Annotated in this window: 44 protein-coding genes and 3 pseudogenes (2 of these 47 running past the window's edge); 17 read left to right on the forward strand and 30 right to left on the reverse strand. The window is 68.9% G+C overall.

What is annotated here, in order from left to right; translation table 11 throughout:
* A protein-coding gene (locus QFZ21_RS06105) for a family 20 glycosylhydrolase (RefSeq protein WP_307375493.1) crosses the window boundary here: on the reverse strand, window positions 1–699 show its start. It extends 2,547 nt beyond the left edge of the window; 699 of the gene's 3,246 nt are visible here — the first part of the coding sequence; the start codon lies at window positions 697–699; its stop codon lies off the left edge, out of view.
* Complete coding sequence (locus QFZ21_RS06110; RefSeq protein ID WP_307375496.1) at window positions 690–1,904, reverse strand: alanine racemase; 1,215 nt, start codon at window positions 1,902–1,904, stop codon at window positions 690–692. The genes QFZ21_RS06105 and QFZ21_RS06110 overlap by 10 nt, the downstream gene beginning before the upstream one ends.
* Before the next feature lie 25 nt (window positions 1,905–1,929).
* Here QFZ21_RS06110 and QFZ21_RS06115 point away from each other — a divergent pair, with 25 nt between their 5' ends.
* Both QFZ21_RS06115 and QFZ21_RS06120 read left to right on the forward strand, forming a co-directional pair.
* A complete protein-coding gene (locus tag QFZ21_RS06115) occupies window positions 1,930–2,334 on the forward strand; it encodes a RidA family protein (RefSeq protein ID WP_307375498.1) in 405 nt (134 codons plus the stop codon).
* Window positions 2,335–2,438: 104 nt separating this feature from the next.
* Entirely contained in the window at window positions 2,439–3,926 is a 1,488-nt protein-coding gene (locus QFZ21_RS06120) for a L,D-transpeptidase family protein (RefSeq protein WP_307375500.1), read from the forward strand.
* A 65-nt stretch (window positions 3,927–3,991) separates the two neighbouring features.
* On the opposite strand, the pseudogene QFZ21_RS06125 reads toward QFZ21_RS06120, so the two are convergent.
* Window positions 3,992–6,213, reverse strand: a pseudogene (locus tag QFZ21_RS06125) (NADP-dependent isocitrate dehydrogenase).
* A gap of 177 nt (window positions 6,214–6,390) precedes the next feature.
* Between QFZ21_RS06125 and QFZ21_RS06130 the strand changes: the two are divergent.
* The 7 genes from QFZ21_RS06130 (at window position 6,391) to QFZ21_RS06160 (ending at window position 15,106) form a co-directional block, all read left to right on the forward strand.
* Window positions 6,391–6,849 carry an N-acetyltransferase gene (locus QFZ21_RS06130; protein ID WP_307375504.1) on the forward strand — a complete coding sequence of 153 codons (459 nt, stop codon included), beginning with the start codon at window positions 6,391–6,393 and terminating at the stop codon, window positions 6,847–6,849.
* A 212-nt stretch (window positions 6,850–7,061) separates the two neighbouring features.
* Window positions 7,062–8,075 carry a LacI family DNA-binding transcriptional regulator gene (locus QFZ21_RS06135; RefSeq protein WP_307375507.1) on the forward strand — a complete coding sequence of 338 codons (1,014 nt, stop codon included), beginning with the start codon at window positions 7,062–7,064 and terminating at the stop codon, window positions 8,073–8,075.
* Between the two features lie 127 nt (window positions 8,076–8,202).
* Window positions 8,203–9,510 (forward strand): ABC transporter substrate-binding protein, encoded by a 1,308-nt coding sequence (locus QFZ21_RS06140; RefSeq protein ID WP_307375509.1) that lies wholly within the window; start codon window positions 8,203–8,205, stop codon window positions 9,508–9,510.
* A 55-nt stretch (window positions 9,511–9,565) separates the two neighbouring features.
* On the forward strand, window positions 9,566–10,543 hold the full coding sequence (locus QFZ21_RS06145; RefSeq protein WP_307375511.1) for a carbohydrate ABC transporter permease: 978 nt from the start codon (window positions 9,566–9,568) through the stop codon (window positions 10,541–10,543).
* Complete coding sequence (locus QFZ21_RS06150) at window positions 10,543–11,430, forward strand: carbohydrate ABC transporter permease (protein WP_307375513.1); 888 nt, start codon at window positions 10,543–10,545, stop codon at window positions 11,428–11,430. The genes QFZ21_RS06145 and QFZ21_RS06150 overlap by 1 nt, the downstream gene beginning before the upstream one ends.
* Window positions 11,430–13,661, forward strand: a complete 2,232-nt coding sequence (gene yicI / locus QFZ21_RS06155; RefSeq protein ID WP_307375515.1) for an alpha-xylosidase — start codon at window positions 11,430–11,432, stop codon at window positions 13,659–13,661. Before QFZ21_RS06150 ends, yicI begins: the two co-directional genes overlap by 1 nt.
* Complete coding sequence (locus QFZ21_RS06160) at window positions 13,658–15,106, forward strand: GH1 family beta-glucosidase (RefSeq protein ID WP_307375518.1); 1,449 nt, start codon at window positions 13,658–13,660, stop codon at window positions 15,104–15,106. Before yicI ends, QFZ21_RS06160 begins: the two co-directional genes overlap by 4 nt.
* Before the next feature lie 45 nt (window positions 15,107–15,151).
* Here the strand turns inward: QFZ21_RS06160 and QFZ21_RS06165 are convergent, their stop codons facing one another.
* The 9 genes and pseudogenes from QFZ21_RS06165 to QFZ21_RS06205 form a co-directional block, all read right to left on the reverse strand.
* The gene (locus tag QFZ21_RS06165) at window positions 15,152–15,625 is read right to left on the reverse strand and encodes a hypothetical protein (protein WP_307375519.1); all 474 of its coding nucleotides are present in this window, start codon (window positions 15,623–15,625) and stop codon (window positions 15,152–15,154) included.
* Between the two features lie 481 nt (window positions 15,626–16,106).
* Entirely contained in the window at window positions 16,107–17,921 is a 1,815-nt protein-coding gene (locus QFZ21_RS06170) for an ABC transporter ATP-binding protein (RefSeq protein ID WP_307375521.1), read from the reverse strand.
* Window positions 17,918–19,838 (reverse strand): annotated as a pseudogene (locus QFZ21_RS06175) (ABC transporter ATP-binding protein). The gene QFZ21_RS06170 and the pseudogene QFZ21_RS06175 overlap by 4 nt, the downstream one beginning before the upstream one ends.
* Before the next feature lie 348 nt (window positions 19,839–20,186).
* Window positions 20,187–21,236, reverse strand: coding sequence for a dipeptidase (locus QFZ21_RS06180; protein WP_307375523.1), 1,050 nt, complete (start codon window positions 21,234–21,236; stop codon window positions 20,187–20,189).
* A gap of 129 nt (window positions 21,237–21,365) precedes the next feature.
* On the reverse strand, window positions 21,366–21,863 hold the full coding sequence (locus QFZ21_RS06185; RefSeq protein ID WP_307375525.1) for a methylated-DNA--[protein]-cysteine S-methyltransferase: 498 nt from the start codon (window positions 21,861–21,863) through the stop codon (window positions 21,366–21,368).
* Complete coding sequence (locus tag QFZ21_RS06190; RefSeq protein WP_307375527.1) at window positions 21,860–23,350, reverse strand: AlkA N-terminal domain-containing protein; 1,491 nt, start codon at window positions 23,348–23,350, stop codon at window positions 21,860–21,862. The genes QFZ21_RS06185 and QFZ21_RS06190 overlap by 4 nt, the downstream gene beginning before the upstream one ends.
* Before the next feature lie 80 nt (window positions 23,351–23,430).
* Window positions 23,431–25,038, reverse strand: coding sequence for a bifunctional phosphoribosylaminoimidazolecarboxamide formyltransferase/IMP cyclohydrolase (gene purH / locus QFZ21_RS06195; RefSeq protein WP_307375529.1), 1,608 nt, complete (start codon window positions 25,036–25,038; stop codon window positions 23,431–23,433).
* 44 nt (window positions 25,039–25,082) lie between these two features.
* Complete coding sequence (gene purN, locus QFZ21_RS06200) at window positions 25,083–25,664, reverse strand: phosphoribosylglycinamide formyltransferase (RefSeq protein WP_307375532.1); 582 nt, start codon at window positions 25,662–25,664, stop codon at window positions 25,083–25,085.
* Window positions 25,665–25,728: 64 nt separating this feature from the next.
* A complete protein-coding gene (locus QFZ21_RS06205) occupies window positions 25,729–27,129 on the reverse strand; it encodes a DUF6350 family protein (protein ID WP_307375535.1) in 1,401 nt (466 codons plus the stop codon).
* A gap of 92 nt (window positions 27,130–27,221) precedes the next feature.
* Between QFZ21_RS06205 and QFZ21_RS06210 the strand changes: the two genes are divergently transcribed.
* Window positions 27,222–28,694, forward strand: a complete 1,473-nt coding sequence (locus QFZ21_RS06210) for an NCS2 family permease (RefSeq protein ID WP_307375537.1) — start codon at window positions 27,222–27,224, stop codon at window positions 28,692–28,694.
* A 280-nt stretch (window positions 28,695–28,974) separates the two neighbouring features.
* Here QFZ21_RS06210 and sucD read toward each other — a convergent pair.
* Window positions 28,975–29,878: pseudogene (sucD, locus tag QFZ21_RS06215) on the reverse strand (succinate--CoA ligase subunit alpha).
* Between the two features lie 29 nt (window positions 29,879–29,907).
* Entirely contained in the window at window positions 29,908–31,074 is a 1,167-nt protein-coding gene (gene sucC, locus QFZ21_RS06220) for an ADP-forming succinate--CoA ligase subunit beta (protein WP_307375540.1), read from the reverse strand.
* 178 nt (window positions 31,075–31,252) lie between these two features.
* Between sucC and QFZ21_RS06225 the strand changes: the two genes are divergently transcribed.
* Entirely contained in the window at window positions 31,253–31,915 is a 663-nt protein-coding gene (locus QFZ21_RS06225; RefSeq protein ID WP_307375541.1) for a TetR/AcrR family transcriptional regulator, read from the forward strand.
* Between the two features lie 72 nt (window positions 31,916–31,987).
* A complete protein-coding gene (locus QFZ21_RS06230) occupies window positions 31,988–33,223 on the forward strand; it encodes an acyl-CoA dehydrogenase family protein (protein WP_307375543.1) in 1,236 nt (411 codons plus the stop codon).
* Here QFZ21_RS06230 and QFZ21_RS06235 read toward each other — a convergent pair whose 3' ends face one another.
* Window positions 33,224–33,709 (reverse strand): hypothetical protein, encoded by a 486-nt coding sequence (locus tag QFZ21_RS06235; RefSeq protein ID WP_307375545.1) that lies wholly within the window; start codon window positions 33,707–33,709, stop codon window positions 33,224–33,226.
* Window positions 33,710–33,780: 71 nt separating this feature from the next.
* On the opposite strand from QFZ21_RS06235, the gene QFZ21_RS06240 reads away from it, so the two are divergent.
* Entirely contained in the window at window positions 33,781–35,232 is a 1,452-nt protein-coding gene (locus QFZ21_RS06240) for an NAD(P)/FAD-dependent oxidoreductase (RefSeq protein ID WP_307375547.1), read from the forward strand.
* Window positions 35,233–35,278: 46 nt separating this feature from the next.
* Complete coding sequence (locus QFZ21_RS06245) at window positions 35,279–36,322, forward strand: ATP-dependent DNA ligase (RefSeq protein ID WP_307375550.1); 1,044 nt, start codon at window positions 35,279–35,281, stop codon at window positions 36,320–36,322.
* A 6-nt stretch (window positions 36,323–36,328) separates the two neighbouring features.
* Here QFZ21_RS06245 and ligD read toward each other — a convergent pair whose 3' ends face one another.
* The 6 genes from ligD to QFZ21_RS06275 form a co-directional block, all read right to left on the reverse strand.
* A complete protein-coding gene (ligD, locus tag QFZ21_RS06250; RefSeq protein WP_307375552.1) occupies window positions 36,329–37,399 on the reverse strand; it encodes a non-homologous end-joining DNA ligase in 1,071 nt (356 codons plus the stop codon).
* A gap of 40 nt (window positions 37,400–37,439) precedes the next feature.
* Window positions 37,440–38,570 (reverse strand): SseB family protein, encoded by a 1,131-nt coding sequence (locus QFZ21_RS06255; RefSeq protein WP_307375554.1) that lies wholly within the window; start codon window positions 38,568–38,570, stop codon window positions 37,440–37,442.
* Window positions 38,571–38,644: 74 nt separating this feature from the next.
* A complete protein-coding gene (locus tag QFZ21_RS06260; RefSeq protein WP_307375557.1) occupies window positions 38,645–41,119 on the reverse strand; it encodes an ATP-dependent helicase in 2,475 nt (824 codons plus the stop codon).
* 116 nt (window positions 41,120–41,235) lie between these two features.
* Complete coding sequence (locus QFZ21_RS06265; protein WP_307375561.1) at window positions 41,236–44,340, reverse strand: lamin tail domain-containing protein; 3,105 nt, start codon at window positions 44,338–44,340, stop codon at window positions 41,236–41,238.
* Window positions 44,341–44,471: 131 nt separating this feature from the next.
* Window positions 44,472–45,488: an ABC transporter permease gene (locus QFZ21_RS06270; RefSeq protein WP_307375564.1), complete on the reverse strand. Its 1,017-nt coding sequence runs from the start codon at window positions 45,486–45,488 to the stop codon at window positions 44,472–44,474.
* Complete coding sequence (locus QFZ21_RS06275; protein WP_307375566.1) at window positions 45,485–46,471, reverse strand: ABC transporter ATP-binding protein; 987 nt, start codon at window positions 46,469–46,471, stop codon at window positions 45,485–45,487. The genes QFZ21_RS06270 and QFZ21_RS06275 overlap by 4 nt, the downstream gene beginning before the upstream one ends.
* Before the next feature lie 89 nt (window positions 46,472–46,560).
* Here QFZ21_RS06275 and QFZ21_RS06280 point away from each other — a divergent pair, with 89 nt between their 5' ends.
* Window positions 46,561–46,959, forward strand: a complete 399-nt coding sequence (locus tag QFZ21_RS06280) for a YccF domain-containing protein (protein ID WP_307375570.1) — start codon at window positions 46,561–46,563, stop codon at window positions 46,957–46,959.
* 135 nt (window positions 46,960–47,094) lie between these two features.
* Here the strand turns inward: QFZ21_RS06280 and QFZ21_RS06285 are convergent, their stop codons facing one another.
* Window positions 47,095–48,081 (reverse strand): glycerophosphodiester phosphodiesterase family protein, encoded by a 987-nt coding sequence (locus QFZ21_RS06285; RefSeq protein ID WP_307375574.1) that lies wholly within the window; start codon window positions 48,079–48,081, stop codon window positions 47,095–47,097.
* A gap of 89 nt (window positions 48,082–48,170) precedes the next feature.
* Here QFZ21_RS06285 and QFZ21_RS06290 point away from each other — a divergent pair, with 89 nt between their 5' ends.
* Together QFZ21_RS06290 and QFZ21_RS06295 are read left to right on the forward strand one after the other, a co-directional pair.
* Window positions 48,171–49,088, forward strand: coding sequence for a Bax inhibitor-1/YccA family protein (locus tag QFZ21_RS06290; protein WP_307375577.1), 918 nt, complete (start codon window positions 48,171–48,173; stop codon window positions 49,086–49,088).
* A gap of 165 nt (window positions 49,089–49,253) precedes the next feature.
* On the forward strand, window positions 49,254–49,526 hold the full coding sequence (locus QFZ21_RS06295; protein WP_307375579.1) for a GlsB/YeaQ/YmgE family stress response membrane protein: 273 nt from the start codon (window positions 49,254–49,256) through the stop codon (window positions 49,524–49,526).
* Window positions 49,527–49,598: 72 nt separating this feature from the next.
* On the opposite strand, the gene QFZ21_RS06300 is transcribed toward QFZ21_RS06295, so the two are convergent.
* From QFZ21_RS06300 to QFZ21_RS06335, 8 genes are all read right to left on the reverse strand, one after another.
* The gene (locus tag QFZ21_RS06300; RefSeq protein WP_307375582.1) at window positions 49,599–50,888 is read right to left on the reverse strand and encodes an RNA polymerase sigma factor; all 1,290 of its coding nucleotides are present in this window, start codon (window positions 50,886–50,888) and stop codon (window positions 49,599–49,601) included.
* 13 nt (window positions 50,889–50,901) lie between these two features.
* Window positions 50,902–51,327 (reverse strand): YciI family protein, encoded by a 426-nt coding sequence (locus QFZ21_RS06305; RefSeq protein WP_307375585.1) that lies wholly within the window; start codon window positions 51,325–51,327, stop codon window positions 50,902–50,904.
* Window positions 51,328–51,529: 202 nt separating this feature from the next.
* Window positions 51,530–52,915 (reverse strand): glycosyltransferase, encoded by a 1,386-nt coding sequence (locus QFZ21_RS06310; RefSeq protein WP_307375587.1) that lies wholly within the window; start codon window positions 52,913–52,915, stop codon window positions 51,530–51,532.
* 8 nt (window positions 52,916–52,923) lie between these two features.
* Window positions 52,924–54,510 (reverse strand): glutamine-hydrolyzing GMP synthase, encoded by a 1,587-nt coding sequence (guaA, locus tag QFZ21_RS06315; RefSeq protein ID WP_307375589.1) that lies wholly within the window; start codon window positions 54,508–54,510, stop codon window positions 52,924–52,926.
* The gene (locus QFZ21_RS06320; protein ID WP_307375591.1) at window positions 54,507–54,977 is read right to left on the reverse strand and encodes a DUF3817 domain-containing protein; all 471 of its coding nucleotides are present in this window, start codon (window positions 54,975–54,977) and stop codon (window positions 54,507–54,509) included. The genes guaA and QFZ21_RS06320 overlap by 4 nt, the downstream gene beginning before the upstream one ends.
* A 9-nt stretch (window positions 54,978–54,986) precedes the next feature.
* Window positions 54,987–55,988 carry a class I mannose-6-phosphate isomerase gene (locus QFZ21_RS06325; RefSeq protein ID WP_307375593.1) on the reverse strand — a complete coding sequence of 334 codons (1,002 nt, stop codon included), beginning with the start codon at window positions 55,986–55,988 and terminating at the stop codon, window positions 54,987–54,989.
* Entirely contained in the window at window positions 55,985–57,193 is a 1,209-nt protein-coding gene (locus QFZ21_RS06330) for an ADP-dependent glucokinase/phosphofructokinase (RefSeq protein ID WP_307375595.1), read from the reverse strand. Before QFZ21_RS06330 ends, QFZ21_RS06325 begins: the two co-directional genes overlap by 4 nt.
* 34 nt (window positions 57,194–57,227) lie before the next feature.
* Window positions 57,228–57,671: the 3' portion of a ketose-bisphosphate aldolase gene (locus QFZ21_RS06335; RefSeq protein WP_307375596.1), read on the reverse strand. The gene runs 420 nt beyond the window's last position; the window shows 444 of its 864 coding nt (coding positions 421–864); its start codon lies beyond the right edge, outside the window — the gene reads right to left on this strand; it ends in the stop codon at window positions 57,228–57,230.

Below are 57,671 nucleotides of genomic sequence, written 5' to 3' on the forward strand. Positions count from 1 at the left end.
CGCCCAGTAGCCGCCGCGTTCTGCGACAACTCGGCAGAGCGCCTCGAGCTCCGCGACGTCGGCGTACATGCCCGGTGTGTAGGTGAGACCGCTCGACAGCCCGAACGCGCCGGCATCCAGGGCAGCGGCGAGCAGCCGGGCCATCGACGACACCTCCGCCGTCGTCGCACGGCGGTTCGCATGTCCGACGACCATCATCCGCAGGTTCCCCTGCGGCACGAGCACTGCCGCGTTCGCGACGGCGGAGGCATCGATCGCCTCGAGGAGGTCGCTCATTGTGCGCCACGGGGCCGCATCCGGCAGCCCGTTCCACCCGGCGATCTGCGCCGGGATCACGGCGGCGGTCGCATCGTCGAGCGGTGCGTACCCGAGCCCGTCCTGCCCGAGCACCTCGGTCGTGACGCCCTGCAGGATCTTCGCGTCGTGCGCGGACCCCTTCAGCACCGCCAACTCGCTGTGCGCGTGCATGTCGATGAAGCCGGGCGACAGGACGAGACCGGCCGCATCCACGTTCACGGCGCCCTCCGGCAGCTCGAGGTCGACGGCATCGGGGTCGTCGGGCCGCAGGATCGCGACGATGCGCGCACCTTCCACCGCGACATCGGCCGTATACCGCGGCCCACCCGTGCCGTCCACGACGGTCGCACCGCGGTAGACCCGCACTCGTCCAGCAGCCGCCTTCTCGGCGCTCAGAAGCATGTGGCGACGGCCCCGATCACGCGCGGGTCGGCGGCATCGGGATCGTCGATCACCGCCACCACCCGCCACTTGTCGAAAGCCGTGCACGGGTGCGAGAGGCCGAGACGAACGACCTCTCCGACACGGACATCGGCGCCCTCGGCGAGGCGGAGAAAGGCGTGCTGATCGTTGAGCGCTGTGATCTCGCCCTCGACCGACTGCGGGGTCGGAAGGCCGAGGTCGAACGGCACGTCGCGACGACCGGCGTCGAGCAGCGCGAGCCCGGGCTCCGGCTGTGACACGACGCGTGCCCAGGCGTGCATCGCGGAGCGCAGCGGCGCCGTCCCGGTCAGCGGGCCGAACGGCGACATCCGACTGTAGAACCCGTCGTCGTGGATCTGGAAGGCCCCCGAACGCAGCACCACGTCGGCGTCAGCACCCCGCCGCAGCACCGCGGCCGCACGATCGGGGAAGGCGCTTCCGCCCGCGCTGAGGATGGGCCGGATGCCGTGGGGATAGGCCAGACGCCCATGCAGCTCCACGATGGTCTCCAAGAATTCGTCGACCGCCGCAACCGAGGCGTCGGAGCGGTCGGGACCGAACGGCCCCTCGTAGCCCGCGACGCCGGCGAGACGCAGTCCCGGGGCCGCCGAGATCGCCTCGGCGATCCGCTCGCCCTCGTCGATCGATCGGGCGCCGGTGCGCCCCTCCGCTCCGCCGAGCTCGACGAGGACGTCCAGCGGCCGGGTGGCGCCCGCCGACGCTCGAGCGAGGATCTCCACGCCGGCCGCCGAGTCCGCCCAGCAGAGGATCCGCAGACCGTCATCGCCCGCCAGGAGTTCGCCGAGGTGCCGGGCAGCGGCTTCGTCGGTCACGGAGTTCGCGATCAGCACCGTGCGGACCCCGGACTCGACCGCGACCTCGGCCTGCCACGGCGTCGCCACCGAGATGCCCCAGGCACCGGCGTCGAGAAGGCGCTGCCAGAGGGCAGGGGCCATCGTCGTCTTGCCGTGCGGCGCGAGCAGCACTCCCCCGTCGCGGGCCCAGGCGAAGACGGTCTCCTCGTTGTGGTCGAGCGCGGACTGCTGCACCGTCATGACCGGCGTCACCAGGTCGGAGAGACGCAGATCGGCGCCGGCGACCTCGGACAGCCGGAGGCCGGAAGCGCGGGCCGGGAAGCCCTTCGCCCAGGCGCCGAGAACCGGGTCCGGAATTTGTAGAGGCACCTAACAAGGCTACTAGGGTGGGGCCATGACCGCGAAGACCCGTGTTTCCACCGATGCCGCCCCCGCGCCCGCGCACACCTTCTCCCAGGGAGTGCGCAAGGGACCGATCGTGCAGGTCTCCGGCCAGGGACCCGTCGACCCGCAGACGAACGAGTATCTCTTCCCCGGCGACGTCGCCGCGCAGACGACGCGCACGCTCGAGAACGTGAAGGCGATCGTCGAGGCGTCGGGCGCCACCTTCGACGACGTCGTGATGCTGCGCGTCTATCTCACCAAGCGCGAGGACTTCCCGGTCATGAACGAGGCGTACGGCGCCTTCGTGACCGCCCATACGTCGAGCGGCGTGCTGCCCTCGCGCACCACCGTGTTCACCGGGCTGCCGCGCGAGGAGATGCTCGTCGAGATCGACGGACTCGCCGTCATCGCCTGACTCCGCGCCCCGGGCGTGTTGCGTCCAGGACCGTTGCCTCCCCGTTACCTCCTATCCCGTACCATTGAGGGTCAGGGCACGTGTATAGCCGGGGGGTGGAGTTCGTGACCGATGTGATCTCAGCGCCAGGCGCTGCTGCAGGAGCGCACGGCGACGACGCACCGACCGAGGTGCTGACGCCCTCGGATGCTCCCACCGATTCGATGCCTCCGGCCGACGGCGACCAGCCGCTCGCGTGGGCGCCCATCGAGCCCTCTCCGAAGAAGAGCCGGCTCGGCCTGTGGATCGGCCTCGGTCTCGGTGTCGTCGCGCTCGGCGCCGGAGCGGCATCGATGATCCTCATCGCGCCCGGCACCACGGTCGCCGGCATCCCGGTGGGCTGGATGACTCCCGGAGCCGCTGCCGCTGCGGTCGACGCACATCTTGCCGAGACACGGATCACTCTGACTGGCGCGGGCGGCGATGTCGTGCTGACCGGCGCCGACCTCGGCGCATCCATCGACGCCGCGGCACTCGCCGACCAGGCCTACACCGAGCGCCCGATGTGGAATCTCGGCGCGTGGATGGGTGATTCCCTCCCGGGCGAGATCACGCTCGACGCCGAGAAGGCGACGAGTGCACTCCGCGGAGCCGTGCCTGCCAGCTTCGTCGAGCCCGTCGACGCAAGCGTCGCCTTCGACACCGCGAGCGCCAGCTATGTGCCGACTCCGGCCGAGGCCGGTACCGGCATCGACGTCACCGACCTCACCACCGCCTTCGGTGCAGCCGTCGCCGACGGCCAGAAGAGCCTCGACTATCCTGGCGACCCCGCCGAAGCCCTCCCGGTCATCTCCGACGACGATGCCGCCGCGACCGCCGCATCGTTGAACGCCATGCTCGACACGGTCGGGTTCTACGTCGGCGAAGAGAGGACCGTCCCGGTATCGCGCGCCGGCGCCGCAAGCTGGCTCACGGTCGTCGACGAAGACGGTCAGCTGCGGGTGCAGGCAGATCCTCAGATCATCCAGGCGACCGTCGACAATCTCCCCAAGCGGGTGGATCGCGCGCCGGTAAACGCCACCAACATCGTGGACTCCGCGGGAACGGTGCTGCGTGCAGAGCGAGACGGTGTCGACGGACGCGCCTTGGACGACACCTCCGACATCGCTGAGGAGTTCGCTCAGCAGCTCGAGGGTGGCGACGGAGTGTATGAACTCGCGGTCACCAAGACGCCGTTCGAGACGGTCAGCCTGTTCCGCAAGATCGAGATCAACCTCAGCTCGCAGCGCGCCTACCTGTTCGAGAACAACGAGGTCGTGAACTCGTGGGCGGTGTCCACCGGGCTCCCCGGCACGCCGACTCCCACCGGTAACTTCAAGGTCTTCGCGCATACGGCCATGCAGGACATGGGCTGCTACGAAGGGGCCCCGTACTGCACCGAGAACGTGCCGTGGATCACCTGGTTCACCACGAACATCGGCTTCCACGGCACCTACTGGCACAGCAACTACGGCCAGCGGATGAGTCACGGCTGCGTGAACCTGCCGATCGACCTCGCCAAGTACGTGTACGACTGGTCCCCCGAGGGCCTCGAGGTCGCCGTCTACAACTGACGCCTTCCCGACACACGAAGGGGGCGGATGCCGAAGCATCCGCCCCCTTCGTGTGTCCGGTCAGGTCAGCGCAGGGCGTCGACGATGCCGTTCAGCGTTTCCGACGGGCGCATGATCGCCTCGACGAGGGCATCGTCCGGTCGGTAGTAGCCACCGATCTCGACAGGCTTCCCCTGCACCGCGTTGAGCTCGGAGACGATCGTCTCCTCCTTCTCGGCGAGCGTGGCCGCGACCGGCGCGAAGGCCGCCGCGAGATCGGCATCCTTGGTCTGCTTCGCCAGCTCCTGCGCCCAGTACAGGCCGAGGTAGAAGTGGCTGCCGCGGTTGTCGATCGTGCCGAGGGCACGCCCCGGGGAGCGGTCCTCCTCGAGGAACGTCCCGGTCGCGGCGTCGAGAGTCTCCGCGAGCACGCGGGCCTTCTCGTTGCCCTTGCGGTCGGCATAGTGCTCGAGCGAAGCGGCCAGCGCGAAGAACTCGCCCAGCGAGTCCCAGCGGAGGTAGTTCTCCTCGACCAGCTGCTGCACGTGCTTGGGCGCGGAGCCCCCGGCACCGGTCTCGAACAGTCCGCCGCCCGCGAGCAGCGGAACGATCGAGAGCATCTTGGCGCTGGTGCCCACCTCGAGGATCGGGAAGAGATCCGTGAGGTAGTCGCGCAGCACGTTGCCGGTGACCGAGATCGTGTCGAGCCCGTGGCGCATCCGCGCGCGAGTGTGTAGCGCGTCGCCTCCTCGGGCGCGAGGATCGTGATCGTCAGGCCCTTGGTGTCGAGCGTCGCGAGACCCTGGTGCACCTTCGCGATGATCTGTGCATCGTGCGAGCGGTTCGCGTCCAGCCAGAACACGGCCGGCACGCCACTCGCACGCGCACGGTTGACGGCGAGCTTGACCCAGTCCATCACGGGGATGTGCTTGGTCTGCGTCGCACGCCAGATGTCTCCGGCGCCGACGGTGTGCTCGATCAGCACCGTGCCCTCGCTGTCGAGCACCTGGACGGTACCGGGCGCTTCGATCTCGAAGGTCTTGTCGTGGCTGCCGTACTCCTCGGCGGCCTGGGCCATCAGCCCCACGTTCGGCACGGTGCCGATGGTCGCGGGGTCGAGCGGTCCGTTCGCGATCACGTCGTCGATCACGGCCTGGTAGACGCTGGCGTAGGAGGAGTCGGGGATGACCGCGAGGGTGTCGGCTTCGCCGCCGTCCTTGCCCCAGAGCTTTCCGCCGTTGCGCACGAGGGCGGGCATCGACGCATCGACGATCACATCACTCGGCACGTGGAGGTTCGTCGTGCCCTTGTCGGAGTTCACGTACGAGAGGCGGGGCCCCTCGGCGATCGCCCTGTCGAAGGCGGCGGCGATGTCGTCGCCCCCGGTCACGTTGGCGAGTCCGGTGAGGATCGAGCCGAGGCCGTCGTTGGCGCTGAGGCCTGCCGCGGCGAGCTGCTCGCCGTACTGCTCGAACACGTCCTTGAAGAACGCCTTCACGACGTGGCCGAAGATGATCGGGTCGCTGACCTTCATCATGGTGGCCTTGAGGTGCACGGAGTACAGCACGTCGTCGGCCTTCGCCGACTCCAGCGTCTCGTCGAGGAAGGCGTCGAGCGCCTTCGCGGAGAGGAACGTCGCGTCGATGATCTCGCGCGGCAGGACCTTGAGCCCTTCCTTGAGCACGGTGACGGTGCCGTCCTCCGCCGTGTGGCGGAACGTCAGCACGTCGTCGTGTGCCGCGACCCACGAGCGCTCGTTGCTCTTGAAGTCGTCGTGGCCCATGGTGGCGACCCGCGTCTTCGAGCCTTCGGCGAACGGCTTGTTCCGGTGCGGGTGCTTCTTGGCGTAGTTCTTCACCGCCAGTGGTGCACGGCGGTCGCTGTTGCCCTCGCGGAGCACCGGGTTGACCGCGGATCCCTTGATGCGGTCGTAGCGCGCGCGGACGTCCTTCTCCTCGAGCGTCGACGGCTCATCCGGGAAGTCGGGGATGTCGTAGCCCTGCTGCTGCAGTTCGGCGATCGCCCCCTTCAGCTGCGGGATGGATGCCGAGATGTTCGGCAGCTTGATGATGTTCGCCTCGGGGAGCGTCGCGAGACCGCCCAGCTCGGCGAGGGCATCCCCCACCTGCTGCTCCGGGGTGAGCTTCTGCGGGAACGCGGAGAGGATGCGTCCGCCGAGAGAGATGTCACGGGTTTCGAAGGCGATGCCTGCCTGGCCGGCGTAGGCCTGGATGATCGGCAGGAACGAGGCGGTGGCGAGAGCCGGTGCCTCGTCGGTGTGGGTGTAGATGATGGCGTCGTCGGTCACCGGGAGGTTCTCCGTTCGCGAGGGCAATTTGTCTCGATACCAAGATACCTGAGCGGCTGTCGGCGCGTGGCCCGGCGGGCGGGCGCTGCGTCGTCCGAACAGCCAGCCTCGATAGACCTGAGGCGAAATGTTCGCGGGGGATGTCTCCGCTCGCGCGGGAGGGGTTAGCCTGGGAGCATGTCCGAACTGCGCATGGTCGAACTCTCCGCCGCGACGATCGTCGCCGTGAACAACCTGTCGCTCAAGCCCGGACAGGAGCAGTACCTCGCACCCGTCTCGTACGGGATCGCTGCGACCGTCATCAATCCGCAGACGTCGTGGCAGCGCGTGATCCTCGACCGCAATGAGGTCGTCGGGTTCGTCAGCGCGAACTTCGACGACGAGGCGCCGGAGGAGCACTTCCGCTCCGTCCTGTGGCGCATCAACGTGGATGCCGACGATCAGGGGCGAGGCGTCGGTCGTTTCGCCGTCGAGGCTCTCATCGAGGAAGCCCGTCAGCGCGAGGTCGACCACGTCAACGTGATCTACGAGGCGGGCGACGGCGGACCGGAGAACTTCTTCCACCGCGTCGGGTTCACGCCCGTCGGCGAGACCGCCTACGGCGAGATCATCGCGCAGATCCGCGTCACGTCATAGGCCGGCGGCGGGGTCTCGAATCCCCTCCCCCATCGAGACTCCGTCGCCCTTGACCGGTTCCTGACGGGACCGCTCTCACACGAGAGTCACGGATATGTTGCGAGCGACCACAAAAAGCTTGCGCTCCGCTGCGCCTCGTGCGTATCATCGCTGAAGAGGCGTAAGCGAAGCGCTTCGACGATTTCTTACCGCAGGATGACGATGGAGTCACGATGACGACGATCCACGAGGTGGCCGAGGCCGCCGGGGTGTCGATCAGTACCGTCTCCTACGCCCTGAGCGGCAAGCGGCCCGTGTCCGAGAAGACCCGTCGCCGCATCGAGGATGCCGCACACGCGCTCGGCTACGAACCGGATGCCGGCGCACGGATGCTCGCCGGTCGGCGCACGCACATCTTCGCCCTGACCGAGCCCCTCCGCGCCGACACGCACGCCCCCACGCACATGGCGTTCGTGCTCGCGACCGCCGTGGCGGCGCGGCAGCGCGGCTACGACATCCTCCTCCTCACCGACGAGCAGGCCTCTGAGGGCATGAACCGTGTGGCGGCGAGCAACCTGGTGGATGCGATCCTCGTGCTCGATGTCGCCCCCGACGACGAGCGCGCCGCGATCGCCCGCTCGGTGCGCACCCCGACGATCTTCATCGGCATCCCGGAGGATGCTGAGGGGCTCACCTGCGTCGACCTGGATTTCGACGCCGCCGGGCGCATGGCCGTCGACCACCTCGTCGACGCCGGCCACGACCGCATCACGCTGCTCGGCCAGACCGAGGTCTCCTACCGGAAGTCGAACTTCCCCCGCCGTCTGCTGAAGGGCGCGACCGACCGCGCGGACGAGCGTGGAGTGCGCCTCGACCCGATCACGACTGGCGCCGCCACCACCGACGTCGCCGCTGTGCGCGCCGCGGCGAACGCCGCGCTCGACGACGGCGACCGCGCCTTCATCGTGCACGCCGTGAACGATGTGCACGATGCGCTGCTCGCGGTGCTCGACGAACGCGGCCTGCGCGTGGGCGACGACGTATCCGTCATCTCCGCCGCAGCATCCTTCGACACCACAACGCTCGCCGTCCCCATCGACACGATCCCTCTCGTGCCGCAGCTGTCCTGCGAGTACGCGGTCGACCTGGCCGTCCGCCGTCTGGAAGAGGCGCACACCGCACCGGGGATCCACCTCCTTCCACCCGAATACCGCTCCGCCGGATCCGTCGCCCCTCCCCGGGAATGACGCCTCGGAGACCATGCTCTCGCGCGACCGTCGTCGAAACGCTTCGATGCTTCGCCTCCTCCACAACTGAACACCTGACCCAGAGAAGTGTCCGGCCCACAGGGCCACCGAGAAAGGAGTGCCGACGATGGCACGCAACATCCGCAGGACGAAGGCGCTGACCGTGTTGGCAGCGCTCACCGCCACCGGGATCGCGCTGAGCGGCTGCGCCGCCGGCTCAGGCGACGAGGGCGGCGATGGCAAGACCCTCAAGCTGTGGCACTACGAGGGAGCCGACAGCGCGATGGGCAAGGCGTGGGCCGAATCCATCAAGATCTTCGAAGAGGAGACCGGGGCCAAGGTCGAGTTCGAGGAGAAGTCGTTCGAGCAGATCCAGAAGACGGCCAGCCAGGTGCTCGACACCGACGCCGCCCCCGACCTGATGGAGTTCAACAAGGGCAACGCCACGGCGGGCTTCCTCGCGTCGACCGGGCTGATCGCCGACATCTCGGATGCCGTCGAGGAGTACGGCTGGGACGACAAGCTCGCCCCGTCGCTGCAGACGACCGCGAAGTACTCCGAGGACGGCGTCATGGGCGGCGACACCTGGTTCGGCGTGCCGAACTACGGCGAGTTCGTCGGCGTCTACTACAACAAGGATGCCTTCGCCGAGGCGGGGCTCGAGATCCCGACCACGTATGACGAGTTCGTCGACGTGCTCGACGCCTTCGTCGCGAAGGGCATTACTCCGCTCGCCGAGGCCGGCGCCGAGTACCCGCTCGGACAGCTCTGGTACCAGCTGGCACTCATGGAGGGTGACCGCGGCTTCGTCGACGACTACCAGCTCTACAAGGAGCCGGTCGACTGGCAGGGCGACGAGGTCACCTCGGCGACCGAGACGCTGAAGGAGTACGTCGACAAGGGCTACATCGCCTCGGACGTCTCATCCGTCAAGGCCGAGGACGCCGGCGTCTCGTTCATCAACGGCACCTCGCCGATCTTCGTCTCGGGCTCCTGGTGGTTCGGCCGCTTCGTCTCCGAGGCCACCGGCTTCGACTGGTCGATGACCGCCTTCCCCGGTGCTGATCTCTCGCTCGGCTCCTCGGGCAACCTCTGGGTCGTGCCCGAGAACGCCGCGAACAAGGAGCTCGCCTACGAGTTCATCGACATCACGATGCGTCCCGAGATCCAGGCGATCATCGGCAACAACGGCGGTCTCCCCGTCGCCGCCGACACCGCCGACATCACCGACGAGAAGAGCGCCGAGCTGATCGAGACGTTCAACGGCGTGCTCGACGCCGACGGCCTCTCGTTCTACCCGGACTGGCCCGCGCCCGGCTTCTACGACGTCATCGTGCAGGAGCTCCAGGGTCTCGTCACCGGCGTGCAGGACGTGAAGACGACCAACACCAACCTCGGCGACCAGTACGACGAGGGCACCTCCGAATACCGCTGATCCATTCGCGGGGGCGGCTTCCGCAGCCGCCCCCGCAACTCTCCTGGAGGTGACCATGTCACTCGACACCCGTCAGCGCCGCACGACGCCGCGCCGCGCCAAGCTCCCACCCGAGGAGCCGTCGATCCCGCAGCGCCGCGGCGGGACCGGGGCGTACTGGCTCTACCTGCTCCCCGGCTTCGCGCTGCTGCTCGTCGTCGTCATCGTCCCGCTCATCTGGAACGTGTACCTCACCTTCACGAAGTGGAAGGGCGTGCGCACCCCGGAGTTCATCGGGCTCGAGAACTGGCAGAAGATCCTCACCGACAGCGACTTCTGGACGTCGTTCACGAACTCGGTCTGGATGATCCTCGCCATGGTGGTGGTCCCGACGATCGTGGGTCTCATCGTCGCCGCACTGCTGTTCGACGTCGTCGGGCGCAAGTTCGGTGGCAAGGTCGGCAGCTTCCTCCGCGCCACCTACTACCTCCCGCAGATCCTCCCGATCGCGGTGGCGGGCATCGTGATCGGCTGGATCGTCCGCCCCGGCGGCGATGGCGCGCTCAATCAGATCCTCGGCGCCTTCGGCGTCCCCGCGTACGACTGGCTCGGACAGATGCCGTCGGCGCTCATCGTGCTGATGGTCGTCATGGTCTGGGTGCAGCTCGGCTACCCGGTCGTGGTGTTCATGGCCGCACTGCAGCGCGTCGACCCGGAGCTCTACGAGGCCGCCGAACTCGACGGCGCCAACTGGCTCCAGCGATTCACCGCCATCACGATGAGCATCATCCGCCCGGAGATCTTCGTGGTGACCCTGACCTGCACCATCGCGGCGCTCAAGGTCTTCGGCCCCGTCTACATCATCACGCGCGGTGGGCCCGCGGGTTCCACGCTCGTACCCGCCTACTACGCGTACCAGGAGTTCTTCACCAAGCGGAACGTCGGCTACGGCGCGACCATCGCCACCGTGCTCACCATCGTCGTGGTCATCGTGTCGATCATCTTCATCCGCCTGCAGAACTCGCTCGAGCGGAAAGAAAGGGCGGGTCTGTGATGCACGCCACCACTGCCATCGTCACCGGCAAGACCGCGAAGACCCGTCCCCGCGGCGGCATGACGAAGAAACGGCCGGTCGACTGGCTGCTGCTCGCCCTCGTCGTCGTCGGCGCACTGCTCGTCATCGCGCCGTTCTACCTCGTGCTCGTGAACTCGTTCAAGTCGCCGCTCGACTACGCGACGTCCGGGCCGCTCGCCTTCCCCGAGACGCTCGACTTCGGCGGGATCATCAAGTTCTGGGAGCGCGTAAACTTTCCGGAGAAGGTCTGGAACTCGATCTTCATCGCCGGCATCGTCTCAGTGCTCGCCGTGGTCATCTCGATGCTCAACGCGTTCGCGATCGGCATCGGCCGCGTTCGCGGGCGCAGCTGGATCGTGCTGCTGTTCCTGATGGCCAACCTGCTTCCGCAGGAGGCGCTGCTCTACCCGCTGTACTACATGTTCAAGTCGGTCGGTCTGTACGACAACGTGTGGGCGGTCATCATCGTGTTCACGGTGATCCAGGCGGCCTTCGGCACCTACCTCCTGTCATCGGTCTACGGCACCTTCCCCAAGGAGATCCTCGAGGCCGCGTCGCTCGACGGTGCGACCCGCTGGCAGATCCTCTGGCGGGTCGTCTTCCCCATCAGCCGTCCCACGCTGTCGGTGCTGTTGATCTTCTTCTTCATCTGGACGTGGAACGAGTTCCTCATCCCGCTGACGTTCCTCGCCTCGAACGCCAACCAGACGGTCCCGGTCGCGATCAGCGTGCTGCAGGGCGACCGTCTGATGGACGTCACCACCACGAGCGCGTCGGCACTGCTCGGCATCATCCCCACGCTCATCTTCTTCCTCATCTTCCAGCGCACGCTCACACGCGGCATCACGGCAGGAGCAGTCAAGTAATGAAGTTCACCGACGGGTTCTGGCAGCTGCGTCCCGGCGTCACCGCGCTCCACGCGCAAGAGGCCTACGACATCGCAGAGACCGACGACACCCCCGACGGCCCCGGCCTGGTCATCACGGCTCCCACGCTGGTGATCGCCAAGCGCGGCGACGTGCTCAACCGCCCCGTGCTCACCACGACCCTCTCCTCCCCCGCCGAGGGCGTGATCCGGGTGCGCATCGCGCATCACTCCGGCGGGCGGTGGCACGGCGGGTTCACGCTTCCGGGTGCCGGCGGCGCGGCATCCGTCTCGGTCTCCGACGCCGGAGGCGTGGTGGATGCCGGCGCGCTGGTCGCCCGCATCTCCCCCGGTGCTCCGTGGGATCTGTCGTTCGAGGTCGAAGGCCGCCGGGTGACCGGCAGCGGGCACAAGGCGCAGGGGTACATGCAGCTCGCGCCCGGAGCCCAGGTCGACCAGGGCATCGTGTCGAACGCTCGACAGGGCGGCACCGCCCCTTCGGCATCCGTCTTCATCCACGAACAGCTCGACCTGGGTGTCGGCGAGCACATCTACGGACTCGGCGAGCGCTTCGGGCCCCTGGTGAAGAACGGGCAGACCGTCGAGGTGTGGAACGCCGACGGCGGCACGTCGAGCGAGCAGGCGTACAAGAACGTGCCGTTCCACCTGTCAGACCGGGGCTACGGCGTGCTGGTGAACGATCCGGGGCACGTCTCCTATGAGATCGGCTCGGAGGCGGTCGAGCGGGTGCAGTTCTCGGTCTCCGGCGAGGTGCTTGAGTACTTCGTGATCGCCGGCCCCACCCCGAAGGACGTGCTGGGCCGCTACACGGCGCTGACCGGTCGGCCGCCGGTCGTGCCCGCGTGGTCATACGGCCTGTGGCTGTCGACGAGCTTCACGACCGACTACGACGAGCAGACCGTGAACTCCTTCATCGACGAGATGACTGCGAGAGAGCTGCCGGTCTCGGTGTTCCACTTCGACTGCTTCTGGATGCGCGAGTTCAACTGGTGCGACTTCGAGTGGGACCCGCGGGTGTTCCCCGACCCCGAGGGCATGCTGGGGCGTCTGCACGAGAAGGACCTGCGCGTCTGCGTCTGGATCAACCCCTACATCGCGCAGCGGTCCCCGCTGTTCCGCGAGGCCGCCGATCAGGGCTTCCTGGTGCGTCGCGCCGACGGGTCCGTATGGCAGTGGGACCTGTGGCAGGCCGGTATGGGTCTCGTCGACTTCACGAACCCGGAGGCCACAGCCTGGTACCAGGGTTATCTGCGCCGCCTCATCGCTCAGGGCGTGGACTGCTTCAAGACCGACTTCGGCGAGCGCATCCCGACGGATGTCGTCTGGGCCGACGGCGCCGACCCCGAGCGCATGCACAACCTCTACACCGAGCTCTACAACCGGGCCGTGTTCGACGTGCTCACCGACACCCGCGGCGAGGGCGAGGCCGTGCTGTTCGCCCGGTCGGCGACGGCCGGGGGCCAGAGCATGCCCGTGCACTGGGGCGGCGACTCGACCTCCACCTTCGCGTCGATGGCCGAGACGCTCCGCGGCGGGCTCTCGCTCGCGCTGAGCGGCTTCGCCTTCTGGAGCCACGACATCGGCGGCTTCGAGGGAACGCCGGATGCCGCGGTGTTCAAGCGCTGGACGGCGTTCGGCCTGCTCGGCTCGCACTCGCGCTTCCACGGCTCGAGCTCGTACCGGGTGCCGTGGGCGTTCGACGAGGAGGCCGTCGAGGTCACACGGCGCTTCACGCACCTGAAGATGCGGCTCATGCCGTACCTGTACCAGCAGGGACTGGATGCCGCGGAAACCGGCGTGCCGCTGATGAGGCCGATGGTGCTCGAGTTCCCCGACGACCCCGCGGCGACGTACCTCGACCGGCAGTACATGCTCGGCTCGAACCTGCTGGTCGCGCCGGTGTTCTCGGCCGACGGCGCCGTGGACTTCTACCTGCCGTCGGGCGAGTGGACGTCGCTGCTGACCGGCGAGACGGTCTCCGGGGGCGGGTGGCGCCGAGAGGTGCACGGCTTCGACTCCTTGCCGCTGTACGTGCGCCCCGGCACGGCGCTCCCCTGGGGCGCCAGGGTGGACAGCCCCGAATACGACTACCATGACGGACTGCAGCTGCGTGTCTTCGCCGGCGGCACGGGAACCGCATCGGTGACCGTGACGAACCCCGAGGGCCGCGCCGTCACCTACGACGTCGACCTCGAGGAGATCACCGGATGACCACCCCGCTCGCACCGCTTGCCCCCGCCGACGACTACCGGGGCTCGGGACTCGTCTTCCCCGAAGGCTTCACCTTCGGGTCGGCCACCGCCTCGTACCAGATCGAGGGGGCCGCGGCCGAAGACGGTCGCACCCCGTCGATCTGGGACACCTTCAGCAAGACGCCGGGGCGCGTGTGGAACGGCGACACCGGGGACGTGGCGTGCGATCACTATCACCGCGTCGACGAGGACCTCGATCTGATGGCGGACCTCGGGCTGCAGGCCTACCGCTTCTCGATCGCCTGGCCGCGCATCGTCCCCGCCGCCACGGGCGAGGTGAATCAGGCCGGGATCGACTTCTACTCGCGGCTCGTCGACGGGTTGCTGCAGCGCGGCATCCGTCCGGTGGCGACGCTGTACCACTGGGATCTTCCGCAGTACCTCGAGGACGCCGGCGGGTGGACCTCCCGGGCGACCACGGATGCCTTCGAGCGCTACGCCGAGGTGATGGGTGCGGCGCTGGGCGACCGGGTGCACACCTGGACCACGCTGAACGAGCCCTGGTGCTCGGCCTACCTCGGCTACGGGCAGGGGGGTCACGCGCCCGGTCGGCACGAACCGGCATCCGCGCTGTCGGCCGTGCACCACCTCAATCTCGCGCACGGACGGGCGATCCGGGCGCTGCGGGCCACGTCGTCGGGCGACCCGGACTACTCCGTCACGCTCAACTTCCACGTGCTGCGTGGTCAGGGCGACGGAGCGACCGAGGCAGTGCGCCGGATCGACGCGCTCGCGAACCGCGCGTTCACCGGTCCGATGCTGCGTGGCGAGTACCCCGCCGACCTGCTGGAGGACACGGCATCCGTGACCGACTGGAGCTTCGTGCAGGAGGGCGACCTCGCCACGATCAACCAGCCGATCGACGTGCTGGGCGTGAACTACTACTCCACCGCGACCGTGCGGCTCTGGGACGGCGTCTCGCCGAAGCAGCAGAACGACGGCCACAAGGGCGCCGAAGGCGGTACGGCCTGGCCGGGCAGCAACGAGCTCGTCGAGTTCGTGGAGCAGCCGGGGCCGTACACGGCCATGGGTTGGAACATCGCGCCGGAGGGCCTCGAGGAGTTGCTCGTCTCACTGTCGGAGCAGTTCCCGGAGCAGGCGCTGATGGTCACCGAGAACGGCGCGGCCTTCGAGGACGAGGTGGCGGAGGACGGCTCGGTGCCCGACCCCGAGCGCACCGACTACCTGCGCCGGCACTTCACCGCGGCGCATCGGGCGCTCGAGCGCGGCGTCGACCTGCGCGGCTACTTCGTGTGGTCGCTGCTCGACAACTTCGAGTGGGGCTACGGCTACGCCAAGCGGTTCGGCATCGTGCGCGTCGACTTCGACACGCTCGAGCGCACCGTGAAGGACTCCGGGCACTGGTACCGCGACCTCGTGCGCACACGGACCGTCGGGGCGTAGTTCGAAGGTGCTGGAGGTGCCGGAGGTGCCGGGTGAGCCGGACGATCAGCTGTGATCGTCCGGCTTTCCTTGGCGTTTGCGGTTGCTCCAGGCGGCGAGCGCTGAGGCGGCGGCCCCCGCTGCCCGATCGATCACCTCGGCGGAGCGGCTGAGCACGTCCTGCGCCGTATCCTGCCATCCTGCGGAGGCGGATGCTTCGCCCGCCTGCACCTTCGCGGCATGCTCGGCGGCTTCGAAGGCGCGCTCGAGTTCGGCGACGGCATCCCGATAAGCGGCGAACTCAGCGGCGGTGATGCGTCCGTCCGTGCTGTGACGCAGATCATTGGCCTGACGCACCGCCCGCAGGTACGCGGCTGTCGCCGGGCGCTTCACGTCGGTCATCGCCGGGTAGGCGATCTGCAGGGCCGGGTCGGTCTCGTACTGCATCCAGCGCGCGACGACGGCGTCGTGTTCGGCACGCAGGCGCTCGATCGGACGAGGGGCGGATGCCGGCGGGATCGCCGCCCGCGCCGCATTCACCGCGCACCTGGCGGGCGCGGACATCGGCCGCGGCGGCCTTCGCATCGCGTTCCCTCTCGCGCAGCATCCGTCGCGCTCCGGCGACCTGTTCGGCGGACGCGCGTTGCGCCGCCCGCTCGGCCATCACCCGGGCGAGATCGGCGCGGGCGATCTTGAGTGCGGTCCGCTTCTCCGCCGCCACCTGGCGCGCGGTGGCGAGGTCCTGGCGCGCGGCATCGAACGCGAGGCGCCTGCCGCTGGTTCTGATCTGTCGGTTCACACCGATCACCCCCACTGTGCCCGCCGCGATCGCGGAGGGCGCGACCCACCACCACTCGGCGAGCAGCACAAGGTCCATCCTTCGATGCTACCCAGCGCGCCCGACCTCTGGTTCCCGCGCTTCCCGCCCGTCTGCCTCCCGCCACCTCAACTTCTGCGGCACATCTCGTGGATGTGGCCGCAGAAGTTCGACAGACGGACGCCACCCGGCAGGGCCCGATGGCTAGACCAGGGTCTCCTGCCAGGCCGCGTGCAGCTGCGCGAACTTGCCGGTGCCGCCGATCAGGGCGTCGGGGGTGTCGTCCTCGATGATCTGTCCGTGCTCCATCACCAGCACTCGATCCGCAATCGCGACCGTCGACAGGCGGTGCGCGATGATGATCGCAGTACGGTCCTTCAGCAGGGTCTGCAGCGCGTCCTGGATCAAGCGCTCGGACGGGATGTCGAGCGACGCCGTGGCCTCATCGAGGATCAGCACTGCGGGGTCTGCGAGGAAGGCCCGGGCGAAGGAGATCAGCTGACGCTGTCCCGCAGACACCCGGCCGCCGCGCTTGTTCACGTCGGTGCCGTACCCGTCGGGGAGCGACGAGATGAACTCGTCCGCGCCGACCGCACGCGCAGCCGCCCGGATCTCGTCGAGCGTCGCGTCGGGCTTGCCGAGCGCGATGTTGTCGGCGACCGTCCCGCTGAACAGGTAGGCCTCCTGCGTGACCATGACGATCGCGCGGCGCAGGTCCTTCGGATGCAGCGAGCGCAGGTCGACTCCGTCGAGGGTCACGCGACCGGCCGACGGGTCGTAGAACCGCGAGATGAGCTTCGCCAGCGTAGACTTGCCCGCACCGGTCGTTCCCACCAGCGCGATCGTCTGCCCCGCGGGGATGTCGAGCGAGAAGTTCGGGAGGATCGTCTTCTCGCCGTTGTACCCGAAGGTCACCTCGTCGAAAGACACGTGACCGCGGGAATCCCACAGGTCGACCGGGTTCTCGGGGTCCGGAACCGTCGGCACCTCTTCGAGCACGCCCGACACCTTCTCGAGCGCAGCCGTGGCCGACTGGTACGAGTTCAGGAACATCGCGATCTCCTGCATCGGCGCGAAGAAGTTGCGCACGTAGAGCACCGCCGACAGCAGCACACCCACCGTGAGCGCACCGGTCGACACGCGGACGCCGCCCCAGAGCACCACGAAGCCGAGCGTGAGCGCCGCGACTCCCATCAGCCCCGGCTCGAACGTGCCGAACAACAGCATCGAGCGACGGTTGATGTCGCGGTACTCGCCGGCGACGTGCTGGAACGTGACGTCGTTGCGCGGCTCCTTGCGGAACGCCTTGACGGCGCGGATGCCGGTCATCGTCTCGACGAACTGCACGATCACCTTCGCGCTGATCACACGCGACTCGCGGTACACGAGCTGCGACCGGGAGTAGAACCAGCGCATCAGCAGGAACAGCGGAACGCCGGCCAGCGCCAGGATCACACCCGACTGCCAGTCCCACACCACCAGCGCGATGAAGGTGAAGGCTCCGAAGAGCACGCCGGAGACGAGGTTGTTCAGCCCGCCGTCGAGCAGCTCGCGAATCGAGTCCAGGTCGCTCGTCTGCCGCGAGATGATGCGCCCCGACGTGTACGACTCGTGGAACTCGAGGCTCAGTCGCTGCGTGTGCAGGAAGATGCGCTTGCGCAGGTCGAGGAGCACGGCCTGCGTGATCCGTGCGGCGATCATCACGTACCAGGCGATGAGTGCCGCGGCCGCCGCTCCCGCGAACAGGTAGATGAAGCCGATCATCAGCGTCGGCATCCAGTCGGCCTGCTTGATGACGGCGGGCAGCGCCCGATCGAGGCCGATGCTGATCAGGATCGGACCGATCACCTGCAGCGCCGTCGAGATGACCAGCACGACGCCGGCGAGGATGACCTGCCCCTTCAGGGGACGGACCAGCGAGCCGAGCAGCCGCAGCGAGCGGCGACGGATCGCCTTGCTCTCCGCGCGCGTGTATTCGGAACGGTCCTCGTCCTGGGTTCCGGTGATCGCGGCGCTCATGCCTGCACCTCCTTCTTCTGACCTTCGTGGGTTGCTGAGCCTGACGAAGCATCAAGGCCGGGGTCGTCATCCGGTTCTGCGCGGATGATCGGGATCGCACCGGTGCGTGCTGCCTCTTCGGCCTCCAGGCTGGAGATCACGTAGCGGTAATGGCGGCTGGTGCGCAGCAGGTCGCTGTGTGTGCCCACTGCGGTGATCCGACCGGCTTCGAGGAGCGCGACGCGGTCGGCGAGCGCGACCGTCGACGGACGGTGCGCGACGATGACCGCGGTCGTGTCGGCGAGCACGTGACGCAGCGCCTCCTCCACGAGCGCCTCGGTGTCGACGTCGAGGGCCGACAGCGGGTCGTCGAGGACCAGCACCTGCGGCTTCGCCGCGACGGCCCGAGCCAGGGCGAGACGCTGACGCTGACCGCCGGAGAGGCTGAGACCTTCCTCGCCGATGATCGTCTCCACGCCTTCCGGCAGCGAGTCGACGAACGCCGCCTGCGCGACGTCGAGCGCCTCCCGCAGCACGCGCTCGGCCTCTTCGCTGTGGATGTCGAGTTCGGCCCGGCCGAGCAGCACGTTCTCTCGGACGGATGCCGAGAAGAGCGTCGCGTCCTCGAATGCCATGGCGACGTGCTGGCGCAGTTCCGCGAGCGGCAGGTCGCGCACATCGACGCCGTCGAGCGTCACACGACCGCCGGTGACGTCGTACAGGCGCGCCGGCAGCGTGGTGAGCGTCGTCTTGCCGCTTCCGGTGAGTCCGACCAACGCCATGGTCTCGCCCGGGCGCAGTACGAGGTCGATACCGTCGAGCAGGTCGCGCTCGTCAGCACCGGCATCCTGGTACCGGAAGTGCGCGTTCTCGAAGGCGAGCGCCCCGCGCGGGTTCGCGATGTGCACGGGCTTCTCGGGGTCGGTGATCGTGTTGGTCTCCGAGAAGATCTCGAAGACGCGGTCCGTCGCCGTCCGGGCGTCGAGCATGAACGAGAACAGGAAGCCGATCGACTCGATCGGCCAGCGCAGCACCACGGCCATCGCGAAGAAGGCGAACAACTGCGCCTCGTCGATCTGACCCTGCGAGATCAGCCAGATGCCCGACATCAGGCTCAGCCCGAAGGCGATCTGCGGCATGAGGTCGAGCCAGAACCAGATCGACGCGATGGCGCCGGCCTTGCTCATCTCGGTCTCGCGCAGCGTCTCCGCCTGACGGCTGAACCGGCCCGAGTGCGTGCTTGCCACGACCGAAGGCCTTCAGCACGCGGATGCCGTGCACGCTCTCCTCGACGCTGGTGGCGAGGTCGCCGGCCTGGTCCTGGCTGCGGCGGGTGAGGGCGCCGTAGCGCTTCTCGAACAGGTAGCCGCGGATCCACAGCGGGATGGCCGTCACCAGGAAGATCGTGCCCAGCAGCCAGTGCCAGCGGAACAGCAGCACCGATCCGATGGCGATCGTGAGGATGTTCACCACGAGCAGCACGAGACCGAACGCGAGCCACCGGCGGATCAGGCCGATGTCCTGCATCATGCGGCTCAGGAGCTGCCCCGACTGCCAGCGGTCGTGGAACGAGACCGGCAGGGTCTGCAGGCGCGAGTACAGCGTCGTGCGCATCTGGTACTCGACCTCGGTGGCCGGGTTGAGCACGAACTGACGTCGCAGCCACACCATCACGGCCTCACCGAGGGCGAGAGCGAACACGACGAGCGCACCGACGACGATCGCGCTGATCTCGCCGGATCGGACCGGCCCGCCGATGATCTGCTCGAGGACGATCGGGATCATCAGCGCGATGACCGCGGCGATGAGCGCGCTGGCGGCACCACCGGCGAGCCGCCAGATGACCGGCCGCACGAAGGGCTTCAGGCGCCACAGTGCGGCCGGAGTGGAAAGGGAGGACGACGAAGGAGCGCTCTGGGGGGAAGGCGAGGAAGACATGTCTCTCAGACGAGTTTCGTATGGAAAGCGGTTGCGGAGGGGAGACGGATGCGAAGAGGACTGTGCGAGTCCGGCATCCGGTAAGGAGCGAGTGGGGCTCTAGAAGAGCAGATCCGCCGGGGTCGAGCCGAGAGCGGAGATCTGCACGCTGGCGTTCGAGATCATGGTGTCCTCCTCAGGGGCTCGGCTGTGTCGTCCGGTCGGCGCGACAGCCCATCAGCCTATTGCTGTGAACCGGCTGGACGCAAGAGACATTCCCGATCGAGAGAGAACTTCCCGCTGGGAGGCGCTGCGGAAAGGCGTCGGGAGGCCTCATGCCGGCGCCGCTGAGAGCGCGGGCGACGAGGCTCAGGCGCCAGCGGAATGGCCGAGTTCGCTCCGGAGAAGCCGCTGCAGGTTGTCACCGAGCACGGCGAGCACATCGGTCTCGCTCCAGCCGCGGCGCAGCAGGGCTTCCGTCACGAGTGGCAGCCCCGACGGTCCGTCGAGCCCGGGAAGGAAGCGATCTGTCGGCACGCCCTCGATCGTGTCCTGCACGCAGCACGGAGCCGTGGTGTCGGCGAGCACCTCGCGGACGAAATCCGGTCCCATGCCGACGTGCTCGATCCCCGCGATCGAGACGACATGCTCGAAGTGGTCCACGAGCGAGTCGAGCGTATGCGCGTCGGCATGCAGGTAGGGCGCGAAGAAGTTGACGCAGACGATGCCTCCGCTCGCGGCGATGCCGGCGAGCTGCTCGTCGGACAGGTTGCGGTGGTGGTCGAGCAGCGCACGCGCCGAGGAGTGGGTCGCGATGACCGGACGCGTGGCGAGCTCGAGGACGTGGTCCACTCCCCCGGCTCCGAGGTGGCTGACGTCGAACAGCATGCCGATGCGCTCCATCTCGGTGAGCGCATGGATGCCGGCGCGTGTGAGCCTGCTCCCGGCGGCGTCCTCGCCGCTGCCGTCCCCGAAGGCGCCGCGGCCGAAGTGCGCGACCGAGCCGACCCGCACGCCGAGCCGGTGCACGGTCTCCAGTAGTTCGACGTCGTCGGCGATCCCGGGCATGCCCTCGAGCGCGAGCACCAGGGCGATGCGCCCCTCCGCGATGACGCGGTCGATGTCCGCGCCGGAGAAGCAGAGCTCGACGGCGTCGGCATTGCCCGCGGCCAGCCGATGCGCGGCTTCGATCATGCGCAGGGTCCGTCGCAGTGCGCCTTCGGGGCGGTACGCCTCGTCGACGAACACGGGCAGGATCTGCAGGTCGACCCCGCCGGCCTGCAGCTGAGGCAGCCACTGTGCGCGGAAGAATGACGCCCACTCCTCTGGCGGGCGACTGGCGACAGCACAGAGCAGATCGTTATGCGCGTCGGCGACGACGGCTCGGCTGTGGAGCGCTGCCGCGCGGTTATCGGTCATGCGTAGATCCTCGTCCCCGGCGGCGCACTCGCCGCTTCGCCATCGTGGTCGGAACGAGACTACGGGCCGGCTCGGTGCCGCGCTTCATCGGCGAGCACCGAAGCACTGCTCCGAGTTCGTCGCATCCGCTCAAGCGGCGGCCGCCTCTCGGGCCAGAAGGCTCTCCTTCACGTCGAGCCCCCATGCGAATCCACCCAGGGTGCCGTCGGTGCGGAGCACACGGTGGCACGGGACGAACAGCGCCGGGGCGTTGCGGGCACAGATCGACGCCGCCGCCCGCACCGCCTGGGGGTTGCCCAGTCGCGCGGCGAAGCCGGTGTACGTCAGCGGCGCACCCGGCTCGATCTGGCGCAGTGCTGCCCAGCCGGCGAGCTGCAGAGCCGTTCCAGTCTGCTTCACCGCGACGGCATCGATCGCGGTCAGGTCACCGGCGTAGTAGGCCAGCGTCGCGGCCGCCGCATCGGTCTCTCCCTCTCGGACCGTGGCGGATCGGGTCGCTGCGGCCAGGCGTCCGACGATCGCCGCCTGGTCGTCGGTCCAGCCGGAGGAGAGCACCCGCTGGCGATCGTCGGCGAGGATCGTGAAGGGACCGTCGGCGGTGTCGATGGTCTGGATGATCGTGGTCATGATGTCTCCTTCGAGGTGACGGATCGGATGGTGCGCACCGGGCGGACCGGTGCCGCGCGCCAGAGGTGTGCGCTCAGATAACTGCGCCAGGGCGCGGCGCGTTCGGCCCAGGCGACGAGTGGCTTGGGCTCTCCCGGGAGACCGGATGCCGCGGCCCCGGCGCGCAGCGCGACGTCTCCTGGCAGCAGGATGTCGGGATCGCCGAGCACGCGCATGCGGACGTAGTCGGCGGTCCACGGTCCGATCCCGGGCATCGCGAGCAGAGCCGCCCGCTGCTCGGCGCCGTCGTCGCCGACGGTGAGCGTGAGCGACCCGTCGGCGAGGGCAGCCGCCGCGCCGGTGATGGCGCGGATCCTCGCTGCGGGGCCGCGGAGGACCTCCGCACCGCGCTCGGCGATCGCGGTCATGGTCGGGAAGAGCAGGCCGTTCTCGGTGTGCTCGCCCAGCGCCTCGGCGAGACCGCTGAGGGCGGTTCTGGCCGCCACGACCGTGATCTGCTGCCCGATCATCGCGCGGATGAGCATCTCGTGCGGATCGGCAGACCCGGGAACACGGATGCCGGGGGTCCGCGCCACGAGTGGGGCGAGTTCCGGGTGCGAGGCGAGCGCCTCATCGATCGCGATCGGATCGGCATCGAGGTCGAAGATGCGTCGCACGGTGGCGACGAGTGGCGCGAGGTCGCCGAGCTGTGTGACGCGGGCGCGGAGGTGCAGTCGCGCCGAGGCATCCTGACTCACCTCGAACCAGGCAGGTCCGCCGGCCATGCGCAGATGCCGGGAGAAGGACGTCGCGGTCGTCTCCTCGACCCCCGGAAGAGCGCGCGCCGACATCCACGCGAAGATTCCGCTCGCGTCGAGCGGTCCGCGGTAGGGCAGCACGAGATCGATGACTCCCGGCGCGACCTCGACGCCGGTCGAGCGGCGACGGGCGCGCAATTCCCCCGGCGTGAGCCCGAACACCTCACGGATCGTGTCGTTGCACTGGCGGATGCTGGCGAAGCCCGCGGAGAACGCGACCTCCGAGATCGCCATATCGGTGCCGACGAGAAGCATGCGCGCGGTATGCGCCCGGTGCGCCCTGGCGAGGGCGAGCGGCCCCGCCCCGAGCTCTGTGCTGAGCAGCCGCGTGAGATGCCGAGACGAATACCCGAGACGCGCAGCCAGCCCGGGAACGCCCTCCCGCTCGATCACGCCGTCGGCGATCAGGCGCATGGCCCTCGCGGCGGTGTCGCCGCGCAGATCCCACGCGGGCGAGCCGGGAGCGGCCTCGGGGAGGCACCGCTTGCAGGCTCGGTAGCCGGCCTCGTGCGCGGCCGCGCTGGTCGGGTAGAACGTGACGTTCTGCGGCTTCGGCGTGCGCGCGGGGCAGCTCGGCCGGCAGTAGATTCCGGTCGAGCGCACCGCCGTCACGAACTGCCCGTCGAAGCGCGTGTCGCGCGCGTTGATCGCCCGGTAGCGTTCGTCGAAGTCGGTCACGGGGAGGCTCATGCCCCCACTCTGTCACGCCCCACCGACATCGACTGGCGGAAATCGGACATCGCGGTGGGCGCCGCGATGTCCGACCCGACTCAGTGGAAGAAGTGCCGTTCCCCGGTGAAGAACATCGTCACGCCGGCCTTGAGGGCGGCATCCACGACCTCACCGTCGCGCACCGAACCGCCGGGCTGCACGATCGCGGTCACACCCGCGTCGATCAGCACCTGCGCACCGTCGGCGAAGGGGAAGAATGCATCGGATGCCGCGACCGACCCGGCTGCCCGGTCTCCAGCACGCTCGACGGCCAGGCGGCAGGAGTCGACGCGGTTGACCTGTCCCATGCCCACACCGACCGTCGCGTTGTCCTTGGCGAGCACGATCGCGTTGGACTTCACCGCGCGGCAGGCCTTCCACGCGAAGATGAGGTTCTCCATCTCGGCGTCGCTGGGGCGTTCGCCCGAGACGAGTTCCCAGTTCTTCGCGACCGAGCCGATGTCGTCCGGGAAGCGGTCGGCGTCCTGCAGCAGCAGCCCGCCCGAGACCAGGCGCACGTCCATGCGCTCCTGCTGCCAGTCCTGCGGAAGCTGCAGCAGACGCATGTTCTTCTTCGCCTTGAACACCTCGAGGGCGGCCGGCTCGAACGACGGAGCCACGATGACCTCGGTGAAGATGTCCTTGAGGTTCTCGGCCATCTTCAGGGTCACGGTGCCGTTCGCGGCGATCACGCCGCCGTACGCCGAGACCGGATCGCACTCGTGGGCGCGCAGGTGCGCGCTCGCGATCGGGTCGAGTGCGTTCGGGGCCGTCGTCGCGATGCCGCACGGGTTGGCATGCTTGATGATCGCGACAGCCGGCTTGACCATGTCGTAGGCGGCGCGGAGCGCGGCATCCGCGTCGACGTAGTTGTTGTACGACATCTCCTTGCCCTGCAGCTGCGTAGCCTGGGCGATGCCGTGGCCGCCGGCGCGGGTGTAGATCGCGGCGCGCTGGTGCGAGTTCTCACCGTAGCGGAGCGTCGCGAGGCGCTCGGCCTGGATCGTCAGGTGCACGGGCAGGTCGCCGAGCTCGCTGAGCGTGCCCTCGGCGAACCACTGCGCGACGGCCGTATCGTAGGCCGCGGTGTGGGCGAAGGCCCGCGCGGCCAGCTCACGGCGCTGCGAGAGGGAGGTGCCGCCCTCGCCGATGGCTGAGATGACGGCCGGGTAGGACTGCGGGGAGACGACGATCGCCACGTTGGCGTGGTTCTTCGCCGCGGCACGCACCATCGCCGGGCCGCCGATGTCGATCTGCTCGACGACGTCGTCGCCGACGGCGCCGGAGGCCACCGTCTCGACGAACGGGTAGAGGTTCACCACCACCAGCTCGAACGGGGCGATGTCGAGCTCCTGCAGCTGGCGTTCGTGGTCGGCGAGGCGCAGGTCGGCGAGGAGCCCGCCGTGCACCTTCGGGTGCAGCGTCTTGACGCGCCCGTCGAGCATCTCCGCCACACCGGTGACGGCGGCGACATCCGTCACCTCGAAGCCGGCATCGCGGATCGTCGCGGCCGTGGACCCGGTCGAGACGATCTCCACTCCGGCCTCGGCGAGAGCCGCGGCGAGCACGAGCAGGTCGGTCTTGTCGCTCACCGAGACGAGCGCGCGACGGATCGGAACCGTGTCGCGATCGCGGTAGAGCGAGGGGTCGTGGCGGGGGCCGGCCATGATGGGCTCCTTCGTGCGTGAGGGACGTGCGTCGGGTGGAGGGGTCAGGGGGCGAGCGCGAGTTCGCCGGTGGCGATGTCGCGAACGACGTCGATGAGCAGTCGGCGTTCGACGGGCTTGATGCGCTCGTGCAGGCTGTGCTCGGTGTCGCCCGCGACCACCGGAACGCGCTCCTGCGCGAGGATCGGACCGCTGTCGACGCCGTCGTCGACCACGATGACGCTCGCACCGGTCTCGGTGACGCCGGCGGCCAGGGCGTCGCGCACCCCGTGCGCGCCGGGGAACTCCGGTAGGAATGCCGGATGGGTGTTGATGAGGCGCGGAGAGTAGCGGGCGACCAGCGACGCGGGCAGCAGGCGCATCAGACCGCTGAGCACGATCAGGTCGGGAGTCCACACGTCCAGTTGACGACCGAGCTCCTCGCCCCAGGCCTCGCGGCTGTCGTGCTCGTGCCACGGAACCGTGAAGCTGGGGATGCCGAACTCCTCCGCGTGCGCCAGACCGTCGGCTTCGCGGTCGGCGCCGACGACGACCACCCGCGCGGGAAAATCGGGGTGTCGAGCGGCCTCGAGGAGGGCGCGAAGGTTCGAGCCGGTGCCCGAGATGAGAACGGCGACCGTGAGCACGGGCTCAGTCTACCGGGGCGGAAGAGCTGCTCTCGCCCGGCATCCGGCCCTGCCGACCGGACCGTCAGTCCAGGCGTTCCGAGGGGTCGCGCTTCGGGATCGAGAACCCGGCGAGGTCGTCCAGCGGGGCCGTCTCGCCCTGCGGATCGGGTTCGCCGGCATGCCGCGCGTCGGACACCGGCCCGTGCTCGGCATCCGGAGCGATCCCGATCGGATCCGCTCCCATCTCCGCGATCCACCGGTCGGTCCGCTCCTCCGCGAGCTCATCGCGATGGCGGGGTGCGAGCAGCAGGATCGCGGCGCCGAGCAGGACCTCCCCGCCGAGCACGAGAGGGAACAGGAGCACGGTCGGCCCGACCTCCGCCAGCCGGCCGGGCCCGATCGATCCGCTGGCCAGCACGGCGGCGAGCGCGGCGACGCCCGCGGTGACCGCCGCGATGCCGAGCGCGATCACGGTGCGCTGCCCCATGCGGAGAGGAGTGCCCTCCCAGACGAGCCGGGACCGCACGGCCCAGCCCGCGAAGGCCCCTGCTGCCACCGGGATCAGCACGACGATCAGCATCCAGATCGAGCTGTTCTCCGGGAGCAGACCGAAGATCGGGATGCCGGGGACGACACCGAGCTGCGTCCCGGCAGGAGAGACCGCCGTACCGACGCCGACCGCGAACCCGGGCCCCGCGAACCACGCCAGCGCCCAGACGATCAGTGTCGGCAGATAGACGAGCTGGCCGAGCGTCATGACCGTCAGACCCAGGGCATCGACGCCTGCCGTCTGGAACAGCGCGATCATCTCGCCGCCGCGCAGCGCGATCATCACAGCGAGCCCGAGGGCGGCGGCACCGAAAGACCCGACGAGCGCGAACGCGGCACCGCGCACGATCGCGGCGGGCACGGGCGACCACTCCTCGCGGGAGTCGATGACGTCATGCAGCCGGTCGAGGATGCCGCCGTCGCCGTCCTCCCAGGCGACGCGCACGGCGCCGCAGACCGCGCCGACGAGGTACACGGCCGGCGGGAGCACGATCGCCGGCAGCAGCGGGGTCTGCAGGGCTTCGAGCCGCGCGGTCAGAGCGACCCCGGCGGAGATGGCGGAGAAGACGACGACGCCCGAGAGCGAACCGAGCAGCCACGCACCCGCTCGCGCCGCGCGCGCGCCCGAGCGTGCGGCGAAGAGCAGGGTGAACAGGAGGAAGGCCAGCGGGGTCACCGAGACAGCGAAGCTCGCGGCATCCGTGGGGATGCCGAGGCTGACCAGCAGCGCATCCGGGATGGTCACCTCGAGAGGCACACCGTGGCCGAACTCCCACAGGGTGCCGGTGAGCGGCCAGAGCGCCCCCCAATCGGCGGTGACGCCGAAGGCGAGCGTCCACAGCAGCGTCAGCGGTGCGAGGAGCACCGCGAGACCGACGGCCGCGGCGATGGCGGCGTCGAAGGCGGCGAGGAGCGCGACGAGGAGGCGTTGCATATCGAATCGAGACTACGACGACTTCCCGCTCGCCTCCTGGGGGCGCGCGCGAGGCGGGCGACACGATAGCGTCTTCTCCGGAGGTTCCCCCGATGACAACTGCCCCGTCCCCCGCCCACGCGCCCACCGAGCCCACGAGTGCTCTGGATCGCTACTTCGAGATCAGCAAGCGAGGATCCACGGTCGGCACCGAGATCCGCGGCGGGCTGGTCACGTTCGTCACGATGGCGTACATCGTGATCCTGAACCCGATCATCCTGTCCGGCAAGCCCGACGTCGCCGGCGACATGCTGTCGTTCAACGCCGTCGGCGCCGCAACCGCGCTCACCGCCGGCGTCATGACGATCGTGTTCGGCCTCGTCACGCGGCTGCCGTTCGGGTTCGCCGCCGGCCTCGGCATCAACGCCTTCGTCGCCTTCTCGGTCGTCGGCCAGGTCACCTGGCCCGAGGCGATGGCGCTGGTGATGATCAACGGCGTCATCATCGTGCTGCTCGCCGCCACCGGGCTCCGGAAGGCCATCTTCGACGCGGTTCCGTTCCAGCTGAAGATCGCGATCACGGTCGGCATCGGCCTGTTCATCGCCTTCATCGGGTTCGTCAACTCCGGCTTCGTCACTGCGACCGGCGCCTCGTCTCCCCCGGTCGGGCTCGGCGTGAACGGATCGGTGGCGACCGTCCCGAGCCTGCTCTTCGTCGTCACCCTGCTGCTCACGGGCATCCTGGTCGCACTCAAGATCAAGGGCGGCATGCTCATCGGGCTCGTCGGCGGCACCGTGCTCGCCGTGATCGTCGAGGCGATCTGGCACATCGGCGCCCGCGGCTTCGACGACGAGGGCAACGTGGTCAACCCGGGCGGATGGGGCCTCACGGTTCCCGCACTCAACGGCTCACCCGTCAGCGTTCCCGACCTGAGCCTGGTCGGCGCCTTCTCGTTCGACTTCGGCAAGGTCAGCATCGTGGCCCTGGTGATGATCGTCTTCACCCTGCTCTTCACGAACTTCTTCGACGCCATGGGCACCATGACGGGCCTCGCCAAAGAGGCGAACCTCGCCGATGACAACGGCGACTTCCCGCGCATCAAGTCGGCGCTCGTGGTCGAAGGCTTCGGCGCGATCGCCGGTGGGGCGACCTCGTCGTCTTCGAGCACCGTGTTCATCGAGTCCGGTGCCGGCATCGGCGAGGGCGCGCGGACCGGACTCGCGAACGTCGTCACCGGCATCGTGTTCCTGATCGCGATGTTCCTCACGCCGCTGACATCGATCGTCCCGACTGAGATCGCCGCGGCCGCGCTGATCATCGTCGGCGCGATGATGATGGCGCAGATCCGTCACATCGACTTCACGGACTTCCGGGTGCTGCTGCCGGTGTTCCTGACGGTGTCGGTCATGCCGCTGACCTACTCGATCGCGAACGGCATCGGCGCGGGCTTCGTCAGCTGGGTCCTGATCCACGCCTTCTCCGGTAAGGCGAAGACCATCAGCCCGCTGCTCTGGGTGGTCGGCGCCGGCTTCCTGATCTTCTTCGCGCGAGGCCCGATCGAGGCACTGTTCGGCGTCGCCATCTAGAACCGGTCATGAACGAAGGGGCGGATGCTGCGGCATCCGCCCCTTCTGTCGTCTCCGCCCGAACTCCTGCGGCCGATCCGAACTTCTGCGGCCTCTGGCGCGTCGAATGGCCGCAGAACTCGGCCGTGGCCGCAGAACTTCGACAGCACCCGGGCATGAAAGAAGGCCCCAGAGTGGAGTCCGGGGCCTTCCGTTCAAGCGTAACTCAGATCAGAGAGCTTCGATACTTCGACTCGTCGCTGCGCTCCTCCCTCAGCAACCGGTCGGAGTCGCTTCGCGACTAGAGCGATTCGATCAGCGCACGCATCAGGTCAGCGGTCTCGGACGGCGTCTTGCCGACCTTGACTCCGGCGGCCTCGAGGGCCTCCTTCTTCGCCTGAGCGGTACCGGCCGAGCCCGAGACGATGGCGCCGGCGTGGCCCATGGTCTTGCCCTCGGGAGCGGTGAAGCCCGCGACGTAGCCGACGACCGGCTTCGTGACGTGCGCCTTGATGTAGTCGGCCGCGCGCTCTTCCGCGTCGCCGCCGATCTCGCCGATCATCACGATGGCCTTGGTCTCGGGGTCGGCCTCGAACGCGGCGAGCGCGTCGATGTGCGTGGTGCCGATGACCGGGTCGCCGCCGATGCCGATGGCGGTCGAGAAGCCGAGGTCGCGGAGCTCGAACATCATCTGGTACGTCAGGGTGCCCGACTTCGACACGAGGCCGATCGGTCCCTTGCCGGTGATGTTCGCCGGCGTGATGCCGACGAGCGCCTCACCGGGGGTGATGATGCCGGGGCAGTTCGGCCCGATGATGCGGGTCTTGTTGCCCTTGCTCTGCGCGTAGGCCCACGCCTCGGCCGAGTCGCCGACGGGCACGCCCTCGGTGATGACGACGAGCAGCGGGATCTCGGCGTCGATGGCCTCGACCATGGCGTCCTTCGTGAAGGCGCCCGGGGACGAAGGCGATCGACACGTCGGCGCCGGTCTCCTTCATCGCTTCGGCGACCGAGGCGAAGACGGGGAGCTCGACGGCGTTGCCGTCCTTGTCGGTGTGCGCGACCGTGGTGCCGGCCTTGCGGGCGTTCACGCCGCCGACGACCTGGGTGCCGGCCTTCAGCATGAGTGCCGTGTGCTTGGTGCCCTCGCCGCCAGTGATGCCCTGGACGATGACCTTGGAGTCCTTGTTGAGGTAGATCGACATATCTTCAGTCCTTGTGTCTCAGCGCCGGGTCAGGCGTTGGCGAGCTCGGCGGCCTTGTCGGCGCCCTCGTCCATGGTGGCGGCCAGGGTGACGAGCGGGTGCGCGTACTCGGCGAGGATCGCGCGACCCTCGTCGACGCGGTTGCCGTCGAGACGCACGACGAGCGGCTTGGATGCCGTGGCACCGAGCGTCTCGAGGGCGCCCTTGATGCCGTTCGCGACGGCGTCGCACGCCGTGATGCCGCCGAAGACGTTGACGAACACGCTCTTGACCTGCGGGTCGCCGAGGATGACGTCGAGGCCGTTGGCCATGACCTCGGCCGAGGCGCCGCCGCCGATGTCGAGGAAGTTGGCCGGCTTCACGCCGCCGTGGTTCTCGCCGGCGTAGGCGACGACGTCGAGCGTCGACATGACGAGGCCCGCGCCGTTGCCGATGATGCCGACCTGGCCGTCGAGCTTGACGTAGTTCAGCCCGCTCTTCTTGGCCTTGGCCTCGAGCGGGTCTGCCGCGTCCTTGTCCTCGAGCGCTTCGTGCTCGGGGTGACGGATCTCGGAAGCGTTCTCGTCGAGCGTGACCTTGCCGTCGAGGGCGACGATGTCGCCGTCTTCGGTGCGGACCAGCGGGTTGACCTCGACCAGCGTCGCGTCCTCACCCTTGTAGACGTCGTAGAGCTTCACGAAGACGTCGGCGACCTTCTCGACCAGGTCTTCGGGGAAGTTCGCCGCGCGAGCGATCTCGACGGCCTTCTCCTTGTCGATACCCGTGAGCGGGTTGACCTCGACGCGCGCCAGCGCCTCGGGGCGTTCCACCGCGAGCTCCTCGATCTCCATGCCGCCCTCGACCGAGCAGAGGCTCAGGTAGGAGCGGTTGGCGCGGTCGAGCAGCACCGAGAAGTAGAACTCCTCAGCGATGCGGGCGCCCTGGGCGACCATCACGCGCTTGACGATGTGGCCCTTGATGTCGAGACCGAGGATGGCCTTGGCCGCCTCGTACGCCTCGTCGGGGGTCTTGGCGACCTTGACGCCGCCCGCCTTTCCACGGCCGCCGGTCTTCACCTGAGCCTTGACGACGACCACTCCGCCGATCTTCTCGGCTGCCGCCCTCACCTCTTCCGGTGTGTCCGCGACGATGCCGGCGAGGACCGGCACTCCGTACTTCTCGAAAACGTCTCGTGCCTGGTACTCGTACAGATCCACTGTGGTTCCTTCACTGGGCTGCTGTCTGGTAATTCTCTCGATGTCGAGACATCGACCAGTCCCCCAGCCTACTACCTCGGCCTGGGCGGACCCCGCGCGGAGGCCTGCGGCATATCGGATCGTTCCCGCCGATTTCACGACCGATTGCGCAATCGCGGCGACGTCCTAGGCTTTCGCTATGCGAGACTTCCCCGAACCGCGCGCCGCCGTCGTCGCCGCAGCCCTCGAGCTCTTCCAGGCCCAGGGGTTCGAGCAGACCTCCGTGGAGCAGATCGCCAAGGCCGCCGGCGTCTCGCGATCGACCTTCTTCCGCCAGTTCGGCGGCAAAGAGGACGTGGTCTTCGCCGACCACGAGGTGCTGCTCGAGCGACTGAAGGAGTTCCTCGCCGAAGGGCACGAAGACCCCTGGGGCGCCGTGTGCGCGGCATCCGAATCGGTCTTCGCCCACTTCGCGAACGACCCCGACCTCGCCCGTCGCCGCTATCAGGTCGTGCGCCAGGTGCCGGTGCTGCGCGAGCGCGAGATCATCACGGTGTTCCGCTACGAGCGACTGTTCGACGACTACCTGCGCGGGGCGCTGCTCGGGGTCGATCCGCTCGACGCCGTCGGGTTCGCGGCGCTCGTGACCGCGGTCCACAACCATGTCCTGCGCCAGCTGCTGCGCGGCAAGAAGAAGGTGCCGCTGTCGACGCTGCAGACGGCGCTGGCCGACGTCCGGCGGCGCTACGGCGTGGGCGAGGATGCTGCCGCCGGCGCTCCCGACGACGTCGTCGTAGCGGTCTTCCCGCGCTCGATGCCGATCGCCGAGGTCACCCGCCGCCTGCGTTCGAAGCTCGACTAGCGCCTGCGGGCACTCCGGGTCGTGAGACCGAGTATCGAGGAGTACGATACTTGGTGCCACGAAGGAGTCCCCATGAGCACCGAAGCCTCCCCCTTCCCCGGCGAGCGCGTCTCGTCTTACGACATCACCGGCCGTCAGGACAGCGACTACTACGCCGTCTTCACCGACATCCCCGCGGCCGACCGCGAAGCGTGGGACCGCGCGAAGGCCTACATCGAAGAGGTCGGCCCGCAGATGGCGGATGCCTGGGACCGGGCCGAGTACCCGCTCGAGGCCGCAAGACGCATGGGTGAGATGGACCTGGTCGTCGACGGCATCGAGCACCCCGCACTCACGCACCTCTCCCCTCTGGCCGCCGGACTCGTGAACATGGAGATCTCCCGAGGCGACGGCTCCCTCGGCACGATCCTCGCCGTGCAGGGCGGACTCGCGCTGCGCACGCTGGCGCTCTTCGGCTCACCCGCCCAACAGGAGAAGTGGCTCACCGCCCTTGCCGACGGCTCCGTCCTCGGCTCCTTCGCGCTCACCGAGCCCGACCACGGCTCGGACTCGGTCTCGCTCGAGACCGTCGCCCGTCGCGATGGAGACAGTTGGATCATCCGCGGTGCGAAGAAGTGGATCGGCAACGGCGCCTCGGGCGGGATCACGTTCGTGTGGGCCCGCGTGGATGACGAGTCGGCCGACGAGCACGGCGCCGTGCGGTGCTTCCTCGTCGAGCAGGACACCCCCGGGTACACCGGCTCGGTCATCACCGGGAAGGCCTCGCTGCGCGCCATCCACCAGGCGCACATCCGGCTCGACGGCGTGCGTGTGCCCCTCGATGCCGTTCTTCCCGGGGCGAAGAGCTTCCGCGACGCCTCGACCGTGCTCTACGCGACCCGCTCGGGCGTCGCCTGGTCGGCCCTCGGACACGCGACCGCCTGCTACGAGGCCTCCCTCGCCTACGCGAAGGCGCGCATCCAGTTCGGGAAGCCGCTGGCGAAGTTCCAGATGGTGCAGGAACGCCTGACCCACATGCTCGAAGACCTCACCGCGATGCAGCTCTACTGCCGCCGGATGGCCGACCTCGAGACGGCGGGTGAGCTGCGTCCGACCCAGGCGTCACTGGCGAAATTCCACAACACCCGCGCCGCACGCCGGGTCGCGTCGATCGCCCGCGATCTGCTCGGCGGCAACGGCATCCTGCTCGAGAACGGCGTCATGCAGCACATGGCCGACATCGAGGCGATACACACCTACGAGGGCACCGAGAGCGTGCAGGCGCTGCTGCTGGGCCGCGACATCACCGGGATGAGCGCGTTCGCCTGATCAGCTGCAGCCGCAGGCGCCGGCGGGCGTCTTCACCATGAAGCACACGTCGCAGGTGCCGTAGTCGCGCTCCGTCACGGGCGTCGGAGGACGCTCGCCGCGAGGTGCGGAGACACGAGGCGTGGTCGTGCGCTTCGGCTTGGGCTGGGCGATCGGCATGAACTCGGTCGGGTGGTTGACGTAGAAGTACGGCGCCCGACCCTCGCTCGGCTGCAGACGCAACGGCGTCGCGCCGATGACGAGACGCTCGTCCTCGGTGAAGCCGTTCGTGTAGGTACGACCGATGTGCAGGGGCGCGCCTTCGCCGCGGCGGATCGCCTCGATGTAGCGACCGCGGTCGATGTAGGAGCTGATGCCGATCGCGTCTACGAGCGCCGTGATGAACGCGTAGTTGGAGACGTCGATGCGGTGCGCGCGCAGCGCTTCGTTGAGCGAACGGTATGGACGGGAGGTGCCTGCGGGCGTCGGCCCCTGAACTTCTTTCATCCTCTCCAGGATCGCACGTCTGGAGCGCACCTTCGACCGCTTCTGTCCCGCGCGCGTGCAAGACTGGCGTCATGGCACGGGCGACGGTCATCGGTTCCGGTCCCAACGGACTCGCTGCCGCTGTCGCGCTCGCGCGCGGCGGCTATGAGGTGCGGGTGCTCGAGGCGGCGGAGACGGCCGGTGGCGGGGTGCGCACGCACGAGTCGACCCTGCCGGGCTTCCGCCACGACGTCTGCTCGGCCGTCCACCCTGCGGCCTTCGCCTCGCCGTTCCTCCGGGCCTTCGGGCTCGCCGAGCGCATCGAATGGATCCACCCGGAGATCTCCTACGCGCATCCGCTCGACGGCGGCCGCGCGGCGATCGCCTGGCGCGACATCGAACGCACCGCCGCAGCCCTCGGCGTGGACGAGCGGGCGTGGTTGTCGCGGGTGCGCCCGTTGAGCTCGCACATGGACGGGCTCGCCGACTTCACCGGCAACCAGCTGCTGCGCATCCCCCGGGACCCGATCACCGCGGTCCGCTATGCGATCCGGATGCTGGACCAGGGCACTCCGCTCGCCGCCCAGGCCTTCCTCACCGACGAGGCCGCGGCGTTGATGTCGGGTGTCGTCGCGCACGCCAACTCGCCGCAGCCGACGCTCGCGGGCGCCGCCGCAGGACTGCTGCTCGCCTCGCTGGCTCACGCGGGCGGCTGGCCGTATCCGCGCGGCGGGTCTCAGCGGATCGCCGACACGATGATCGCCGACCTCGAGGCCCACGGCGGGAGCATCGAGACCGGCGTTCGGGCGACGGATCTCGACGAGCTGGACTGGGGCGATGCTGCGCGCGGCGACATCCTCGTGCTCAACACCTCGCCGCGGCTCGCGCTGACCCACCCGGACGTGCCGTCGGGATATGCCCGGAGTATCAGGGCGTACCGATACGGCCCGGGGGCGGCGAAGGTGGACTTCGCACTCGACGGACCGATCCCCTGGGCGAACCCTGAGGTGGCGAAGGCACCGACCGTGCACCTCGGCGGCACCAGGGCCGAGATCTGGGCGAGCGAGAACGCCGTCGCGGCCGGACGGGTGAGCGATCGACCCTACGTGCTGGCGGTGCAGCCGTCGGTGCTCGACGCGACGCGTGCGCCCGAGGGCAAGGCGGTGCTGTGGGCGTACATCCACGTACCGAACGGATCGGAGCTCGACCCGACCGAGCTCATCACCGCACAGGTGGATCGCTTCGCGCCCGGCTTCCGCGACCGCATCCTCGCCCACCACGCCGTCCCCGCGTCGTCGCGAGAGGCGATCAACCCGGCCGAGATCGGCGGCGACATCTCCGGCGGCGTGTTCGACATCCGTCAGGCGCTCCGTCGTCCTGTCCTTTCGCCGTCGCCCTGGCGCACGCCGATGCGCGGGGTCTATCTCGCCTCGGCCTCGACCCCGCCCGGGCCCGCGGTCAACGGCATGGCGGGATGGCACGCGGCCCGCACGGCTCTGCGCGATGCGGGTCGACCCGCCGAGCTCGACGACCTGTTCGGCTGACCCGGCGCCCCTTCCGCGACGGGTCGCCCGCGGCCAGGATGGGAGCATGCGCTACGACATCCCCGCCCCGATGCTCGCGAAGGCCACGCCGTCGGTGCCCGACCCGGCGAAGACGTCCGGCGGGCTGCTGTTCGAGCCGAAGTGGGACGGCTTCCGCGGACTCATCGCGTGGGACGGCGAGACGGTCGAGATCGGTTCCCGCGGCGCGAAGCCGCTCACCCGCTACTTCCCCGAGTTGGTCGAGGCGATTCCCGAGCTGCTGCCGGGCCCGTGCCTCCTCGACGGCGAGATCGTGGTCGCGACCGGGCCCGAAGGCGCGCAGCGCCTCGACTGGGAGGCACTCAGCCAGCGCATCCACCCGGCGGCTTCACGCGTCGCCAAGCTCGCGGCGGAGACACCGGCCATGTTCATCGCGTTCGACCTGCTCGCCGACGGCGACGACGACCTGCTCTCGGAGTCGTTCGAGACCCGGCGCGCCCGGCTCGAGTCGGTGATGGAGGGTGTCGAACACCCCTTGCACATCACCCGCACCACCAGGGATCGCGATGCGGCGGTCCGGTGGCTCGCGGAGTTCGAGGGCGCGGGTCTCGACGGCGTGGTCGCGAAGCCGCTCGACCAGCCGTACGCGCCCGGCAAGCGCACCCTGTTCAAGATCAAGCATGCCCGCACCGCCGACGTCGTCGCGCTCGGCTACCGCATCCACAAGTCCGGTTCCGGGGTGGGCTCGTTGCTCGTGGGGCTCTACGACGACGACGGGACTCTGCGCCAGGTCGGCGGGGTCGCGGCGTGGAGTGACGTGATGCGCCAGCGACTCGTCGAGGAACTCGCACCGCTCGTGGAGCGCGACGAGAGCGGTGGCGCCGTGACCGGCGAGAGCGAGCGGTCGCGATTCGCCGGATCGAAGGACACCTCGTTCGTGCGGCTGCGGCCCGAGCGCGTGCTCGAGGTCCGGTACGACCAGCTCGAGGGCGATCGGTTCCGACACACCGTGCAGTTCGATCGATGGCGTCCCGACCGCGACGCCCGCTCGTGCACGTACGACCAGCTCGACACCGTCGCCGGCTACGACCTCGCCGACGTCTTGGCGTAAGGGGCCTCAGTCGTCGACGGCGTTGCCGTCGGCATCCCAGTTCTCGGCGACCTTCTTGCTCGGCTGAACGCGCGGCGGCTCCCCCGGCATCTTCGGGAACTCGGGCGGGAACGGCAGCTCCCCCAGGCCGTTCTCCTTGTCGCGCTCCCACCACTCGAGCAGTGTGTCGATGCGACCGGGCGACTTCTGCATGTCCGCCCACGGATCGCCGGCCTCGGCGAGGCGCTGCGGGATGCTGCGCACGGTGAACATCGTCGGGTCGAGGTCGTCCAGCTCCTCCCACTGCACGGGCGTCGACACCGTCGCCCCGGGCAGTGCCCGCGGACTGTACGCACCGGCCATGGTCCGGTCACGGTTGGCCTGGTTGAAGTCGACGAAGATCCGCTCCCCTCGCTCCTCCTTCCACCAGTTCGTGGTCACCTGCTCCGGCATCCGTCGCTCCAGCTCGCGGCCCGCCGCGATCACGGCGTGCCGCACATCGAGGAACTCGTGCGTCGGCTCGATCGGCGCGAAGATGTGCAGGCCGCGGTTGCCGCTGGTCTTCGCGAAGGCCTCCAGCCCTGCCTCCTTCAGCACCTCGCGCAGCGCATGAGCGGCCGTCACTGCATCCGCGAAGTCCGTGCCCGGCTGTGGATCGAGGTCGATGCGCAACTCGACCGGGTTGTCGGGATCCGTGGCCAGCGACGCCCAGGGGTGGAACACGATCGTGTTCATCTGCACGGCCCAGACGATGGCGCTCGTGCGGTTGAGCACGATCTGCGGATGCTGGCGACCACTGTTGTAGGTCATCATCTCGGCGTCGACGAAGTCGGGAGTGCCCTTGGGCGGGTTCTTCGAGAAGAACCCCTCCTTGCGCGGCTCTCCCGCCGCCTCGATGCCGTCGCGGAAGCGCTCGAGCGACACCGCCCTGTTGCCGTTCGCGGACAGGAACGGGGTGGAGACGAGCTGCACATACTCTGCCAGCTCTGCCTTGGTGATGCCGAGGTCCGGCCACACCACCCGGTTCGGGCTGGAGAGAGCGACCTCGCGCTCTCCATCGGAATCGGCGACGGTCAGGGTCACGCGTTCGGAGGCCATGCTCCGACCCTAGAGCGCACGCCTGCGGCGCGGAAGCCTCTCAGTCGCTGAGATCGACGGCCAGCACCAGCACCGGTGCGAGCGCGTCCCGCTCGACCACGATCGACGGCCCGGCGGAGTCGACGATCACGCCGGCCATCTCCGGGTGGGTGGAGATCACCTTCGCCAGTTGCTCCGGCTCGAAAGGAAGCGGGCGATCGCCGCGCCCGAGCGCGAGCACCTCGAGCGGGTGCGAGAAGAGCTGCAGGAACCGCCTGCCGTCCGTCGTCTGGGCCTCGGCGATACCGACCTGCCCGTTGCCGTTGCCGTCGTTCACGGCGACCCACATGCGTTTGTTCGCGAGCGCCTCGCCGACCTTCACGGTCGAATCCTGCTCGCGCGGTGCGGCGAGGATGCTCTTGACCGTCATCTCGAGATCGGCCTGGTCGAGCGTCTTCTGCAGCAGCTCGGTGGGGAACACGACACGATTCGGTGCGGAGGCGTTGTCGATGATCAGACCGGCGAAGTCTCCTGTGACGACCTGCTGCAGAACAGACGTGACCGGTTGCGCGACCGCCGAGGTCGCGGTCGGGTCGTCATCCAGCTTCACCGAATCGCGCACGGCACCCGCCGAGCTGAACGCGAGCATGAACTGCCGCTCGCCGTCACGGACCACCGCGACCGCCAGCGGCTTGCCCTCGGCGATCTGCGCGCGGGCGTCGCCGACCACGCGGATGTACAGGTGCCCCTGAAGCGCCTGCCGCATCACGCCGAGCAGCTGCTCGTTCGTCGCACCGGCCTCGACCTCTTTGAGGGCCTCGCGCAGCAGGACGTTGTCCTTCATGCCGGTGACGGTCTCGGTCTGCTCAGGAGGAAGGAGCGGAGCGAGGGGAAGCCGCCGGTCGACGGGCGTCGCGAGCTGCGGGCTCGTGCGCTGCTGCTCTGCGGGGCGCGGGGCGGGAGCTGCCGGTGCGGCCTCGGGGTCCGGGAGGGCGACCTCGGGTCCGGCATCGGCGCCCACGCCTCGGAACGCCTGCACCGAGATGCCGATGGAGGGAGCGGCGGTGTCCGGCTGGTCGGCCGTCGCGCTCGCATCGGTTTCCGTCGGAGTGCTCGACTCGGACTCGGGGGCGTCTGCTGCCGGGGCGACGGCATCGTCGCTGGACTTCTTGCGGCGGGAGAAGAGGGCCATATCAGCCAGCCTAACCCGGTCGGGCGGGCACGACGCGCGGACCCCGTGCCAGGATGCGCGGGGCCGAAGCCGGACTAGATCTTCTCGATCGGTGCGACCTTGATGAGGAGCTTCTTCTGCCCCGCACTGTCGAACCGCACGTGGGCGATGCGCTTCGCACCCTCGCCGGTCACGGCATCTACACGGCCCTCGCCGAAGTCGGAGTGCCGGATGCGGTCGCCCGCGGTCAGCTCGAGATCGCCGTTGTCGCGCATCTTGGCCGTGACGCGATTGGGGAACTTGTCCATCGCCGTCGACAGGGGCTTGAGCGAGTCCCTGCCCGGCAGCGCCTTGACGCCGAACCGGTCATTCGACCCCGAGCCCGATCCCGAGCCGCCGTACCCGCCGCCACGACGCGCGTTCAGCGCGCGCGACTGCATGCCGCCTCGGGAGTTCACGTCTCCGGGCGACTGCCGCCAGTCGATCAGTCCGGCCGGGATCTCCTGCAGGAACCGACTGGGCATGGCGACCGTGACCTCGCCGAACTGGGCCCGGGTCATCGCCAGAGAGAGGTGCAGACGCTTGCGGGCGCGGGTGATCCCGACGTAGAACAGTCGCCGCTCCTCCTGCGGGCCACCCGGCTCCCCCGCCGAGATGCGGTGCGGGATGAGGTCTTCCTCGACGCCGGTCACGAACACCGCGTCGTATTCGAGGCCCTTGGCGGTATGCATCGTCATCAGCGAGACGGTTCCGGACTCGTCGTCGAGGTCGTCGGCATCCGACACGAGGGCGACCTCGGTGAGGAAGTCGACGATCGTGCCCTCCGGGTTGTTGCGTGCGAAGTCGCGGGCGACGGCGACGAACTCGTCGAGGTTCTCGACGCGCGCCTCGTCCTGCGGATCGCGGCTGGCGCGGAGCGCGTCGAGGTAGCCGCTCTTGGAGAGCAGCAGACTCAACCCGTCGGCGACGGTGGTGGGTGCAGGAAGCTCTCCGGATGCCGGGAGCATGATCGCCGTGGCCTCGGCGAGGACGGTGTCGAGGTGTGCGATCGCCGCCTGGATCTTCGGTCCGAACCCGAGCTGCGAGGAGTTCGCGAGGGCATCTCGGAAGGTGATGTCGTGCTCTTCCGCGAACCGTGCGATCGCAGTCTCGGTGACATCGCCGATGCCGCGGCGCGGCTTGTTCAGGATGCGCCGCACCGACATCTCGTCAGCCGGATTGGCGACGGCCACGAGATACGCGAGGGCGTCCTTGATCTCGGCGCGCTCGTAGAACTTCGTGCCGCCCATGATCTTGTACGGCACGGCGGACCGGATGAAGATCTCCTCGAGCGCACGGGACTGCGAGTTCGTGCGGTAGAAGACGGCCATCTCGGAGTACGGCATGCCCGCACGGCGCAGCGCGTCGATCTCGTCGGCCACGAACTGGGCCTCGTCGTGCTGCGAGTAGCCGGTGAAGCCGATGATGGCGTCGCCGTCGCCCTTGTCGCTCCAGAGTTTCTTGTCCTTGCGATCGAAGTTGTTGCCGATCACGGCGTTCGCCGCAGACAGGATGTTCTGGGTGGAGCGGTAGTTCTGCTCGAGCAGCACCACGCGCGCGCCGGGGAAGTCGCGCTCGAACTCGCTGATGTTACGGATGTCGGCCCCGCGGAAGGCATAGATCGACTGGTCGGAGTCACCGACGACCGTGAGCGAGGCGCCACCTTCATCGGCACCCGCCGTCGAGGGCTCCGGCTCGAAGATCATCATGCCGTTCGAGGCATACGGGTCGGCACCCTGGCCCGACACGGGCCGAGTGAGCTCATGGATCAGTGCATACTGGGCGTGGTTGGTGTCCTGGTACTCATCGACCAGGATGTGCCGGAACCGGCGGCGATAGGTGTCGGCGACCTGCGGGAAGGCTCGGAACAGGTAGACCGTCTGTCCGATCAGGTCGTCGAAGTCGAAGGCATTGGCCTTCCGCAGTTGGCGCTGGTAGTCGGCGAAGAGCTCGACGAATTTGCGCTCCACCGGGTCGCTCATGTTGGCCTGGCGCGCGTAGGACTCAGCGTCGGAGAGCTCGTTCTTCAGCTTCGAGATTCGCCCCATCACCGAGGCCGGGGTGAGTCCGTACGCGTCGGCCTCATGCTCTTTCACCAACCGCTTGAGGAGAGCACGGGTGTCGCCCGAGTCATAGATGGTGAACGACTTCGTGAAACCGAACTGCTCCGCCTCGCGGCGCAGGATGCGCACGCATGCCGAGTGGAACGTCGAGATCCACATGCCGCGCGCCGCGTCGCCGATGAGCCCGGCGACCCGCTCGCGCATCTCGCCGGCCGCCTTGTTGGTGAAGGTGATCGCGAGGATCTGGCTCGGCCAGGCCTCGCGGCCTCGCAGCAGCGACGCGATGCGCCGGGTGAGCACGCTCGTCTTGCCCGATCCGGCGCCCGCGACGATGAGCAGTGCGGGTCCGCGATAAGTGACGGCCTCGAGCTGCTGCGGGTTCAATCCGGCGAGGAGGTCGTCCTGTCCCTCGGCCCCAGGAGAGCGGGGGCCGACGGTTCCGGGAACGATGAGAGGGGCTTCGGTCATGGCCTTATGAGTCTAAGCGTCGGCTCCGACACTGCGGCACGGGCACAGGAGCCGAGGGCGTGAGAAGAGGGGCGCGCGGCAGGCAGCCGCGCGCCCCTCTCTCAGCAACAGTCGGATCAGACCGTGCGCCGACGGCGCCCGAATGCGACGCCGCCGGCGACGAGGAGCATCAGCGCCAGCGCGATCGCGCCGACCGGCACTTCGGAGCCCGTGGTGGCGAGACCGCCCGCTTCTGTGGCGATGCGGATGTCCGCCCAACCGAGCAGTGCGCCGTCGGCGGCGTAGACCGCGATCCGGTGGGCGCCGAGCGCGGCATCCGACGGGATCGTGACGGAGATCGCTCCGGATGCCGAGAGGCTGCCGATCGCGATCCGCTGCGGGTCGGAGTACAGCCACACCGCGACATCGTCGCGCGCAGCATCCGGTCCGACCGTGATCGTGACCTTCTGCCCGCGCGTCGCGACGGCAGGGTCGACCGTCACGCCGTTGCGGTTCCCCTCGACCAGACCCGTGCCCGGAAGCGGGGGCTTCTCGCCGCCCGGGTTCTCGCCCGGGTTCTCGTCGTCGACGCCCGGCAGCGTGCCGGTGCGCAGCGCCTCGGAGGCGAAGCCGTCGGCGAACCACCAGACCGGGCGCTGGCCGTCGACCGACAGCGAGGCCGGTGCCGTGGCGAAGCCCTCGTTGTTGATGTCGGGCATTCCTGCCGGACGCGCGAAGTGCGCGAGACCCGGCTTCGCGGTGCCGTTCAGCGTGATCTCCGCTGAGCGCCCGCCGCAGCCGTCGTCGCAGACCGCCCACAGGCTGTCGCGCACGCTGTCGTAGTCGAGGCCCATGACGCCGGTGAGACCGGGGGCGATCTCGGACACCAGGGTCGCGGTGCCGTCTCCGGCGAGCGCGAAGGCGTAGACGTGACCGTTGTCCTCGACCGCGACGAAGAACAGCCCGCCGCCGTGCTCGGCGTAGTCCGCGGGGTCATAGGCGGCGGCGGTGTTGTCGTCGAAGAGCGCACCGGCGAGCGCGGAGTCCGGCACCCACTGCACCGCCTCCATGCCGAGGTTCGCTCCGACGGCGGGGAGCAGGGCGGTGAGGTCCCACTCCTGCTGGGCGACGAGGTCGCCGGCCGCGGCATCCGGGTCCACCTTCAGCACGACGTTCTGGTTCACGCCCTTGGCGCTGTTGTCACGCTCGGAGGCGACGTAGACGTCTCCGGCACCGTCGACCGTGATGCCTTCGGTGTCGGGGCCTGCAGCGCCGGGGTTCGCGGCATCCTTCTGGAAACGCACCCGCTTGCCCTCGTCCCAGCCGTCGACCTTCTCGACGGAACCGTCGGCGTGCGCCTCGAGCTTCCAGATGCGCCCCTCGCCGTTGTCGACCGCCCAGAGGAACGCGCCGTCGGCGGTCTCCTGCACGTCGAGGCCCGAGCTGTCCTCGAGGAACGTCGGGGTGCTGTCCAGCACGCGCACGTCCGCGGAGCCGGGCCACGGCGCCACCGTGATCTCGCCGGCGCAGACGTTCGCGGCACCCTTGGTCGCTTCGGCCGTGACCGCGAACACGCCCGTGGTGTCGGGGCAGCGCCCCCACGTCGTCGCCGCGTGGCCCTCGCCCCAGCTGGTCTCGTCGATGAGTAGGTCGCCGTCGAACAGACGCACCTTGTCGCCACCGCCGAGTCCGTAGCCGAGCTGCTCGCGCTCGATCACGAGGAAGCCACCGGCAGCGATCGTGGTGTCGGCCGGGATCGCGTAGGAGTGCGCGTCGTCATCGTCCTTCACGACGATTCCGGACACGTCGAGCGCGGCATCCGTCGGGTTCACCAGTTCGACCCAGTCATCGGGCGAGCCGCCGTCGGACTCGACCTCGTTGATGCGCACCGGGTTTCCGCAGGCGTTGCGCAGCCCCTTCGTCGAGACGGCGATGTCGGTGAACTCCCCCGTGCCGTCGGCGCACCGCGCCCACACGCCGTCCGCGTGCGCGGTGTAGACGTGCTCGTCCACCGTGTTCTTGTTGGCGTCGCGGAGCGTGACGGTGTCACCGTTGCCGAGCCCGAAGCTGAAGTTCGCGGGCTGGTCGAACACGAGGTACGCGCCGGCTGCCAGCGTCGTGCCCGCCGGAAGCGGCGTGGTGTCGGCCGCATGCCCGTTCGGGTCGTTGTCCATCACGGACCAGCCGGAGACGTCGACGGCCGCGCCGCTGAGGTTCACGACCTCCACCCAGTCGGTGGTGTCGCCGTTCGACTCGATCTCGTTGATGAGCACGTCCGGCATCACGCACGAGTTCGTCGCACCCGGGGTGGGGTGGGCGAGCAGGAAGGCACCCTCGCCGTCGGGGCAGCGAGCGAGGGTCGCAGCGCCGAAGTCACCGTCGATCGCGGCGTGGCCGCTCCATGGGAGGGTGTCGTCGATCATCGCGCCGGTCGCGTCGTACAGCCGGATGCGGTCGGCGCTGCCGATGCCGATCGAGTCGCGGAATGCGGTCTCGACGCCGTCGACCAGTCCGATCGTGCCCTCCTCGACGACGAGGAACTGGCCGGCCTCGATCTTCGTGCCGGGCAGGAACTGCCAGCGGTGGTCGTCGGAGTTGTCGCGGATCTCGTATCCCGAGATGTCGAGCGCCTCGTCACCGGAGTTGTGGAACTCCACCCAGTCGGCAGGCTGCGAGTCGACCTCGTTGATCGCGATGGTCCCGGTCGTCGGAGTGACGGAGCATTCGTTCGCCGCTCCCGGAGTGGCGGCCGTCGCATGCGCCCACTCGCCGGTCCCGTCCGCGCAGCGCGCCCAGACCGACAGCGGTGCGGTGTTCTCGTACGCGTAGGAATCGATCACGGTCCCCGCCGGATCGAACAGGACGACCTCGTCGCCCTTACCCAGACCGAAGGGGAAGTCCGCGTCCTTCACCAGCACGAGGAACTCCCCCGGCGCCAGCGAAGTGCCCTCCGGCGCATGTCCGAAGGTGTCCCGCTTCTCGTCGGAGATGTACCAGCCGTCGAGATCGACGGTCTCCGTGCCCGCGTTGTAGAGCTCGACCTGGTCGGCGAGGCCGGTCGCGGCATCGTCGTAGACGATCTCATTCAGGACGAGACCGGGAGCGGCCGCGACACCTGCGATCTCTTCAGACGGACGGATGCCGGAATCGGCGCCGGTGGCGGCAAGGGGCGTGGCGATCAGGGCGGCGGCGCTCAATGCGAACACGGCCGTGACTGCCGCTGCATGGTGCAGGCGGGGCATGGAGGCTCCTGGGTCGGGCTCAGACGGGTAGGCCTCCAGACCACCGATGCCGCATGGCCGCAGGGGTACCCCTCGGTGCACGGCGGGTGAACGGGAGGTGTCCGTTCCCTTTCCTGGCCCTCCCGTGCCGGTCAGGCGATGCGGGTCCCCGGCGGCAGTCGCCTGGCCGGGGTGCGCGTGCGTGCCCAGGCGCCGGCGAAGAGCGAGCCCGCAATGACGACCTGCACCCCGAGCCCGACGAACCAGCTCGGAACCGTGGAATCGATCACATCCTCCGGCGTGCGATAGCCGCCGTCGGTGTCGCACTCATCCCAGCGCTGTTCGAGCGGGGACAGTTGAGCGCTGCGAACGCCGTACTTGATCTGCCCGAACAGGTCGACGGGATATCCCTCGGCCGCGAACTCGGTCGGCGTCGCATCGGCCAGCACGACGAACGGATTCGCCGCGAGCACCCACCAGACCAGATCGAACCTCGGCACCTCGTAGGTGGAGGTGTCCCAGTTCTCGCAGTCGACGTTGCCGGCGGAGTCGTAGGGCCGGCTGTAGCTCGTCGCCTCGCTCCGCACCGCCATCCCGCCGAGGGCGAACGCGATGAGGGTGCCGATCACGAGACCGGCGACCACCAGGTACGTCGTCGCGACCGAGAACAGCGGTCGCGCGATCAGGCCGCTCAGCCCCACACCGATCGCGGCGACGACGACGATCTCGACGGCGAGGACGAGGAGCGAGACGAGCAGCACCAGGGGGTTGGCGCCGCCGCCCAGCAGCGAGACCGCCAGGAAGGGCAGCGCGACGACGAGGAAGGCGCCTCCCGTTGCGATCGCCGCGATCAGCTTGCCGACCATGATGTCGCCTGTCGACACGGCGGTCACCTGGATCGCGGCAAGCGTCGCCGCGTCCCGATCACCGTTGATGGCATTGCCGCTGAGGGTGGGCGAGACCAGGACGACGAGGAGCAGAACGACGTTGACGACGATCGAGTACACGCCGGCTCCCACCGCATCGCCCCAGGAGTAGACGGCGAACGCGAGCACGGTGATACCGAGGAGGAGGACGGCGAACACGCCGAGGAGGATGTACCAGCTGACGCTGCGCAGGCGCTGGGTCAGCTCGAGCCGGGCGATCGTCCCGACGTGGGTGAGGCTCATGCGCCTGCCTCCGTTCCGTTCGACGGTGCTGCCGGCGGCGGCGGCGCGGTCGCCGGTGCAGCGGGCTGCGGATGCAGATTCAGGAAGGTGTGCTCGAGGGCGGTCTGCGCCGGTGCGAACTCCGCCACCGGCAGCCCCGCCTCGACCAGCCGACGCAGGGACTGCGCGGCCGCGTCCTCGCTCGCGAAGCCGACGAGCACCGCACCCCGGTCGGAGACCAGAGCGTCCGGCGAGAGCCCGAGACTCGACGCGACCTGCCAGGTGTCTGCGGCCATGCGTTCGGGAGAAGCGCCGGCGAGTCGGATCCGCCACCCGCGCACGATCGCCTGCGCCGGAGCCGCATCGACGACGGTGCCGGCGACGAGGAACACCGCGTCATCGACGACCTCCTCCAACTCCGAGAGGATGTGGCTGGAGATGAGCACGGTGCGCCCCTCGGAGGCGAAGCGGCGCAGGAGCACGCGGAGGTGTACGCGTGCTTCGGGGTCGAGTCCCGATGCGGGCTCGTCGAGGAGCAGCACCCGAGGGTCGTTGACCAGAGCCCTGGCGAGCCCGAGCTTCTGCTTCTGCCCGCGGGAGAGCACCTTGGCCGGGGAGTCCGCCAGATCGGTCAGCCCGACGAGGACGAGCAGCTGCTCGGCCCGGATCGCGGCCTCCGGTTTCGGGATGTCGTAGAGGCGTGCCGTGGTGACGATCGTCTCCCTGGCGGTCAGCGACGGCCAGGCGCCGAGGGCATCCGGCATCCATCCCAGCATCCGCCGCGCCGCAAGCGCATCCGTCGCGGGGTCGACACCGCCGATGCTGATGCTGCCGGAGTCCGGGGCGAGAAGCGATGCGAGCATCAGCAGCAGCGTGGTCTTGCCCGCGCCATTCGGCCCGACGAGTCCCGTCACACGGCCGGGCTCGGCTCGGAGAGTGGCGCCTCGGACGGCCTGCACGGCCCCGAACGCTCTGCTGACGTCTTGCACCACGATCCCGGTCATGCGGTCAGTCTGGCATCCGAATGCCCGCGAAACCGGGACCTCCGGGCGGATGCCCAGCCGAGCGGGGCGATGGGTGACAAAATCGGCTCATGCGCACGATCCTCAACGTCATCTGGGTCATCCTCGCCGGGTGGGCCCTGTTCCTCGGGTACATCCTCGCCGGGGTGCTGCTGTGCATCCCGATCGTCACGATCCCCTGGGCGATCGCATCGTTCCGGATCGCGCGCTACGCGATCTGGCCGTTCGGCCGTGAGGTCGTGAGCAAGCCGACGTCGGGCGTCGGGTCGTTCCTCGGCAACGTCCTCTGGGTGATCCTCGCCGGTTGGTGGCTGGCGATCGGGCACATCATCTCGGGCTTCCTGCTGTGCATCACCATCATCGGCATCCCGATGGGCATCGCCGACTTCAAGATGGTCCCCGTCTCGCTCGCGCCGCTGGGCAAGGAGATCGTGTCCACGCGTCGAGGAGCCTTCGACCGGACGCTCTGACGACCGAGTTCTGCGGCCGAGTTCTACGGCCGAGTTCTACGGCCGAGTTCTGCGGCTGATCGCACCTTCTGCGGCCGGATCGGCCGACACTGGCCGCAGAAGTTCGAAATGGCCGCAGAACCTGCGAGCCGGATCTCAGCGGCGGAAGAAGTCGACGCCCAGATCGGGGTGATCGACGAAGACGCCGTCCACCCCGGTGCGCGCGATGACGCCCCACTCGGCCTCGTAGTCCCCGAAAGCGCTGCGGCCCCCGGAACCGCGGAACTCCGCCGCGAGGAACGCGTTCTCCGGACGGCACGTCCACGTGAAGACCTTCAGGCCGCGTGCGTGGGCATCCGCGACGATCGAGTTGCCGCGGGCGAGGAGCATCTTCTTGTCGACGCTGATGCCGTCGAACCGTCCGACCAGCGCGTCGAGCCCCTCCGGGGTGACGGTCGCCCTGTAGGTGAGTGCTCGCTTGCCCTCGGCGACGAACAGGTCGTAGGGGCGGCCGGCCGCCTCGATCAGGTAGACGTAAGAGGCGACGATCCCGCGCGCACGCAGCTGGCCGAGCACGGTCGACTCGAAGCTCTCGATGATGAGGGGCAGCTCCCCGTCAGCCCAGCCGGCGTCCTTGAGCTCGCGCTCGATCAGCGGCGCCAGTTCGAGACCGATCGACGCGAAGTAGGTGGCGTGCTTCACCTCGAGCACCACGCCGATCTCCCGGCCGTGTTCGCGCGAGCCCTCCCGCACGATGTCGAGCACATCCGTGAGGCGCAGGATCGCCTGCGCATCGTCGAAGCTCGCGCTCGAGACCCGCACCTCGGGCAGTCGCTCGCGACTGCGCAGGGTCGACAGTTCCGCCCAGGTGAAGTCCTCGGTGAACCAACCGGTCAGCACCTCCCCGTCGACGCGCTTGGTCGTCTTGCGATCGGCGAACTCCGGATGCTGCGCGACATCGGTCGTGCCCGAGATCTCGTTCTCGTGCCGGACGACCAGCACACCGTCCTTGGTGGCGACCACGTCGGGCTCCACCGCGTCGATGCCCATCGCGAGAGCCAGCTCGTACGACGACCGGCTGTGCTCCGGACGGTAGCCGGGCGCGCCGCGATGCCCGATGACGAGGGGCGATTTCCTGGGCACGCTCTCAGCGTAGAACACCCCCTCCGCCGCCCCGCGCGAGTATCGTGGAGGAAAGCGACCTACGACCCCCTTTTGGAGTGAGGCCCACCATGAGCAACTTCGCCTTCAACAACCCGGCGTTCAAGCAGCAGGATCCGCGCAATGTCGCGACCTACCCGGGCGGACCTCAGGCCGCTCAGGGTGCGCAGAACGCCTCCCTTCAGCACGGCGCGATGGACGTCGCCGCCAACGCGCAGCTCGAGGGCATGTACGCCGCTCCTCCGGCTGGCGCCATCGAGACCGACCGCATGTCGGTCGAAGACACCGTCTGGAAGACGGTCGGCCTGTTCGGCATCCTTCTCGTCGCAGCCGCCGTCGGCTGGGTCTGGACGCTCGGCGGTCTCGCGGCCCCCGAGCGGGACCCGTACAGCAGCTTCGCGCCCAACTTGCTGCCGATGATCGTCGGAGCCCTCGGCGGTTTCGTGCTCGCCATGGTCATCATCTTCACCTCGCGCAAGACCGTCCGTCCGGCGCTGATCTTCGCCTATGCCGTGTTCGAGGGACTGTTCATCGGTGGCATCTCGGCCTTCTTCGAAGTGCGGTTCCCGGGCATCGTCGTGCAGGCCACCCTTGCCACCGTCTCGGTGGTCGGCGTCACGCTGGCGCTCTTCGCGAGCGGCAAGATCCGCGCGTCGAAGAAGGCGACGAAGATCTTCATGATCGCGATGGTCGGCTACCTGGTCTTCTCGCTGCTGAACCTCGTGCTCATGTGGACCGGTATCAACCAGAACGCCTTCGGACTCCGCAGCGTTGAGATCATGGGCATCCCGCTCGGCCTAATCATCGGCGTCTTCGTCGTCATCATGGCCGCCTACTCGCTGGTGCTCGACTTCGACCAGATCCAGCAGGGCGTCCGCAACGGCGCTCCGCGCAAGTTCGGCTGGATGGGTGCCTTCGGCATCATGGTCACGGTCGTCTGGCTCTACGTCGAGATCCTGCGCATCATCGCGATCGTCCGCAGCAACTGATCACGATCTGTTCGTCGAGAGGCCCGTCTCCCCTGGGGAGGCGGGCCTCTTGCCATACCCGGATGCCTCTGCGCAAGGGGATGCAGGAAATTCTCAACTGGTGAATAGTGGTGACACGAACTTCCGGCACCCCGGAAGTCCTACACAGTATGTAAGGAGCAGACCATGAGTTTCCTCGGATTCCTTCTTCTCGGTCTTATCGCCGGCGCCATTGCCAAGCTCATCCTCCCGGGTAAGCAGGGCGGCGGATGGATCGTCACGCTACTGCTCGGCGTCGTCGGTGCCTTCCTGGGCGGCTGGCTCGGATCCGTCATCTTCGGCGTCGGACTCGAAGAGTTCTGGAGCCTGCAGACCTGGCTTCTCGCCATCGGTGGAGCGATCATCGTGCTGCTGATCTACGGCCTGATCGTCGGCCGCGGCAACAAGGTCCGCGACTGACGCACATCGCATAGTCCCGCAGACAGACGCCCGCCCCGTCGGAAGCGAAAGCCTTCGATGGGGCGGGCTCTTTCATGCCCCGCGGGCCTTCTGCTCGAGGAGTGCACGCTCGCGGTCGTTACCGGCGAGGCCCGCCGCGGTCGCGAACTCGCTCCGGGCTTCGTCATCCCGCCCCAACCGCAGCAGCAGCTCGCCCCGGGTCGCGGGTAGCAGGTGATAGCCGCGTAGAGCGCCGGATTCGGACAGCTGATCGATGATCCGCAGCGCCGATGCCGGCCCCGTCGCCATCGCGACCGCGGCCGCGCGGTTCAGCTCCACGACCGGTGACGGTGAGATCCTGCCCAGCGCCTCGTACAGCAGCACGATCCGCTCCCAGTCGGTGTCGTCGACGGATGCCGCGACAGCATGGCATTCCGCGATCGCCGCCTGCAGGCTGTAGGCGCCGCGCCCGCGCCCGACCGCATCCGCCGTCGCCAGTGCCGCGCGCCCGCGCGTGATGCGGCTGCGATCCCAGCGGCGTCGATCCTGGTCGGCGAGCAGCACCGGGTCGCCGTTCGCATCCACGCGCGCCGGGAACCGCGCCGCAGTGAGCTCCATCAGGGCGAGCAGCCCGTGCACGTCGGGTTCCTTCGGCATCAGCGCCGCGAGCACCCGGCCGAGCCGGATCGCCTCGTCGCTGAGCTCGGGCCGCATCCACTCCGGGCCGCTCGAGGCCGCGTGGGCTTCATTGAAGATCAGGTAGAGCACCCCCAGGATCGCTCCGAGCCGCTGCGCGTGCTCCTCGCGGGGCGGCATCTCGAAGGGGGCATTAGCGGCCGCGAGCGTCTTCTTCGCCCGCACGATCCGCTGCTGCACGGTCGCCGTCGGAACCAGGAACGCCCGCGCGATCTCCTCGCTCGAGAGCCCGCCGACGACGCGGAGCGTGAGCGCGACCTGCGCCTCCTTCGAGAGCACCGGGTGGCAGGCGATGAAGATGAGTCGCAGGATGTCGTCGTCGACGGCATCCGGGTCCCACAGCATGTCGCCTCCCTCCGCCTGCTCGCGTTCGAGGTCATGGGCGATCAGCGCGACACGCTCGTCGAGCCGTTCCCGTCGGCGCCAGCCGTCGATGGCCTTGCGCTTCGCGACAGCCGTGAGCCAGGCCGCCGCATTCCGCGGCACCCCCTCGACCGGCCACTGCCGCAGCGCATCGACCAGGGCTTCCTGCGCCAGATCCTCTGCCAGGCCGAAGTCGCCGACGATCCGGCTGAGCGACCCGACGATGCGGGCCGACTCGATGCGCCACACAGCAGCGACGGCGCGCTCCGCGGACCCCTGATCGGGGGCGGAACGCGCCGTCTCGCTGCTCGAGGAATCGCTCATCGCGGCAGCATGCTCACTGCTGGGCGCGCTGCGCCTGCTCGTCGCGCCAGCCGGCTTCCTTCTCGATCCACTCGTTGTCGGCCGGGAAGTCGGAGGCATCGGTCACCCGGCGCACCTCGAGGAAGGAGCCCTTGCCGAGCGGGGCGCGGCTGGCCCATTCGGCGGCTTCTTCGCGGGAGGAGACCTCGAGGATCCAGAAGCCGTTGAACAGCTCCTTGGTCTCGCCGTAGGGGCCGTCGGTGATGAGCGGGGTCTCGGCGCTGAAGTCGACGACGAAGCCCTCGGCGGCATCCGTCAGTCCCTCACCCGCGGCGAGCACGCCCGCCTTGATCATGGACTCGTTGTACTTGCCCATGGCCTCGATGACCTGCTCGAAGGGCATCTCCTTGTACGCCTCGACTGCTTCGTCGTTGGACCGCATGATCAGCATGTACTTCATGGTTCTCTCCTTGTTCGGCAGGCCGTCTCTCGACCCTCTCATCACAGACGTCGAACGGAAAGCAGGAGGATCGACATCCCGCCGAAAACTTTCTGGATTTCTTTTTCGGATGCTGTTCCGGTGGCAGTTCGTGCGGGTTGTGGGCGCCGCAACCCGCAGCAAATGCCACGGAAGCGGATGGTGCGGGTCGGGCAAGTGAGGGTCAGCGGCGCGGCGGGCGAGCGACGGCGGCGGCGATGACCGCGGTCAGCGCGGCGAGCGATCGCTCGGGGCTCCACGCCGCGGCGATGCCGGGGGCCGCGGCGGCCAGCCGTTCGAGGAGACCGGGCTCGGTCAGCACCCGCCGCACGGCCGCGGCGAGCGCGTCGACGTCTCCGCCCGGAACCAGCACTCCCCCGCCCGCCCCGACAACATCACGGATGCCGTAGCGCACGTCGTACGAGACCACCGGGGTCCCGTGCAGGAGCGCCTCGACCACGCCGAGCGGCTGTCCCTCGAACGCGGTCGCGGTGAGCATCAGTGACGCCCGGTCGAGAACTCGCGCGGGATCGTTCGTGTAACCGGCGAGGACGACCCGGTCCCCCGCCCCGAGCTCGTCGATCAGCGCGCGCAGCCGTTCCTCTTCGGGACCGCCGCCCCAGATCTCCAGGCGCGCTCCCGGCACATCGGCGGCGAGGAAAGCCCGGATCGCGTGGTCGAGCCGCTTGCCGGGGGCGAGGCGCCCGAGGGCGACGACCAGCCCGGGCTCGCGCAGATCGCCTCGAGCCTCGACCGGGGTGATCGGATTCGGCACGACCTCATGCTGCGCCGCCGTGCCGAAGCGCGCGACCACGTCGTCGCGCTGCGTGGCGGTCGGCCAGATCACCGCGTCGAAGCGGTCGGCGATGCCGAACCAGCGGGTCCAGAGGCGATTGATCGGAGCATCCGCCGTGTACGGGGCTTCGAGGTGGATGGTGTGGATCGGGTGCACGATGCGCACCCGCGGATCCGCCCAGTCCGCGATGAGTTCGCCGAGCTGCCGGGACTCGCAGATCACGACGATCGTGCGGTCGCCGAACGACGCCGTGACGTGATCGAGCCACGCCCGGTAGAGACCTCGGAACCCGCGCACACCGCCGACGACCTCACCCGCGGCGTCGTGGATCAGCACCGGTTCGTCGGCGAGGTGCCAGTCCGGGTTCCCGGGGATGACCGGAAGTGAGACGAACGGCCGTGCGTCGGCATCTTCGAGCACGCGGTACTCGACGGCGGGGTCAGCCTTCGCGTCGGCATCCGCCACAGCTCGCAGCCACTCGGCTGCTCCGCCGTCCGGCGCCACGGCCTCGTCGAAGAGGTTGCGCATCCGCGAGGGATCGGCGAGCGCCCCTTGCGAGACGAACGTCTGCCGGTGTTCGGCATGCGCCGCCGCGGTTCCCGGGTCGAAGGTGAGCAGTTGCGGCCCCGCACCGCCAGCGACGCCGGCGCTGGCCAGCTGGCGGGCGCGCGCGAGCGTCGCGATCGTGTACCCGCCGTCCAGGCCGGGAATCAGCCGACTGGACAGCACGAGGTACTCGGCATCCGGCAGGGCCGGCGCCGCATGAGGGGACACGGCGTCCCCTACTCCCACTCGATGGTCCCCGGCGGCTTCGACGTGACGTCGAGCACGACGCGGTTCACGTCACGGACGCCGTTGGTGATGCGATTCGAGATCTTCGCCAGCACGTCGTAGGGCAGCCGGGTCCAGTCCGCTGTCATGGCGTCTTCGCTCGACACCGGGCGCAGCACGATCGGGTGGCCATAGGTGCGACCGTCGCCCTGCACGCCCACCGAGCGGACGTCGGCGAGGAGCACGACGGGGCACTGCCAGATCTCCTGGTCGAGACCGGCCTTCGTCAGCTCTTCGCGGGCGATGGCGTCGGCCTCGCGCAGGATCTCGAGACGGTCGGCGGTGACCTCGCCGATGATGCGGATGCCGAGACCGGGGCCGGGGAACGGCTGGCGTCCGACGATCGCCTCGGGGATGCCGAGCTCGCGGCCGATCGCTCGGACCTCGTCCTTGAACAGCGCGCGCAGCGGCTCGATGAGTTCGAAGTCGAGGTCGTCGGGGAGCCCGCCCACGTTGTGGTGCGACTTGATGTTCGCGGTGCCCGCTCCGCCGCCCGACTCGACGACGTCGGGGTAGAGCGTGCCCTGCACGAGGAACTTGACCGGAGCGCCACCCGAAGCCTTCGCTTCGGCGACCAGGTCGAGCTGCACCTTCTCGAACGCGCGGATGAACTCGCGCCCGATGATCTTGCGCTTCTCCTCGGGGTCGGTCACACCCGCGAGGTGACCGAGGAATGTGTCCGCCGCGTCGACCGTGATCAGCCGCACGCCGGTGGACTCGACGTAATCCTTCTCGACCTGCTCGCGCTCGCCCTTGCGGAGGAGGCCGTGGTCGACGAACACCGCGGTCAGCTGATCGCCGATCGCCTTGTGCACGAGAGCCGTCGAGACCGCCGAGTCGACACCGCCGGAGAGCGCGGAGATCACCCGGGCGTCGCCGACCTGCTCGCGGATGCGCTCGATCTGCTCGGCGATCACGTTGCCGCTGTTCCAGTCGGACGCGAGGCCCGCACCCTTGTGCAGGAAGTTCTCGATCACACGCTGACCGTGGTCGGAGTGCTTGACCTCGGGGTGCCACTGCACGCCGTAGAAACCGCGCTCCTCGTTCGCGAAGGCCGCGACCTTGGTGGCGTCGGTCGTGGCGAGCACCTCGAAGCCCTCGGGCGCCTTGGCGACCTGGTCTCCGTGACTCATCCACACGTTCTGCGCTGCCGGCTGACCGCCGAGGAGTGTGCCGCCGTCGCCCGAGACGGCGGCATCCGTCGCTCCGTACTCGCGGAGGCCGGTGTGCGCGACCTCGCCGCCGAGGGTCTGCGCCATGTACTGGAAGCCGTAGCAGATGCCGAGCGTCGGGACGCCGAGGTCGAACACGGCGGGGTCCAGGCGCGGAGCGCCCTCCTCGTACACCGACGAAGGTCCGCCGGAGAGGATGATCGCCACCGGGTTCTTGGCGGCGATCTCGGCCGCTGTGGCGGTGTGCGGCACGATCTCGCTGTAGACACCCGCCTCACGGACACGGCGGGCGATCAGCTGCGCGTACTGCGCGCCGAAGTCGACGACGAGCGCAGGACGCTGCTCAGTCTCGGAATGCTCGGTCAACGGACACCTTCCGGGGCGGTGGCGGGAGCCTCGACGGCTTCCCTGGTGGCGAGATAGGTCTTCACGTCGCGGGCGACGATGGTCTCCATGATGAAGGAGAGGAGCGGGATGACGCCGCCCAGCGCGAGCAGGATGAACCGGAGGAACGGCCAGCGCATCAGGCTCCACATGCGGAAGCAGGCGAACAGGTACACGACGTAGAACCAGCCGTGCGCCACGAGGATGAAGAGCGAGAGGTTGAACCCGTCGCCGGTCGATTCGAGCCCCTCCGGGCCCTCGACCACGGGAGCGAACCAGAGCGGCCCGCCGGATCCGCCGGCGTAGAGCTCGAGATGGATCGGCGTGTACTTCAGCACCATCTCGGCGACCAGCAGGAGCAGCATGACTCCGGTGATGATCGACGCGATCTGGTAGAACTTCAGCGCACCGCGGATCGCCGGAAAGCTGGCGACTTTCGGTTCGGGCATGGGTCCAGTCTAGCCGGGGTGCGCAGACGTCGATTCAGGTGCCGGAGGGCGGGCGACCAGCAGCTCGCCATCGCCGCTGACCTCGAGGCGACCGGCCACTGCCGGCACCAGCACCGTCGCTCCCGCGGCGAGCGCCTGCCCGGCGAGGTCGACCGCACCAGCAGCCACGACGATGATCGCGAAGCCGGGAGAGAGCACCGCCGCGCCGTGCACCGGCATCCGCTCGAGACGGAAGTAGGTATTCGCATCGCGAGGGAAAACCGAGCCCGAAGCCGGAGCCGCATGGACGAGGGCTCCCCTCTCGGCGATGCTCCGCGCGGTGCGGTTCACGGCCGTGAGGGCGAGGTCGAAACCGAGTCCGAGGTGGCCCTCCCGCGGGCCGTCGATCGCGAATCCTTCCCATTCGAGGAGGATCGAGAGATCTTCGGGCTGCTGCAGCTCCAGCAGCAGAACGCCCGCGCCGATGGCATGGAGCTCGCCCGGCGGCACCCAGACCACGTCGCCGGGGCGCACCTCGATCTCGTGCAGCAGACCCAGGAGCGCGTCGACATCCTGACGGGAGACCAGCGCTCCGAGAGCCTCGGCCGTGATGTCCTCGCGCAGCCCGACGTGCACTGTGCCGCCCTCGAGGATGTACCAGGCCTCGGCCTTGCCGTGCGCCCGCCCGAGATGCGAGGCCGCGAAATCGTCATGCGGGTGGGCGTGAACGGGAAGACGCTGACCGGCATCGAGAAGCTTCACCAGCAGGCGGGCGTCCGCACCCCAGCGCTGCGCGTGGGCCTCCCCCAGCCAGGCGACCGGTTCCGCCCGGATAGCGTCGCGGAGCAGGCGCCCGTCGGGCAGCGTGGTCAGACCGAGGGTCTCCTCGCCTCGGATCGTCGTGGTGGAGCCGAGCCAGTCCTCCGGCTCACGGGGCGCGGACTCCCCTTCCCCACGGAACGCGGAGATGCGCGCGCCACCGCGGTAGAAGCGCTCCGCCGGGCGGTTGGACGGGAGGACGATCGGATTCATGCGTGCGCACCCTCGTGAGCATGGGCAGCGAGGAATCCCCCGACGAACGTGTCGCCGAGGCCGATCGTGGTGGGGGTCGCGACCTCGAGCGAGAAGGCGGCGACGCCCACGGCATCCGGAATCGCCGCCTCGATCGCATCGACGAGCGCCATGCCCTCCTCGTGCAGACGGAGGGTCGCTGTCTCCGCGGCATCCGCGGCCGAGAAGCCATCGCCGAGGCGATAGCGGGTCGCGGACACGCGCACCGCACTCTCCAGCGCCTCGCGATGCCGAGCAGCCTCCGGACCGATCGCCACCGCCCAATAACGGGTGTGCACGACCAGGGCGGGAACCGGGATGATCTCGCGGATCTCGTGGAGCGCAGCGATCACCGCGGCAGGGTCCAGCAGATCCACGGCCCGGCCGAGATACTCCTGCAGCTCGTCCTCGTTCATGCCGTAGACATCGATGTGCCGCAGCAGTCGGCTTCGCACCGTGGCGGCGAAGGAGCGGGTGTAGAAACCCGCATCCTCGTAGTAGACGAGGGCGCGGTCCGGGAGCTCGCTCATCGCCGCGCGGAGCTGATCCAGCCTCTGCACGAGCAGATCGTGATCCTGCATGGTGTTGAATCCGGAGACGAGGAAGGCGGATGCTTCGGCGAGAGCATCCGACAAATCCTCCGAGATCGCCATCGCACGGTTCGGCGGATCATTCGCGAAGATGAGCCGGTTGGCGCCGGGCGAGACGATCTCGCCGTCGACGAGCCGGATGCGCGCCCCGGCCGGGTACTGCACGATCAGGTGCGGATCCAGGGTGTCCTCCGTCGCGGACGACACGATCGTGATCGCGGAGGGCAGCAGCCGCCGCACGTTGTCGTCGATGCTCACCAGATGCTGAACGCTCGGGATGCCGAGGCTGTCGAGGACGAGCCCCGCCCTGACGCCGGTGCCGCCGAGCGTCACGTCGTACGAGAAGTGCGACGAGAAGCGCTCGACGACGTCGGAGGAGGCCACGAACCGCTCCGCACCCGTTCCGGCTGCGGCGAAGGCCAGGACCGTGACCAGGAGGGAGCGCTCGTCGACGACCGGTTCAGTGGTCGTGAGCTCGTCCCGGCGCACCGCATGCTCCGTCGCCAGCCGCTCGAGCACCGCGGCATCCCACCGCAGTTCGTAGTCGACGGTTCCGCCGAGCCCGAGCACGAGCTTCCTGCCCTCATCGCCCCTCATCCGTCGAGCGCCCTCCCTGGTCGAGTCGTCTGCGTCAGTACAGGCCGGCCTTGCCGTCTGCGCCGAACAGCTTGATCTTCTCAGCCGCCGTGGCCTTCATGGCGGCGATCGGCTCGGGCTGGATCGCGTTGGGCTCGCGCAGACGCTCGTCGGTGCCGAGCACCTCGCGCATGCGGTTGTGGTACGAGACCTTGATGTCGCTGGAGATGTTGATCTTGTTGACACCCAGCTCGACAGCGCGCCGCAGCTCGGAATCCGGGTTCGACGATCCGCCGTGCAGCACGAGCGGGATGCCGACGGCCGCCTTGATCTGCTCGAGCAGGTCGTGACGCAGCTCGGGGTTCTTCTCGGCCGGGTACAGACCGTGCGAGGTCCCGATCGCGATGGCGAGGCTGTCGACGCCGGTCTCCTTCACGAAGCGCACCGCGTCTTCCGGGTTCGTGTAGATGATCTCGGCGGCACCCGACTCACCATAACT

Origin of the sequence: Microbacterium sp. W4I20, assembly GCF_030816505.1 — a bacterium.
In the GTDB taxonomy this organism is placed as follows: domain Bacteria; phylum Actinomycetota; class Actinomycetes; order Actinomycetales; family Microbacteriaceae; genus Microbacterium.

Excerpts from the sequence above, each read along its gene's own strand:
- QFZ21_RS06115 (WP_307375498.1), top strand. The coding sequence starts at position 1,930 with ATGACCGCGAAGACCCGTGTTTCCACCGATGCCGCCCCCGCGCCCGCG.
- QFZ21_RS06130 (WP_307375504.1), top strand. The coding sequence starts at position 6,391 with ATGTCCGAACTGCGCATGGTCGAACTCTCCGCCGCGACGATCGTCGCC.
- QFZ21_RS06135 (WP_307375507.1), top strand. The coding sequence starts at position 7,062 with ATGACGACGATCCACGAGGTGGCCGAGGCCGCCGGGGTGTCGATCAGT.
- QFZ21_RS06140 (WP_307375509.1), top strand. The coding sequence starts at position 8,203 with ATGGCACGCAACATCCGCAGGACGAAGGCGCTGACCGTGTTGGCAGCG.
- QFZ21_RS06145 (WP_307375511.1), top strand. The coding sequence starts at position 9,566 with ATGTCACTCGACACCCGTCAGCGCCGCACGACGCCGCGCCGCGCCAAG.
- QFZ21_RS06150 (WP_307375513.1), top strand. The coding sequence starts at position 10,543 with ATGCACGCCACCACTGCCATCGTCACCGGCAAGACCGCGAAGACCCGT.
- yicI (WP_307375515.1), top strand. The coding sequence starts at position 11,430 with ATGAAGTTCACCGACGGGTTCTGGCAGCTGCGTCCCGGCGTCACCGCG.
- QFZ21_RS06160 (WP_307375518.1), top strand. The coding sequence starts at position 13,658 with ATGACCACCCCGCTCGCACCGCTTGCCCCCGCCGACGACTACCGGGGC.
- QFZ21_RS06170 (WP_307375521.1), bottom strand. The coding sequence starts at position 17,921 with ATGAGCGCCGCGATCACCGGAACCCAGGACGAGGACCGTTCCGAATAC.
- QFZ21_RS06180 (WP_307375523.1), bottom strand. The coding sequence starts at position 21,236 with ATGACCGATAACCGCGCGGCAGCGCTCCACAGCCGAGCCGTCGTCGCC.
- QFZ21_RS06185 (WP_307375525.1), bottom strand. The coding sequence starts at position 21,863 with ATGACCACGATCATCCAGACCATCGACACCGCCGACGGTCCCTTCACG.
- QFZ21_RS06190 (WP_307375527.1), bottom strand. The coding sequence starts at position 23,350 with ATGAGCCTCCCCGTGACCGACTTCGACGAACGCTACCGGGCGATCAAC.
- purH (WP_307375529.1), bottom strand. The coding sequence starts at position 25,038 with ATGGCCGGCCCCCGCCACGACCCCTCGCTCTACCGCGATCGCGACACG.
- QFZ21_RS06205 (WP_307375535.1), bottom strand. The coding sequence starts at position 27,129 with ATGCAACGCCTCCTCGTCGCGCTCCTCGCCGCCTTCGACGCCGCCATC.
- QFZ21_RS06210 (WP_307375537.1), top strand. The coding sequence starts at position 27,222 with ATGACAACTGCCCCGTCCCCCGCCCACGCGCCCACCGAGCCCACGAGT.
- QFZ21_RS06225 (WP_307375541.1), top strand. The coding sequence starts at position 31,253 with ATGCGAGACTTCCCCGAACCGCGCGCCGCCGTCGTCGCCGCAGCCCTC.
- QFZ21_RS06230 (WP_307375543.1), top strand. The coding sequence starts at position 31,988 with ATGAGCACCGAAGCCTCCCCCTTCCCCGGCGAGCGCGTCTCGTCTTAC.
- QFZ21_RS06235 (WP_307375545.1), bottom strand. The coding sequence starts at position 33,709 with ATGAAAGAAGTTCAGGGGCCGACGCCCGCAGGCACCTCCCGTCCATAC.
- QFZ21_RS06240 (WP_307375547.1), top strand. The coding sequence starts at position 33,781 with ATGGCACGGGCGACGGTCATCGGTTCCGGTCCCAACGGACTCGCTGCC.
- QFZ21_RS06245 (WP_307375550.1), top strand. The coding sequence starts at position 35,279 with ATGCGCTACGACATCCCCGCCCCGATGCTCGCGAAGGCCACGCCGTCG.
- ligD (WP_307375552.1), bottom strand. The coding sequence starts at position 37,399 with ATGGCCTCCGAACGCGTGACCCTGACCGTCGCCGATTCCGATGGAGAG.
- QFZ21_RS06255 (WP_307375554.1), bottom strand. The coding sequence starts at position 38,570 with ATGGCCCTCTTCTCCCGCCGCAAGAAGTCCAGCGACGATGCCGTCGCC.
- QFZ21_RS06260 (WP_307375557.1), bottom strand. The coding sequence starts at position 41,119 with ATGACCGAAGCCCCTCTCATCGTTCCCGGAACCGTCGGCCCCCGCTCT.
- QFZ21_RS06265 (WP_307375561.1), bottom strand. The coding sequence starts at position 44,340 with ATGCCCCGCCTGCACCATGCAGCGGCAGTCACGGCCGTGTTCGCATTG.
- QFZ21_RS06270 (WP_307375564.1), bottom strand. The coding sequence starts at position 45,488 with ATGAGCCTCACCCACGTCGGGACGATCGCCCGGCTCGAGCTGACCCAG.
- QFZ21_RS06275 (WP_307375566.1), bottom strand. The coding sequence starts at position 46,471 with ATGACCGGGATCGTGGTGCAAGACGTCAGCAGAGCGTTCGGGGCCGTG.
- QFZ21_RS06280 (WP_307375570.1), top strand. The coding sequence starts at position 46,561 with ATGCGCACGATCCTCAACGTCATCTGGGTCATCCTCGCCGGGTGGGCC.
- QFZ21_RS06290 (WP_307375577.1), top strand. The coding sequence starts at position 48,171 with ATGAGCAACTTCGCCTTCAACAACCCGGCGTTCAAGCAGCAGGATCCG.
- QFZ21_RS06295 (WP_307375579.1), top strand. The coding sequence starts at position 49,254 with ATGAGTTTCCTCGGATTCCTTCTTCTCGGTCTTATCGCCGGCGCCATT.
- QFZ21_RS06300 (WP_307375582.1), bottom strand. The coding sequence starts at position 50,888 with ATGAGCGATTCCTCGAGCAGCGAGACGGCGCGTTCCGCCCCCGATCAG.
- QFZ21_RS06305 (WP_307375585.1), bottom strand. The coding sequence starts at position 51,327 with ATGAAGTACATGCTGATCATGCGGTCCAACGACGAAGCAGTCGAGGCG.
- QFZ21_RS06320 (WP_307375591.1), bottom strand. The coding sequence starts at position 54,977 with ATGCCCGAACCGAAAGTCGCCAGCTTTCCGGCGATCCGCGGTGCGCTG.
- QFZ21_RS06325 (WP_307375593.1), bottom strand. The coding sequence starts at position 55,988 with ATGAATCCGATCGTCCTCCCGTCCAACCGCCCGGCGGAGCGCTTCTAC.
- QFZ21_RS06330 (WP_307375595.1), bottom strand. The coding sequence starts at position 57,193 with ATGAGGGGCGATGAGGGCAGGAAGCTCGTGCTCGGGCTCGGCGGAACC.